This is a genomic window from Paenibacillus sp. BSR1-1 (genome assembly GCF_030403775.1).
GTDB lineage: Bacteria > Bacillota > Bacilli > Bacillales > Cytobacillaceae > Neobacillus.
Window position 1 is genome coordinate 230,686 of the sequence record NZ_JAQMWQ010000004.1, and the last position, 57,671, is coordinate 288,356.

At 38.5% G+C, this 57,671-nt stretch carries 57 protein-coding genes (2 of these 57 only partly in view); 13 read left to right on the forward strand and 44 right to left on the reverse strand.

Translation table 11 applies throughout. The features are described 5' to 3' along the window. Both PH210_RS09065 and PH210_RS09070 read right to left on the reverse strand, forming a co-directional pair. Positions 1-473: the 5' portion of an iron-containing alcohol dehydrogenase family protein gene (locus PH210_RS09065; RefSeq protein ID WP_289984761.1), read on the reverse strand. It extends 625 nt beyond the left edge of the window; 473 of the gene's 1,098 nt are visible here — the first part of the coding sequence; the start codon lies at positions 471-473; its stop codon lies beyond the left edge, outside the window. A 286-nt stretch (positions 474-759) separates the two neighbouring features. Beyond that, positions 760-2,139, reverse strand: coding sequence for a sigma-54 interaction domain-containing protein (locus tag PH210_RS09070; protein WP_289984762.1), 1,380 nt, complete (start codon positions 2,137-2,139; stop codon positions 760-762). A gap of 261 nt (positions 2,140-2,400) precedes the next feature. On the opposite strand from PH210_RS09070, the gene PH210_RS09075 reads away from it, so the two are divergent. Beyond that, positions 2,401-3,450 carry a sulfite oxidase gene (locus PH210_RS09075; RefSeq protein WP_289984763.1) on the forward strand — a complete coding sequence of 350 codons (1,050 nt, stop codon included), beginning with the start codon at positions 2,401-2,403 and terminating at the stop codon, positions 3,448-3,450. A gap of 42 nt (positions 3,451-3,492) precedes the next feature. Here the strand turns inward: PH210_RS09075 and PH210_RS09080 are convergent, their stop codons facing one another. The 13 genes from PH210_RS09080 to PH210_RS09140 form a co-directional block, all read right to left on the reverse strand. Further along, positions 3,493-5,229, reverse strand: a complete 1,737-nt coding sequence (locus PH210_RS09080; protein WP_289984764.1) for a bifunctional metallophosphatase/5'-nucleotidase — start codon at positions 5,227-5,229, stop codon at positions 3,493-3,495. Between the two features lie 127 nt (positions 5,230-5,356). Beyond that, positions 5,357-6,355: a VanW family protein gene (locus PH210_RS09085; protein WP_289984766.1), complete on the reverse strand. Its 999-nt coding sequence runs from the start codon at positions 6,353-6,355 to the stop codon at positions 5,357-5,359. 161 nt (positions 6,356-6,516) lie between these two features. Beyond that, on the reverse strand, positions 6,517-7,500 hold the full coding sequence (locus PH210_RS09090) for a proline dehydrogenase family protein (protein ID WP_289984768.1): 984 nt from the start codon (positions 7,498-7,500) through the stop codon (positions 6,517-6,519). Positions 7,501-7,822: 322 nt separating this feature from the next. Then, the gene (gene ftsZ, locus PH210_RS09095) at positions 7,823-8,986 is read right to left on the reverse strand and encodes a cell division protein FtsZ (protein ID WP_289984770.1); all 1,164 of its coding nucleotides are present in this window, start codon (positions 8,984-8,986) and stop codon (positions 7,823-7,825) included. Between the two features lie 417 nt (positions 8,987-9,403). Continuing rightward, positions 9,404-9,754, reverse strand: a complete 351-nt coding sequence (locus PH210_RS09100; protein ID WP_289984771.1) for a 2Fe-2S iron-sulfur cluster-binding protein — start codon at positions 9,752-9,754, stop codon at positions 9,404-9,406. A 145-nt stretch (positions 9,755-9,899) separates the two neighbouring features. Beyond that, positions 9,900-10,604: a GntR family transcriptional regulator gene (locus tag PH210_RS09105; protein ID WP_289984772.1), complete on the reverse strand. Its 705-nt coding sequence runs from the start codon at positions 10,602-10,604 to the stop codon at positions 9,900-9,902. Between the two features lie 47 nt (positions 10,605-10,651). After that, positions 10,652-11,182 carry a chromate transporter gene (locus PH210_RS09110; RefSeq protein WP_289984774.1) on the reverse strand — a complete coding sequence of 177 codons (531 nt, stop codon included), beginning with the start codon at positions 11,180-11,182 and terminating at the stop codon, positions 10,652-10,654. Continuing rightward, the gene (locus tag PH210_RS09115; RefSeq protein ID WP_289985006.1) at positions 11,179-11,775 is read right to left on the reverse strand and encodes a chromate transporter; all 597 of its coding nucleotides are present in this window, start codon (positions 11,773-11,775) and stop codon (positions 11,179-11,181) included. Before PH210_RS09115 ends, PH210_RS09110 begins: the two co-directional genes overlap by 4 nt. A gap of 89 nt (positions 11,776-11,864) precedes the next feature. Beyond that, entirely contained in the window at positions 11,865-12,344 is a 480-nt protein-coding gene (locus tag PH210_RS09120; protein ID WP_289984775.1) for a GlcG/HbpS family heme-binding protein, read from the reverse strand. Positions 12,345-12,358: 14 nt separating this feature from the next. Further along, positions 12,359-13,861, reverse strand: coding sequence for an aldehyde dehydrogenase family protein (locus PH210_RS09125; RefSeq protein ID WP_289984776.1), 1,503 nt, complete (start codon positions 13,859-13,861; stop codon positions 12,359-12,361). 98 nt (positions 13,862-13,959) lie between these two features. After that, positions 13,960-14,691, reverse strand: coding sequence for an iron-containing redox enzyme family protein (locus tag PH210_RS09130; protein WP_223590582.1), 732 nt, complete (start codon positions 14,689-14,691; stop codon positions 13,960-13,962). 235 nt (positions 14,692-14,926) lie between these two features. Next, complete coding sequence (locus tag PH210_RS09135; RefSeq protein ID WP_289984777.1) at positions 14,927-15,697, reverse strand: creatininase family protein; 771 nt, start codon at positions 15,695-15,697, stop codon at positions 14,927-14,929. A gap of 60 nt (positions 15,698-15,757) precedes the next feature. Beyond that, positions 15,758-16,090 (reverse strand): 2Fe-2S iron-sulfur cluster-binding protein, encoded by a 333-nt coding sequence (locus PH210_RS09140; protein ID WP_289984779.1) that lies wholly within the window; start codon positions 16,088-16,090, stop codon positions 15,758-15,760. Between the two features lie 185 nt (positions 16,091-16,275). Here PH210_RS09140 and PH210_RS09145 point away from each other — a divergent pair, with 185 nt between their 5' ends. After that, the gene (locus tag PH210_RS09145; RefSeq protein WP_289984781.1) at positions 16,276-16,620 is read left to right on the forward strand and encodes a hypothetical protein; all 345 of its coding nucleotides are present in this window, start codon (positions 16,276-16,278) and stop codon (positions 16,618-16,620) included. A 382-nt stretch (positions 16,621-17,002) separates the two neighbouring features. After that, positions 17,003-18,385, forward strand: coding sequence for a hypothetical protein (locus tag PH210_RS09150; RefSeq protein ID WP_289984783.1), 1,383 nt, complete (start codon positions 17,003-17,005; stop codon positions 18,383-18,385). A 194-nt stretch (positions 18,386-18,579) separates the two neighbouring features. On the opposite strand, the gene PH210_RS09155 is transcribed toward PH210_RS09150, so the two are convergent. Both PH210_RS09155 and PH210_RS09160 read right to left on the reverse strand, forming a co-directional pair. Next, positions 18,580-19,269, reverse strand: coding sequence for an NAD(P)-binding domain-containing protein (locus PH210_RS09155; RefSeq protein WP_289984784.1), 690 nt, complete (start codon positions 19,267-19,269; stop codon positions 18,580-18,582). Positions 19,270-19,388: 119 nt separating this feature from the next. Further along, entirely contained in the window at positions 19,389-20,837 is a 1,449-nt protein-coding gene (locus tag PH210_RS09160; protein ID WP_289984786.1) for a hypothetical protein, read from the reverse strand. Positions 20,838-21,409: 572 nt separating this feature from the next. On the opposite strand from PH210_RS09160, the gene nadX reads away from it, so the two are divergent. Continuing rightward, a complete protein-coding gene (nadX, locus tag PH210_RS09165) occupies positions 21,410-22,216 on the forward strand; it encodes an aspartate dehydrogenase (RefSeq protein ID WP_289984788.1) in 807 nt (268 codons plus the stop codon). Between the two features lie 54 nt (positions 22,217-22,270). Here the strand turns inward: nadX and PH210_RS09170 are convergent, their stop codons facing one another. From PH210_RS09170 to PH210_RS09185, 4 genes are all read right to left on the reverse strand, one after another. Further along, positions 22,271-22,954: a GntR family transcriptional regulator gene (locus tag PH210_RS09170; RefSeq protein WP_289984790.1), complete on the reverse strand. Its 684-nt coding sequence runs from the start codon at positions 22,952-22,954 to the stop codon at positions 22,271-22,273. 80 nt (positions 22,955-23,034) lie between these two features. Further along, positions 23,035-23,655: a spore protease YyaC gene (yyaC, locus tag PH210_RS09175; RefSeq protein ID WP_289984791.1), complete on the reverse strand. Its 621-nt coding sequence runs from the start codon at positions 23,653-23,655 to the stop codon at positions 23,035-23,037. A gap of 217 nt (positions 23,656-23,872) precedes the next feature. Next, the gene (locus PH210_RS09180) at positions 23,873-24,370 is read right to left on the reverse strand and encodes a hypothetical protein (protein ID WP_289984792.1); all 498 of its coding nucleotides are present in this window, start codon (positions 24,368-24,370) and stop codon (positions 23,873-23,875) included. 76 nt (positions 24,371-24,446) lie between these two features. Continuing rightward, positions 24,447-25,634 (reverse strand): aminotransferase-like domain-containing protein, encoded by a 1,188-nt coding sequence (locus tag PH210_RS09185; RefSeq protein WP_289984794.1) that lies wholly within the window; start codon positions 25,632-25,634, stop codon positions 24,447-24,449. 273 nt (positions 25,635-25,907) lie between these two features. Here PH210_RS09185 and PH210_RS09190 point away from each other — a divergent pair, with 273 nt between their 5' ends. Next, on the forward strand, positions 25,908-26,321 hold the full coding sequence (locus PH210_RS09190) for a hypothetical protein (RefSeq protein WP_289984795.1): 414 nt from the start codon (positions 25,908-25,910) through the stop codon (positions 26,319-26,321). A 47-nt stretch (positions 26,322-26,368) separates the two neighbouring features. Here the strand turns inward: PH210_RS09190 and cysI are convergent, their stop codons facing one another. Together cysI and PH210_RS09200 are read right to left on the reverse strand one after the other, a co-directional pair. Continuing rightward, positions 26,369-28,111 (reverse strand): assimilatory sulfite reductase (NADPH) hemoprotein subunit, encoded by a 1,743-nt coding sequence (cysI, locus tag PH210_RS09195; protein ID WP_289984796.1) that lies wholly within the window; start codon positions 28,109-28,111, stop codon positions 26,369-26,371. A 25-nt stretch (positions 28,112-28,136) separates the two neighbouring features. After that, on the reverse strand, positions 28,137-29,957 hold the full coding sequence (locus PH210_RS09200) for an assimilatory sulfite reductase (NADPH) flavoprotein subunit (protein WP_289984797.1): 1,821 nt from the start codon (positions 29,955-29,957) through the stop codon (positions 28,137-28,139). Positions 29,958-30,175: 218 nt separating this feature from the next. Here PH210_RS09200 and PH210_RS09205 point away from each other — a divergent pair, with 218 nt between their 5' ends. Both PH210_RS09205 and PH210_RS09210 read left to right on the forward strand, forming a co-directional pair. After that, complete coding sequence (locus tag PH210_RS09205; protein ID WP_289984799.1) at positions 30,176-31,087, forward strand: LysR family transcriptional regulator; 912 nt, start codon at positions 30,176-30,178, stop codon at positions 31,085-31,087. A gap of 113 nt (positions 31,088-31,200) precedes the next feature. Beyond that, complete coding sequence (locus PH210_RS09210; protein WP_289984800.1) at positions 31,201-32,034, forward strand: MBL fold metallo-hydrolase; 834 nt, start codon at positions 31,201-31,203, stop codon at positions 32,032-32,034. On the opposite strand, the gene PH210_RS09215 is transcribed toward PH210_RS09210, so the two are convergent. From PH210_RS09215 to PH210_RS09225, 3 genes are all read right to left on the reverse strand, one after another. Beyond that, positions 32,023-32,697 (reverse strand): NUDIX hydrolase, encoded by a 675-nt coding sequence (locus PH210_RS09215; protein ID WP_289984801.1) that lies wholly within the window; start codon positions 32,695-32,697, stop codon positions 32,023-32,025. The genes PH210_RS09210 and PH210_RS09215 overlap by 12 nt on opposite strands. 128 nt (positions 32,698-32,825) lie before the next feature. Next, the gene (locus tag PH210_RS09220; RefSeq protein WP_289984802.1) at positions 32,826-33,329 is read right to left on the reverse strand and encodes a DinB family protein; all 504 of its coding nucleotides are present in this window, start codon (positions 33,327-33,329) and stop codon (positions 32,826-32,828) included. A 151-nt stretch (positions 33,330-33,480) separates the two neighbouring features. Further along, positions 33,481-33,621 (reverse strand): hypothetical protein, encoded by a 141-nt coding sequence (locus PH210_RS09225; RefSeq protein ID WP_289984803.1) that lies wholly within the window; start codon positions 33,619-33,621, stop codon positions 33,481-33,483. Between the two features lie 166 nt (positions 33,622-33,787). Between PH210_RS09225 and PH210_RS09230 the strand changes: the two genes are divergently transcribed. Next, positions 33,788-35,365 carry a phytoene desaturase family protein gene (locus PH210_RS09230; protein WP_289984804.1) on the forward strand — a complete coding sequence of 526 codons (1,578 nt, stop codon included), beginning with the start codon at positions 33,788-33,790 and terminating at the stop codon, positions 35,363-35,365. Positions 35,366-35,595: 230 nt separating this feature from the next. On the opposite strand, the gene PH210_RS09235 is transcribed toward PH210_RS09230, so the two are convergent. The 9 genes from PH210_RS09235 to PH210_RS09275 all read right to left on the reverse strand — a co-directional run bounded on the left by PH210_RS09235 (position 35,596) and on the right by PH210_RS09275 (position 45,709). Next, complete coding sequence (locus tag PH210_RS09235; RefSeq protein WP_354669972.1) at positions 35,596-37,332, reverse strand: beta/alpha barrel domain-containing protein; 1,737 nt, start codon at positions 37,330-37,332, stop codon at positions 35,596-35,598. A gap of 109 nt (positions 37,333-37,441) precedes the next feature. Continuing rightward, the gene (locus tag PH210_RS09240; protein ID WP_289984806.1) at positions 37,442-38,434 is read right to left on the reverse strand and encodes an asparaginase; all 993 of its coding nucleotides are present in this window, start codon (positions 38,432-38,434) and stop codon (positions 37,442-37,444) included. A gap of 106 nt (positions 38,435-38,540) precedes the next feature. Then, entirely contained in the window at positions 38,541-40,076 is a 1,536-nt protein-coding gene (locus PH210_RS09245; protein WP_289984807.1) for an NCS1 family nucleobase:cation symporter-1, read from the reverse strand. Between the two features lie 329 nt (positions 40,077-40,405). Continuing rightward, positions 40,406-41,182, reverse strand: a complete 777-nt coding sequence (locus tag PH210_RS09250; RefSeq protein WP_289984808.1) for an NAD-dependent protein deacylase — start codon at positions 41,180-41,182, stop codon at positions 40,406-40,408. 19 nt (positions 41,183-41,201) lie between these two features. Further along, positions 41,202-41,939, reverse strand: a complete 738-nt coding sequence (locus tag PH210_RS09255) for a YwaF family protein (protein WP_289984809.1) — start codon at positions 41,937-41,939, stop codon at positions 41,202-41,204. Positions 41,940-42,157: 218 nt separating this feature from the next. Continuing rightward, positions 42,158-42,790 carry a DUF2238 domain-containing protein gene (locus PH210_RS09260; RefSeq protein WP_289984811.1) on the reverse strand — a complete coding sequence of 211 codons (633 nt, stop codon included), beginning with the start codon at positions 42,788-42,790 and terminating at the stop codon, positions 42,158-42,160. Positions 42,791-42,914: 124 nt separating this feature from the next. Further along, a complete protein-coding gene (locus tag PH210_RS09265; RefSeq protein WP_289984813.1) occupies positions 42,915-43,283 on the reverse strand; it encodes a hypothetical protein in 369 nt (122 codons plus the stop codon). Between the two features lie 94 nt (positions 43,284-43,377). Beyond that, positions 43,378-44,499 carry an NAD(P)/FAD-dependent oxidoreductase gene (locus tag PH210_RS09270; protein WP_289984815.1) on the reverse strand — a complete coding sequence of 374 codons (1,122 nt, stop codon included), beginning with the start codon at positions 44,497-44,499 and terminating at the stop codon, positions 43,378-43,380. Between the two features lie 295 nt (positions 44,500-44,794). Then, the gene (locus tag PH210_RS09275; protein ID WP_289984816.1) at positions 44,795-45,709 is read right to left on the reverse strand and encodes a carbohydrate kinase family protein; all 915 of its coding nucleotides are present in this window, start codon (positions 45,707-45,709) and stop codon (positions 44,795-44,797) included. A 117-nt stretch (positions 45,710-45,826) separates the two neighbouring features. Here PH210_RS09275 and PH210_RS09280 point away from each other — a divergent pair, with 117 nt between their 5' ends. Next, positions 45,827-46,243: a DUF2243 domain-containing protein gene (locus PH210_RS09280; protein ID WP_289984818.1), complete on the forward strand. Its 417-nt coding sequence runs from the start codon at positions 45,827-45,829 to the stop codon at positions 46,241-46,243. 263 nt (positions 46,244-46,506) lie between these two features. Continuing rightward, positions 46,507-47,544: a CAP domain-containing protein gene (locus PH210_RS09285; RefSeq protein WP_289984820.1), complete on the forward strand. Its 1,038-nt coding sequence runs from the start codon at positions 46,507-46,509 to the stop codon at positions 47,542-47,544. 33 nt (positions 47,545-47,577) lie between these two features. Here the strand turns inward: PH210_RS09285 and PH210_RS09290 are convergent, their stop codons facing one another. Further along, positions 47,578-48,201, reverse strand: a complete 624-nt coding sequence (locus PH210_RS09290) for a hypothetical protein (protein ID WP_483312093.1) — start codon at positions 48,199-48,201, stop codon at positions 47,578-47,580. Positions 48,202-48,292: 91 nt separating this feature from the next. Here PH210_RS09290 and PH210_RS09295 point away from each other — a divergent pair, with 91 nt between their 5' ends. Further along, positions 48,293-49,885, forward strand: a complete 1,593-nt coding sequence (locus PH210_RS09295; protein ID WP_289984823.1) for an acetolactate synthase large subunit — start codon at positions 48,293-48,295, stop codon at positions 49,883-49,885. A 21-nt stretch (positions 49,886-49,906) separates the two neighbouring features. On the opposite strand, the gene PH210_RS09300 is transcribed toward PH210_RS09295, so the two are convergent. Beyond that, the gene (locus tag PH210_RS09300; RefSeq protein ID WP_289984824.1) at positions 49,907-50,470 is read right to left on the reverse strand and encodes a hypothetical protein; all 564 of its coding nucleotides are present in this window, start codon (positions 50,468-50,470) and stop codon (positions 49,907-49,909) included. A gap of 396 nt (positions 50,471-50,866) precedes the next feature. On the opposite strand from PH210_RS09300, the gene PH210_RS09305 reads away from it, so the two are divergent. Continuing rightward, a complete protein-coding gene (locus tag PH210_RS09305) occupies positions 50,867-51,061 on the forward strand; it encodes an alpha/beta-type small acid-soluble spore protein (RefSeq protein WP_223590653.1) in 195 nt (64 codons plus the stop codon). A 124-nt stretch (positions 51,062-51,185) separates the two neighbouring features. Next, a complete protein-coding gene (locus PH210_RS09310) occupies positions 51,186-52,022 on the forward strand; it encodes an SDR family oxidoreductase (protein ID WP_289984826.1) in 837 nt (278 codons plus the stop codon). 33 nt (positions 52,023-52,055) lie between these two features. On the opposite strand, the gene pdxR is transcribed toward PH210_RS09310, so the two are convergent. From pdxR to PH210_RS09345, 7 genes are all read right to left on the reverse strand, one after another. After that, positions 52,056-53,459 carry a MocR-like pyridoxine biosynthesis transcription factor PdxR gene (gene pdxR, locus PH210_RS09315; protein ID WP_289984827.1) on the reverse strand — a complete coding sequence of 468 codons (1,404 nt, stop codon included), beginning with the start codon at positions 53,457-53,459 and terminating at the stop codon, positions 52,056-52,058. 82 nt (positions 53,460-53,541) lie between these two features. Beyond that, positions 53,542-54,081, reverse strand: a complete 540-nt coding sequence (locus PH210_RS09320; protein WP_289984828.1) for an NADPH-dependent FMN reductase — start codon at positions 54,079-54,081, stop codon at positions 53,542-53,544. A gap of 98 nt (positions 54,082-54,179) precedes the next feature. Then, positions 54,180-54,353, reverse strand: a complete 174-nt coding sequence (locus PH210_RS09325; RefSeq protein ID WP_289984829.1) for a hypothetical protein — start codon at positions 54,351-54,353, stop codon at positions 54,180-54,182. Positions 54,354-54,473: 120 nt separating this feature from the next. Then, positions 54,474-54,959 carry an MltG/YceG/YrrL family protein gene (locus tag PH210_RS09330; RefSeq protein WP_289984831.1) on the reverse strand — a complete coding sequence of 162 codons (486 nt, stop codon included), beginning with the start codon at positions 54,957-54,959 and terminating at the stop codon, positions 54,474-54,476. Next, the gene (locus tag PH210_RS09335; protein ID WP_289984833.1) at positions 54,949-55,329 is read right to left on the reverse strand and encodes a hypothetical protein; all 381 of its coding nucleotides are present in this window, start codon (positions 55,327-55,329) and stop codon (positions 54,949-54,951) included. The genes PH210_RS09330 and PH210_RS09335 overlap by 11 nt, the downstream gene beginning before the upstream one ends. A 167-nt stretch (positions 55,330-55,496) precedes the next feature. After that, positions 55,497-56,429 (reverse strand): aldo/keto reductase, encoded by a 933-nt coding sequence (locus PH210_RS09340; RefSeq protein ID WP_289984835.1) that lies wholly within the window; start codon positions 56,427-56,429, stop codon positions 55,497-55,499. A 71-nt stretch (positions 56,430-56,500) separates the two neighbouring features. After that, positions 56,501-57,671: the 3' portion of an MFS transporter gene (locus tag PH210_RS09345; RefSeq protein ID WP_289984837.1), read on the reverse strand. The gene runs 131 nt beyond the window's last position; the window shows 1,171 of its 1,302 coding nt (coding positions 132-1,302); its start codon lies beyond the right edge, outside the window; its stop codon occupies positions 56,501-56,503.

The following is a 57,671-nucleotide window of genomic DNA, read 5'->3' on the forward strand; positions in this document are numbered from 1 at the left end:
AACAGCATGGTCGAATCTACTATGACCAGTTCTGGAGCTTTCGACTCCCTCCCAATTCCAATAAATTCACCTTCATCGTTATAAAGAATAGAAATAGGTGTCGCCGCAGCACATGTGGCCGCAATAGTTGGGATGACAACCAATGGTTTATTTAGTTTGAATGCCACAGCTTTAACCGTATCAATGGCTTTGCCTCCACCTGTTCCAATCAAAACATCGAATTCTTGGCTCTGTAATTTGTCTACCAGTCTATTAATATTGGTTTCAGAAGATTCTCCACCATACCAAAGGGAGGGCAACAAAGACATACCTTCTGCGGACAAACTCTTTCTTAATGTGTCTTCTACAATATCTACACTAACCTGTCCTCCAATAAGAGCAGCAGTTTTTCCGAAATTTCTTATGTACGATCCAGCTGCTGTTAATATACCGGCCTCTCTTACATACTGTGCAGGTCCTACAGTAACTTCCATATTCCATCCCCCTTTATTATTGATAAACCATAAAATACATAACATTCTTTTAATATAAATTTTCAAAAATCTTATGTCAATATAGATTTTAAATATTCAGTAATTAAATGTTTATAAGCAATTGGAAATAAATATACATAAATCTAGTTATTTAAATATATTTTCCAGATATTATCTTTAAATAAATATTAATTTTATAATATTAATAACACTCCTTACCTCCCCCATCCTCTACCTAAATTTATCTTTTTATTAACAATTAAATATGCAATTTTTATGCCACCTTTTAATCTATTCCGTGTTTTCTGAGTTTTCTAAATACTGATGGTTGACTGATTCCTAATGCTTTGGCGATTTGAGTCGTAGTTTTATAACGTTTTCTAGCTTTTATCAAGACTTGCTTTTCAACGCTATCAAGTATTTCATCCAAAGATCGATTCCCATCTTCAATCGTTGCAACCTCCTGGTATGTCTTTCGATAGCGTTCAGGCAGGTTTTCTACTTCAATTAACTGCTTAGAGGACGTAACCACCAGCCTTTCAATTAAATTGATTAACTCCCTCACATTTCCTTTCCATTCATTTGTCAGCAATAAATAAATAATCCCTTCATCAAGGGCTCGTTCTCTGTTATATTTTTCAGAGAAATACTTTAAAAAGTAGTCAACTAAGGGAATAATGTCCGTTTGACGTTTTCGTAAAGGAGGGATGGTGATCGGTACAACATTTAGACGAAAAAAAAGATCCTGGCGAAACGTTTTTTCCTCAATCGCTTTCTCTAAATCTTTATTTGTAGCTGCTAAGATTCGGAAATCAACATTTCTGACCTTTGTTCCTCCGACCCGGTAAAACTGTTTTTCCTGGATAAACTTCAGTATTTTGACTTGATTAGCTAACGACAACTCCCCAATCTCATCTAGAAATAATGTCCCACCCTCTGCAAGCTCCGCTAACCCTACTTTTCCTTTATTGCTTGCGCCTGTAAAGGACCCGGATTCATAACCAAAAAACTCTGCCTCAAAAAGAGACTCAGGGATCGCTCCACAGTTCACTTCAATAAATGGACCATCTTTTCTAGGACTTTTATTGTGTATAAATTTGGCAATGTGCGATTTTCCTACTCCTGATTCACCAAGAAGTAACACATTTACATCGATTTCAGCTACCTGTAAAGAAAGTTGTAAAACCTTTCTCATTTCATCTCCGCTTGCAATCATGCCTTCAGTATAGAAATGAAGATTTCTAAGCATTTCAAGCTCACTTTTTACTCTTTCCATTTCATCTTCCATATCGGTTAAATATTTTTGCATATTTAGTAACTCAGTAATATCATGTGAATAACTAACGATTCGGACTAGTTGATTTTCTTGATTGAAAACTGGTATGCCAGTAACCAATAATTTTTTCCCATCATTTGTGGTCTGGACAATTGTAATTTTCTTCTTTTCTTTTAACACCATGGGGGTCAAGATTGGTGTAAAAATTCCTTCTTTTTCAAGTTCATAAACCGACCTGCCAACCATTTCATTCGATTTTAAGTTATAAATACCTTCGGTCGCTTCACTTACTTTCAAAATAATTCCATCCGTATTGGTCACTAAAATATCATCTTGCAAGGAGTGCAGAATGGCTTCACTTTCATTCCAACTATTTTTTTCATTGACCATATAAAACTCCACCTCTCACCCTCTTTAATACTACTTCATTTATTCAATTTTGAATAAATAAAGAGAAAAATCCATCAATAATTCATTTATATCAAATAATTAATTGATTTTATACAATTTTGAATATTTTATTTATATTTAAATTGAAATATAAGACCCTTTCCATCCCCAATATTATTTATAAAAAGAGAATTCCTTTCAAAAACATTAGTAAAGGAACATATTTATTAATATGACAGCTCCACTTACAAGGAGGTTTCCATGCAAAATATTTCACTTACCGTTCATAAGCTGCATCCTGAAAATAAAGAGACACCCATTCAGTTTATTGAGACAGACATTCTTCCACCTAAATTATTTTATCGAAGAAACCATTTTTCCTATCCACCACTAACCTATTCTTTCTATTGGTTACCTATCAACGGCCATGTTCAAACACCTAGAATCTTTTCCATGCAGGAGATTATGAAGTTCCCTTCAAAAACCATAAAGGTTGCCCTGGAATGTGCGGGAGATAAGCGAGGACTATTCGACCCAAAGGTATTTGGAGAACAGTGGGAAAAAGGTGGGATTAGTCAAGGCTATTGGAAAGGAGTATCTTTAAGGACCCTACTTGAAGCAGCAGGAATAAAAGATGGTGTAAAGGAAGTTGTCGTGGAGGGGTATGATTACGGAAAAAGAACCGACCTCGAGGGGGTTGTTCCCTTTAAAAGAAGCCTTCCCGTGAAAAAAGCCTTGCATCCAGACACGATTATAGCCTACGAATACAATAATCAACCAATTCCATTTAAGCATGGATATCCATTGAGATTGATTGTTCCACAGTGGTATGGCATGGCTTCTGTAAAATGGATTAAGCAAATAACCTTAATCGATTCTCATTTTACCGGACCATTTCAATCGATGGACTATGTTTATTTTCCAAATAAAAATAATGACGAAGGAGCTGTTCCCGTAACGGGCTTGAAGGTAAATTCAACTATTCAAAAGCCACTTGATAGAGAAATTCTAAATATAGGCAAACATGTCATTAAAGGAATTGCCTGGACAGGAAAGGGGGAAATTTCCAAGGTTGATATTAGTACGGATAACGGTCAAACATGGGCTCCTGCTAATTTATTAGATCCAAGTCCAGGAAGGTATGGCTGGGTCCCCTGGTCATATGAGTGGACCGTTGAAGCAAAAGGTGAATACACCATCATGTCCAAAGCTGCTGATTCCTCCAACCGCATCCAACCATCAAATCCTTTTTGGAATCGAAAAGGGTACGGCTACAATGCATGGGATCAAATCACGGTTAAGATAGAATAGGGTGTCAGGCACCGTCGATGGTGCCTGACACCCTATTCTTGATTATTGAACCTTTTGAATCCGGTTCTGAATATTATAGGTAAATGGCTTTGGCTGTGCTGAAATATAATTGACGAGTGCATCCAAATCCAATGGTCCCACTTCTTTGTTTTGTGCTTTCGTAAATACTGTGAACCCATCCCCCCCGCCAGAAAGGAAGATATTTGCTGTCACTGTGTAAGGGTTATTAGGATCAAGCACGGTTCCATCTGGGAGCTTGATGCTCACTACCCTTTGTCCAACTGGTTTATTGGGATCCCACGAATAGGTTAATCCGGAAATTTGCAGCATGGTTGTTTTCGCCCCCCACTGCTGCTCAAGCAAGTCTCGAATCTGCTGACCTGTCATTGTCATTTTGACAAGCTCATTATTAAATGGCTGAACAGTATAAACCTCACCCCATGTGATATCCCCTGCATCAATATCGGCACGAATACCACCTGGATTCATAAATGCAAATTGAGTGCCCATCGCGGACCTTTGAGCATCTGCGATAAAGTCTCCCAAGACAGACTCTCCATTTCCATTTTGCAGGGCCGTTAATGGAACCGAAGTGGATCCGACTACCCGGTTCACAATTGGAGCAATTTTTGCTTCGTAGCCTTCAATGATTTGTTTAATTTCAGGGTCTGGTTCGATGCCTTCTTGAAAGGTTGTGACGATTTCTGCTCGTTTTGAAACTATATCCTTTGTTTTTGGATCAATTTCGATATCCACGTCAGAAAATGCCGTTCCATAAGAGTAGGATTGAACTACTAATTTATTATCAATGGTGGCATTCATATACGCATGGTTATGCCCCCCAAATATAATATCCACTTCGTCGTCAACACGATTAGCAATATCAACCAGCTGCCCTGTTGGATTTTCCCCATTTGGTCCAGATGTACCAGGGTTATGCGCTAAAACAATAATCGATTTCACACCTTGCTTTTTTAATTCTGCCACGTTCCGATTGATGGCTTCAACTTCATCCGTGAATTTTATTCCCGCCACTCCGCTAGGCACCACAACAGTAGGAGTCTCGGTGGTAACCACTCCGATAAAACCAATGGACATTCCATCTACTTTTAAAACTTTATAAGGCGGTAAAATCGTTTTTCCAGTCTTCTCATCAATAATATTGGCAACGATCCAAGGAAAATTAGAACCCGCAAAATTCCCTGTTTTTGGATGGGTTCCCCCATTTATCAGGCGGAGAAGTTCTTTTACTCCCTCATCGAACTCATGGTTTCCAACCGTTCCAATATCAAAGCCAAGTTTATTTAAGATTTCAATTGTCGGTTCATCCTGTAAAAGAGCGGAAACTGGCGGACTGGCCCCAACCATATCACCGGCTTGTACAAGAAGTGTGTTCTTATTTTCGGCTGCTCTTTGCTTTAAATATGCTGCGAGATAATCCGCTCTTCCTACCGGTTTCCCTCCAACATTTCTCGTCACGTTTAATTGACCGTGCAGGTCATTAATACCCAAAAGCTGTATTTGTTTATACCTATTATTAGCGGCTGGCGGTTTTGGTTTCTTAAGTTTTGTTTCCGGCCGATTCGATTTATGACCATGGTATTCCTCAGACAATCCCTGGTCCCCTGTCACAGAAGGCTGCTGCCTGCTAACTTCTATATCATATGGCTTTCTTACATTTGCCTCATTCAAAACACGGGCAGATACATTTTGATTTCCAGTCCATCCAATAATAGTGAAAATAATCAAGGATAAAAACGACCTATTAACCCATCCCATAATATTCCTCCTTTGGTTATTCAAAAAAGCCTAAGGTATTTTTTGCATATTTACGAAGGAATATACACAGTTCATTTGGAAAATAAAAAGGCAGAATCTAGTGTTATTCACATAGACTCTGCCTATATTAATTTCCTTTAGCGATAAGGCTTTGATAAGCAATGGATGTTCTAACTTCAACCGTTAATGTCCCTTTTCCGTAAATAGCTTTAATTAATAACGGAATACCCTTCGTATTTTGAAATCTAAAGTCTGGACCGCCATACGAGACGGTAGCATCCCTCCCTGCAGGGACGTATCCGACAGACAATGAGTGGTGATGTTTTTCGACATAACTAACACCTATTTGATCAACTGCGTTAAATAAAGTGGAAGAGGTTTGGCAAATTCCTCCGCCAATGCCATCGACTAATTGCTTATTGACGATTTCCTTTGCCTTTTGATAACCATGTGCGGCATCACTAGGCCCAACCGTTGTATTAAAGGAGAAAAAGTCACCAGCTCCTACAATGACATTATTAATGGCTTGAGATGACAACTCAATATTTTTTGAGCGCCCGATTACCCGGCTGTCAAACCTGGTGGTATATCTCGCTACAACCGCTTCATTTAAATGGGCAGCATCCTCTGGTTTATAGCCGCTTTCGGTGACATAAAGCGGAAGCTCAACGTCACCGCCATTTACCGATGCCGTCATTACTTTTTTCACTAGCTCGGATTCTTCTAGGATAACTTGAGGCTTTCCTTTTATGATTTGTCCATTTGCATCAATCTTGTCAAGGATCATTCTTTGATCGTAGCCAGGCGTTGTTTGTGTTCCCCTAGCTATCTCCTTTGCCCAATTCTCAATTTCCTTTTGATAAGTTTCTTTATTGTCATCAAATCCCATTTCGAGAGGAATGAAGTTTTTTAATATCGCTTTTGTATTCGGATCAATGATATTAACTGTGACAGGCTTTTGTTCTTTTTCCTTTACCGGTTCTTCCGGAGGTTTTGTTTCAGGTTTCTTTTGCGGCTCTGTTACCTTATCCGCTGTTGGTTTTGTTGTTGTTTTTTCCGTACATCCTGTTACCCCTATTAAACTGCTAATTAGTAATATTGAGATTGTCCATGATTGCTTACCCATTATAGTAGACTCTCCTCTTATTCTCTTTAAATCTCACTCACCTATCCTATTCAGGGCAGCATGTCAAAATTACTAATAATAATTGAATTAGAGGATTTTAAAGGAAAGCAAAAAGCCCCTGCTTACACAGGAGCTTCTTAAAAAATCATAAAGCTTTTAAATTAACGGCGTTTTTTATTATTTGCCTTTGAAATTCTTCCTAATAAGAATGCACCTGCAGCTACACCGATAATGGTATTCGTTTTCTTATTAAACACTTGCTTAGCAACAAGATTTAAATTTTGCGGTCTTTCTGCAAGACGTCTCATGAAATAGCCATACCAGTCATTTCCAAAAGGTACATACGTACAGAAGTTGTAGCCTTCTTTTGCCAGGTCAAGCTGCATGTCTTTTCTGAAACCATAAAGCATTTGAAACTCGAATTTATCATTTGGAATATCGTTCTTTTTAACAAATTCCTTCACATGATTAATAATACGGTGATCATGGGTAGCAATCGAAGTAAATTTTCCATTGACTAAATGCCATTCGATTAGCTTAATAAAGTTTTTATCAATATCTTTCTTATCTTGATAAGCATACTCTTCAGGCTCTTTATAAGCACCTTTTACGAGACGTAAACGATAATTTTTGTATTTTTCAAGGTTTTCTTGCGCTTCGTAGAAGTAAGCTTGAATAACAGTACCTACATTCCCATATTCCATAGACAATTCATCTAATAAATCAAACGAAGGCTTAAGATGGCCGTAATCTTCCATGTCAAAATTAACAAAAATCCCGTAGTTGTTCGCAAGATGAACAATTTCTCGTAAATTACTTAAGCAAAAAGAATAATCAATATCCAATCCTAATTGGGTTGGTTTTAAGGAAATATGAGCATCGACCTTATTTTCATGAATGGCCTCAATAACCTTAAGAATTTGCTCTTTAGCTTTTGTTGCCTCTTCTTTTTCAAACACAAACTCGCCAAGATTATCGACTGTTGCTGAAATACCGTGCGCATTTAATTCTTTAATACTTTTAATCGTTTCTTCGATAGTGGTTCCGGCAACAACACTTTGCGCTCCTAATTTAAGCCCGTATTTCTTTGCAGCACTATTTAGAAATTGGTTTTGTGATAAACCCATAAAGAAATCTTTTAACATTACAAAAACTCCTTTGTTGTATGAATAGTATCATTATAGCATACGCTTTCATAAAAAATTATTTTGCGAATTTTCCTACAATAATTAATTCATAATCATTATTTTTGGTAACATCCTATTTTAAATCATATATAGCTTGGTAATATTGATTATTCCACCAATGAATAGTATATCTCTTTCTCGAAAAAAATTATTCAAAATGGCCGTGTTAAACTTGGCTGTTGATTTGTGCTTCAATCAACAGTGTTAAAAAATTAAAAATAACCTTTAACACAGCATTCAAATTAAAAGACTGCCGAGTGACACTCGGCAGCCAAAAGATTTATCTTCTATTACGATTTCGCAGGAATGTTGGAATATCAAGTGTTTCCTCGGGTTCCATCCATTGTCTGCCATTATCATGTCTTCCATTATCATGTCTTCCATTTTCAGGCTGAGATTCTTCATTTGCCTTCTGTTCTTTTATCGTTTCTCTTTGTGATGACGGCTTTGTCCCTAACAGGTTTGAAGCTGTGTTTAATCTAGTGCGTTCTTTATCATCAAAACCAGTAGCAATAACCGTAATCATGATTTCTTCCTTTAGACTATCGTTAATGATGGAACCAAAAATCATATTTAATTCGTGATCTGCGGAAGAAGCAACAATATCCGCTGCCTCCTGAACTTCATACAAGCTTAAATTGCTTCCGCCTGTAATATTCATGAGGACACCTTGTGCCCCGTCAATGGACGTTTCGAGTAACGGACTGGAAATCGCCTTTTTAGCAGCCTCCGCAGCGCGGTTAGGCCCTTTTGCAACCCCAATCCCCATTAATGCCGTTCCCTGGTTAGACATAATAGTTTTAACATCAGCAAAGTCAAGGTTTATTAATCCTGGGACGGCTATTAAATCCGAAATTCCTTGGACACCCTGACGCAGGACATTATCGGCTTCGCGGAAGGCTTCGATCATAGGCGTCTTTTTATCGACAATCTGCAATAAGCGGTCATTTGGCACAATAATTAAGGTATCAACCGCGTTCCTCATAAACTCGATTCCGCTTGCTGCGTTTTGTGCACGCTTTCGTCCTTCAAATCCAAATGGGCGTGTAACAACACCAATCGTTAATGCGCCGAGATCATGAGCGATTTCTGCAATGGCTGGGGCCGCTCCCGTTCCTGTTCCGCCGCCCATTCCGGCCGTGACAAAGACCATGTCAGCTCCCTTTAATACCTCTTCTAGCTGTTTTCGGCTCTCCTCTACTGCTCTTCTGCCGACTTCTGGATTAGCACCTGCTCCTAAGCCTCTTGTTAATTGTGCACCAATTTGCATTTTAATCTCTGCTTTTGATAGATTAAGAGCCTGGGCATCTGTGTTAACTGCGATAAATTCAACGCCTTGAACACCCGCTTCAATCATTCGGTTAACAGCATTATTTCCGCCGCCGCCAACGCCTATTACTTTAATTCTTGCGATTTGATCTATATCCATATCCATATCCCACATGTTCATTCCTCCAATTTATCAAAACCTATAATGTAACTAATCAGAAAATAATAGAATAATTCCCTATGATTAGAAAAGGTTATTGTTATGTATTTTTAGATACTTTTTAATATTTTAGCAAAATTATCGTGTTTTTTATATAGTCCAGTGGTCATTCTCCTCCAAAAAATGATAAAAAAAGCTGTCGAATGACAGCTTTTTTATGAGGTGCGTGAAATCATGGACGAATTTTGGAATTCTTTATAGTTTTTAAATTTTATTGGCTGATGGGCATAATAGATTTTTGCATGTGCAGGTTTTTCACAAAATGAACATTTGATATGGTAGGACGCCTTGCTAATATGGGGAATATCTAAGAATGATAACACTTCTTTCATATGACTGTTACAGGCCCACATGTTCTCACCCCTATAAAAATTATTTTACGGCTGATGCTTCCTTTTGCAGTTTATCCGGCTTTCTTTTTTTCACTTGTTCTGTGATATCATCATCCCATGAAATTGAAATATCACCATTAGTTACAAAGGTCTGGCATCCTAATCGATATCCTTCCCCTAACCATTCTTCACCCAATTTTCTTCTTTCTTGGACCTTAACATTATCAAGGAATTCTGCACCATTTTCCGCTTTAAAAACGCATGTGCCGCAAATACCCCCGCCACATCGATTTGGGAGTTCTCCATCGTAACGAAGAGACATTCTCAAAATATTTGAATTCTCTGGAACCTCTAATTGTTTATTACTGTTTATGAAATTTATTTTAGGCATGTCTTTTTCCTCCCTAAGATTTATCTTCTTGGTATACAATATACCATAATTTTAATTTTCAGACAATACAAAACTTTTAATTTATTATTCTGTATTTGTAAAAAATGAAGACCACAACCTTAGTGATGGCGTGGCCTTCGTAAGCTTAATTGGGGGATCTCAATTTATCCCTTTTATTAAGCTTTTCTTTTACATTTTCCATATAATTGATATATGCCTTTTTAGAGTTTTCAATATGAATTCTCATTAAATACTCAGCCATATCGGATTCCTTATCTCGTAAGGCTTTCATTATATCGATATGTTCCTTTAATGATTCTTTTCTTCGCCCTGGAGTCTCATACCCCATATTCGCCGCCATATGAATATAATCAATCAGACCGGAAAGAATTTCGAATAATTTAGGACTCTTCGAAGCTTTATTGATTAGTTGATTCATTTGAATATGTTCAAAATTAAAGTTCTCTTCCGCCAGTCTTTCCAATTCCATTAGCTCTTTGATTTTTTGATCTAATTCCAGCTGAGTGCTCTTATCCATCTTTTGTGCTGCCAATTTTACCGCTAAAACTTCCAATGAGGAAAGGATGGTAAATACCTCAATGACTTCTGTTTCAGAAATGTTCGTAACCACGACACCTTTCCTTGGAACGGTTTTAACAAAACCCTGCGATTCCAGTCGGAACAAAGCTTCGCGAATTGGAGTACGACTAATATTTAATCTCCCCGCAAGCTCTCTTTCGATCAGCCGATCACCAGCTTTAAATTCTCCTTCGAGAATCATTTCCTTCAAATAAAGATAGGCATGTTCTCGTATTGATAAAAGATTGTTTTCCTCCCATCTTGTTTCCATTACCCCACCCGCTTATTTATTAAAGTATTTTCCTTAAGTTTATCCGCTTATGATAAAAAAATCCCTCCATAAAACAATGCGCAAACAATCACCAGTGAAGGGTGAATCTTTAGCCTGATTAAAGCGAAATAGCTAATGCATGCTAAGAGTAAAAGATGAAAAACACCACTTTTTTCAAACGCGGTTAAAAAGAATTGATAGGCCATAACGGCGAGTAAAATGGCAATAATCGGCTGTACAGATTTTGTCATGAGTTTAATTTTGGAAGAATCCTTAAATAGATTGACAAACTTAAATAACAAAATAACAGCCAGAGCTGAAGGAAGAATAGTGGCCGCCAGCGCAATAATGGCACCAGGAATTCCTGCCAATTGATAACCGATAAATCCTCCCATTTTAGTGGCAATAGGTCCCGGTAAAGCATTGGCGATCGCTAATATATCACCGAATTTGGATACAGTCATCCAATGATAATGATTAACCACTTCATTCTGAATTAATGGAATCGTTGCAGGTCCTCCGCCGTATCCTAATAAATTTGCAATAAAAAATGACCAGAAAATATGCCAATAAATCATGAGCTTTTTTCCTTTCTCTGTAGAAGAACATTCGTCTCAGGTGAAGCCGCTTTTTCTTTACGGTCGGCAATCAAATAAGCAGCAATTAGAAAAACGGCGATTAAAATCCCTGGATGTACACCGAGAAATTGAATAAATACTAAAGAAACGGCTGAAAGTATCACCATTTTCGACAATCCTAAGCCTTTGCGTCCATTTTGGAAAAAACGGTAAGCCATCTCTAATAACATAAATCCAATGACGGGCGTTACCCCTTGCACCATTCCGCTTACAATTGGAGATTTTCTAAAGGAATAAAGCACCCCTAACAATCCAATCATGGCAACGATGGATGGGAGAATGTGAGCAAGGATGGCAACTGTTGCTCCTAAAGACCCTTTTACCTTGTATCCGATATAGGCTGCCATTTTGGTTGCAATCGGACCAGGTAAGGTATTGGCTAACGCTAAAATTTCCCCAAATTCCTCTTCAGTCATCCATTTATATTTTTGAACAGCTTCAAATTCAATCAACGGAATCGTAGAAGGACCACCTCCATATCCAGTAACGCCTGTGCGTGCAAACCCTATAGCCAACTCAACATATGGTTTCAGTTGATTCTCCCCCTTAATTAACAAAATTCCCCGTTGATTAACATGGACCCCATTCTGTCTATAAGACAATGAATGGGGTCCAGCTTCCATTATTTTTTTATATCAGCTTCAGTAACGACCTCAAGGCCCTCACCTTCCACAAACTTTTGCAGTGCTGTTAATGCAGCAGTCCCAACGGCTGTATCTTGTTCCCCGTTTCCGCCGCTGACACCAATTCCCCCGACCACTTCACCATTTACCACAATCGGGAAGCCGCCAACAAAGATAGCAAATTTGCCGGGAAGCATTTGATTAATACCAAATGCTTCGTTTCCAGGGAGTGCAGGTCCATTTGGTTCTTTGTTAAATAAATGGGTGGACCGCTTATGACCCGAAGCCGTATAAGCTTTCGCAATCGCGATTTCTGGACCAGTGATGCGTGCACCATTCATTCGTTCCAGCGCAATCAGGTTCCCTCCATCATCAACAATAGCAATGGTCTCAAGCACATTGATTTCCTCTGATTTTTTCTTAGCCGCCTCAATCATGATTTTTGCTTCTTCTAATTCTAATTTTAATGCTGTTTTCATGGATGAATCTCTCCTTAATAGCCAATATAGACTGTTTTTAATTGGGTAAAGAACTCTAAACCGACTCTTCCAGATTCACGGAAGGTGGAAGTGCTTGATTTTTTCAGACCGCCAAAAGGTGCGTTCATTAAGTTGCCCGTTGTCGTTCGGTTTACCTTAACCGTTCCTGCCTGAATATCCTTAGTAAATTGGTTAGCAACTTTTAAATTATTGGTGACGATGGAAGCAGATAAACCATACTCAACATCATTCGCAATGGCGATGGCTTCTTCATATGTATCTACTTCTATCACAGCAATAACAGGACCAAAAATTTCTTCTTTGGCAATCCGAGAATCCGGATTTACATTCGTGAAAATCGCTGGCTGAACAAAGTATCCTTTTTGGTACTCTGCATCTGTTAAGGCATTCCCGCCAAAGGCCAATGTGGCACCATCTTCTTTACCATATTGAATATACTTTAGGACATTATTGAACTGTTTTTCATTGGCAAGTGGACCAATTTTTACGCCTTTTTCAAATCCATTTCCAATTTTAAGAGCGCTGGTTTTTTCTATAAGCTTTTGAACAAATGCCTCTTTCACTTCTTTTAAAACGATCACACGGCTTGTTCCAGTACACGCTTGCCCGGTTATGGAAAAGCCTCCGTTTACAGCCAAGCTTGCGGCCAAATCAAGATCTGCATCCTGCATAACGATGAGCGGATTCTTCCCCCCGAGCTCCATTTGGGTGCGGGTTGTAAAAGATGCTTTTCGATGAATATCTTCCCCAGCACTAGTAGATCCGGTAAAAGTGACTGCCCTTACAGCCGAATGAGTTACCAATAAATCGCCCACATCGGAAGCTTTTCCTGTTACAAAGTTAATGACGCCTTTTGGAATCCCTGCTTGATATAGAGCTTCAACTAATCTGAATGCAATTAGTGGTGTATCTGACGAAGGTTTGAATACCACAGTATTTCCAGTAATTAAAGCAGGTGCTATTTTTCTGGCTGGAATCGAAAGGGGAAAATTCCAAGGAGTTATGACACTCACCACTCCAAGCGGCTCTCTTTCCGTCGATACCTTCATATTTGGATCATCATTTGGGAAAGTTTCGCCCGTAAAAGTCTGCCCTTCCACTGCATAAAACCGGAGCGTTTGCGCCGAGCGAAGGACCTCATTTTTAGCATCATCAATGTGTTTTCCTTCTTCGCGTGTCAACTCTTCGGCTACCTTAGCGGCATTTTGTTCCAGAATGCTGGCAGCCTGATTTAAAATCGCTGCACGTTTAGATGGTGCTGTTTGGGACCATGCCGGAAAGGCTTTTTGTGCTGCCTCAATCGCCAAACGGACGTCCTGTTCATTTGAAGCTTGGAAAACCCCCACAATTTCAGCTTTATTTGCGGGGTTTACACTATTAAACGTCTTATGGCTAACAGATTCCTGCCACTCGCCATCTATTAAATTATTGAATGTTTCTATTTTAGTAGTTAACACATTTATCACCATCATTTCTTTATAAAAAATAGCCGCCATTTAAACCTTAAACTGCAAGATTAAATAGGGCGGCTTGTAAAGGAAGCGGATTCAAAAATGGCCTTTTGAATCCATATTATTATTAACTAGCTTTAAGATTATTTTGCTTCTACTAAAGCTCCCAAATCCTGCTCTAAGTACTCTCTCCATAATCCATCCATATACATGCGGCGCATTTTTGCTCCTGTTCTAACTACTTCTAGACAGCGTTGCTGTAATTCTGGAGTATCGGCATGATCAAGAACGATTTTGTAACCACGCTCACCATGGATTTCATCAGAAACGATGTGTAAATCGAAGAATTCAATTTCTTCATCCGTAAATCCATATTGTTCACGTAATGCAGGAGTTTGCTTCCGATAAATGTCAGGTACTTGAGATTCTAATCCTACTACTAAAGCAGCTGTTGCAACTACGAAATTTTCACGAGCAGCAACCGCGAAACACCAGCTTTGAAGCCCAAGTGTGGTTGGAGCCATATTTTGTGGATTAATCACTCGTTCACGCGTTGTGCCACAAGCTTCGGCAAAACGAATCAGCAAATCAGTATGGCGGTCAGCTGCGATTTCTTCTTCATACATGTTTTGCAATGTGAAATCCTTTGCCGCTTCAAATTTTGGATCGGTTGGAGTATTGTGATAGATATACGCTAGGTAATCTGCGAAAGGTCCAACATAGTGGTAGTGGTTTTCAGCCCATCTAGCAAAGTGTTTTCTTTCTAATTTTCCTTCAGCCCATGCTAATGTAAAAGGAGCCTTTTGGCTATGATTTCCTTTAATAGCTTCTTCCAGTTGTTTGCGAAATTCGTCTTTTGAAAGTAATTCTGTCAATGTAATCTCCTCCTCAAAATTTATGTAGCTGACCAAGTTGATCTTGGTATTTGATATTTTGTATACCAAATGAGTTTAAAAATAAAAGATTGTCAGATATTATCTAGCATTCTGTCGGTTTTTTTCTTATTTGGTATACCTTAATTAAATAGTAACCTATTTATTTTCGTTTGTAAATATAATTTTTAGAATTTTTAAAAGATTATTATAATCTGATAATTAGTGGGTGCCTGATCTAATAAGGCGTTTCTACTTCTATCTTTAATAATTTGTATAGCTCTTTCGAAAGGTTCTCCAATGATTCTTCGACAATTTGCCGGCCAATTTCCCAGCTGGCTTTTGTCGCATCACCGATACAGCCATTTTGTGTCATTTCTTCATAATAATAAAATCCTTGGATGGCATTACCCGGTCTAAGCTGCTTCCATCTTCCCTGCTCCTGAATATCCCCTTTTTCTAGTAACTCAGGCCGGACAAGCTCTGGAGCCAGATATAAGGCTTCAGAAACCTCTCGCTCACAGCTGTGGCCAAACAAATTGGAAGTAACAAAATTCTTTATCGATTGTTTAGCAGATGCTGTTGTTTTTGCATAATAAATTTCAACATCTAGTTCTTTAGTTAAGGTCATCGATGCCACATTTAGTGTAGATTGGTTGCCGCCGTGTGAATTTAATAATAAAACCTTCTCAATTCCATGATGTTTTAATGATGAGATCATATCATTTAAAATTGCTATTAAGGTATTGGGCTGCAAAGATATGGTTCCCGGAAAATTTAAGTGATGCTGGGATACACCCATATTTATGGTTGGAGTGACGATGCAAAAAGGAAACATTTTCTCTCCAAGCTTTTTAGCCATCCTTTCTGCTAAAACGGCATCACAGCTTTCTGCCATATGAGGACCATGCTGTTCATGGGCGCCGATTGGAATAATGGCAAACTTCACGGTTTTTAATGCTTCTTTTACCTCGTTCCAGGTCATCCTGGTTAGGTCGTAACAATCCATAATAAATCACCTGCAATTAGTTTTTTTGTATATTGTATACCTAAAAAACGAAATAAAAAATTATTTTACTTGGATAGCCGATTGTTTCTTCGGAACCGAAACCTCAATATTTTCTTGAGAGATTTCAATATCATGCTGAATCGTTAGCTGACAAGTCAACCTGTATCCTTCATTTACCTTATCTCCAAGCATTTTTTCTTCCTTCCAGTTCGGTGGCGCTAAGTCTTCTGCACCCTCGATCACAACGCACGTACATTTTGTACAGCGCCCCATTCCACAGCCGTATTTTAACTTTGGTAATTGGCGTGTGGCTGCAAGCACTACTAAGTTGGCATTCTCTTTCACTTCTTGTTCAACGGTTGTTCCATCAACATGGAGGATCACTTTTGGCATAAAACTTCCCCTTCCCGTTTATTCTAAAAATTTTGACTCTTTTCTGAAGTATACAATCTTTTGATTTAAGAAGCAAACTAGTTTTTTAATTATTTTAATATTTAGAATATACTGTTGAATATTTTATTAACTTCAGATAAAATACAAATAAGTAGTTTGGTATACAATGTTCAATAAAAAAAGGAGTGTTCAAATTGGGAAAATTTATTGTGCTAACGAATAAAGAATCCTTTCAAACAATTTTAGAAAATGATGGTCTAGAGCCAGTTGAAACGTATCACTTCTATTTCTTTAATCAATTACGGGCTAAATATACGATTGCGAAGGTTCTTGATGAAAGCGCTAAAATCCAATTATTTGAAAATTTTGAAGGAAAAGAATATGTCAATCATATCGCAGTAAAGTTTTTTGAGAGGTTTGAAACAATCGAAGCGGCACGTGAGGAATTAAATGAGATCGTGAAAGCATCTGGAAACAGTGAGGATTCAGTTAATTCCAAGCTGATCAAATCCGATGAAGTAGCGGTATAAATTTCTGACATGACGCTTCATGTACAAGTCCGGAGAGAATATAACGTCTCTCCGGTTTTTATATTATTAAAAAGCAGAAAAAAACCGCCGCAATAGAGCGACGGCTTTTCCATAATGCGTTAAAACTTAAGTATTTTTCTTAGTGAAGCTAATTTTTTCTCAGCTTTTTCAGCAGATTTTTTTGAGTTAAATAGAATGTTTAACATGTTAATTCCCCCTAATTTATATGTTATTTATTAATTTAATTTTATAATGCAGTGAAAAAAATTACAACAATATTGTATACCAAATACCAAATTTTTATTAAAATACGGCTGAATTGTGTCTATTTTAAACCTGCTTTCAACATTTGGTATACCGTATTTTGAGTAAGGGTGTTGATATGCTAAGATTTATGTTTTTTTTAGTAATTTTATTATATTTACTCTCCGTGCTTTTCCCACAGCTGGATATTGGGGTTGTCTTATCCGTTTTAAGTCTTATCATCGTTCTTTGTACTCTATTCCAAGCAAAACGATTTGTTCAAATTTTAGGAAGTACCTTTTTAATCCTGGGATTGATCTTATTATGGACAAGCGGTGCCAGATGGCAGGAATATATCCTATCCTTTGGTCCCATGCTCGACTTGCTGACGATGTTTACCTTAGTTCCAATCTTAGGAATCCCCATTAAACTTGGCGGTTACAGCGGCGGCATTCAAACGATGATTCAAAAGAGGGTAAAAACATCCGGACAGCTTTATATGATTACTTCCGGTTTTTCTTACTTTTTTAGTATTTTTATGAATCTTGCAACATTGCCGATGACTTATTACTCGATCCGGCCATCTTTAGATGTCATACCAGTACAAAGTAAAGAACGGTTTATGAGCCGCGCGATTACCCGGGGGTTTGCCATGCCGTTACTTTGGGCCCCTGTAACCCCCATTGTCGGGATTGTTATTACAATGACGGGAGTCAGCTGGGTTTCGATTCTTCCTTATGTGATTCCTCTTAGTATTGTAGGGATGGGAATGGATTGGTACCTGGGGGCGCGCAAATCAAAAGTAATGATCAAAACCCAGAAAGACCTCTCTGTCCATGAAACGGCTGCCGCCTTAGTGCCAAGGCAAATCGACCGTTCACGAAGGGTCTTTCAAATATTACTAGCAATCGTACTATTTAATCTCGTTATTTCATTAGTAGAAAAAAAGTTTAATTATCCCTTCTTAACACTCGTTTCATTAATGGTTATCCCCTTTTCCTTTACATGGTCTTTATGCTTAAAGCAAGGAAAAGAGTTTGGTGCCCATTTATTAAAACATTTTCAATCGTTTTCAGTAGGTATGAAGGATCAATTCTTTATTTATTTATCAGCTGGCTTTTTTATCTCGACCATCAATGTTTCTCATACAAATGAATGGTTGGACCGCTTGGTAATACAGTTTATTCATGTGGCGGGTGTAGAAATCTTTTTGATTTTGCTGCCACTGATTCCTTTAGGTTTTGCTTTTCTCGGACTACATCCAGCTGTGTCCCTTGCATTAATGACCGAAGGACTCAATCCTGCGGTAATCGGTATCTCACCGCATATATTAACCGTTGCCATGTTAGCGGGGGCGGTTTCATCCTTTCTTGTGGGACCGTATAATGCCACACTAGGGCTCATGTCCAACATTGTGAAGGAAAGTTCCTATAAGGTATCAAATTGGAATTTATCCTTTGCCGGCCTTTATATCGGCTGTGTGATGGTGTACCTATTTGTCCTACAATTGTTCTTTTCTTAAGGCTATTTTCGCATAAATTGTTGTTTTTCGTATAAGTTTATCAACCGTATAACTAGAAGCGTCGTGGCATCTTTTCGTAAGAGCATTTGCGAAAATTGCCCAGAAACTTAGTAAATGAATGTTATTAAGTTCCATAAGCAATAAAGTTTACGAAAAGAGCCTTTCCTAAATAATCAATAATAAGAAAGGAGGAGTCAATCTAGATTGACTCCTCCTTTCTCTGCCTGCACCTCTTTTACAATATCCATTGCAAAATGGCCAAGATTTCCTTCACTATAACTACGCATAACTTCAGGGGCTAAGGAAGTTAAGGCCCGCTTAACATATTCAGGGGAAATGCCTCTATCTGAAAAATCCTTTTCAATTTCGATAGCAGCTTTAATAGCATAGTAGGTTGCAAGTTTATTGACCTCAGATAAACAATCCTCACGATCCAATTTTACCTTCCCTAACGAATGATAAAGGTCCTCTATTTCCGGTGGTAATGGGGATTCTGTAATAAACAAGCCATTGCCATGTTCTAATAAATCTTTCCAATGCCCCATAAATTTCACTCCTTGAATGTTTAAGCTTGGAAAGTTTGATTTAATTTCGTTAGTTTGAAGGGCAGTTGCCATATTAATTATTGTGGTTGACCCTTTAATCCTTATGCTTGAAATAAAAGGAATAACCCTCAATGCAGGTAACGCTAATACTAGCACATCTAAATTACTTAATTCTTCCTTTGATAAACAATATCCATTTTGAAACTGCTGAACAAAATCTTCAGCCTTCTTTTTCACAGGGTGATAAATACCTATAGGACTACTGCTTCGATGCCAGTGCGCCATCATTGCAGTCCCAAGTTTTCCAATCCCGACCAAACCTGCTTTCATGGGTTTCATCCTTTCTTCCTTCAATGCCTGCCATTCCATCCTCATTCTATTCACAAATATACCAAACATGCGAAAAAAAGGGCTGCCAAAAATCAGTGTTTAACTGACTCTTGGAAGGCCCTTAAAAACTACCAAATTATGACTGCTAAAATAGTGGCTAGGAGAAGTCCCGATATTACAGGTATGAAGTTTTTCCTCGCCAGTTCAAGCGGTGATACTTGTAAGAAGCCTGCTACGGCCACAAGGGATGACCAAGCAATCAATGTTCCCCCGCCGCTCCAAACTGCCCCCATTTGACCAATAGCGGCCATAACTGAAGGGTCGATGTGACTTCCTGGGGCAATTGCTCCAGACAATGCACCTGTTAAAGGAAGTCCAGCAAATCCAGAGCCATCTAACCCCGTAATGATACCAACTATTAAAATACTAATCGCTGCAAAAAATGGGCTATGCGGGATATAATTTTGTCCTGCTTGGATTAAATCAAATAGAAATGCCGGCTTTGCTGCCTTATCACCTAATGACAGGATAGCCCCTGAAAAATCTCCGCTTCCCATAAAGAAGTAACCAGCAATCGGAATGACAGGTGCCATGGCCTTAAAAGCGAACACAAAACCTTCAGTGATATGTTCACTTATTTTATCAAGTGCATGAATTCGGTTAAAGGCAATAGTAGCTAAGACTAATAGAATAGTAGCAACACCGCCAATGAAAGCGGCACCGTCCCCGCCTTCAAAGCCAGATCCACCGCCAATTTTTGTCTGGAACATAAAAATCATAACAGCTAACATGGCTAAAGGTACAATGACAGCGAAAACTTTTCCCCATGTTGCTTTTCTTTGAACGAGATCAGCAGTCTCTTCTGCAGTCGCAGCAAGTTCTTCGGCCACATTAAAAAATGCTTTTTCTTCAGTATTAACGTTACTGCCAGAACCAGATTTCTTAGTAATCGCCTTTCGATGTGTGACATACACAATCGCTAAAGCGCTAAATCCTGTAATTAAAGAAAGAATGAATGCCTTATCTGATACGGCAGCTTTATCAATACCCGCTGCTTTTGCACTTAGCATTGGCGCTACTTGCATGATATAGTCTGAGGAAAGAGCCATCCCTTGACCCGCGATAACGATTACCATTGCGGAAGTCATAACAGGCAAACCTGCACTTACTGCTGCAGGAACTAACAAAGCACAAATTAATGGAACTGCTGGGGTTGGCCAGAAAAAGAGCGAAATTACATAGGTTGTGACCATTAATACTAAATAGGAAACATGTCCGTTTACCATGATTTTCTGAATCGGTACGACCATCCTTCTATCCGCCCCTAGATCTTTCAGAGAATTTAAGAGCCCAATCATGATCGATATGATTAAGAAAATACTAAATAGTTCCTTAGCGGCAACAAGGTTAGCATTAAAGACAGCTTGAAAGCCTGCAATTAAACTACCCTTATATACGGCTGCCACAATAAAGGTCCCAATGATTAGAGGTAATACAACACCTTTTCGGAATAGCATAATAATAATGACTGCTGCAGTGACAATTAGGTAGACCCAATGAGCTAATGTTAATTCCATATATCCCCCTCCGACTTTTAAAAAAATTTTCAGCTAAATTTGTTCAAATGTTCTGCTTGAAATTTTCTGAAAGGTGGTATGGTGAGGAGAAAGAATTCGTAAGCGCTTCCACCAAAGATGTCGTCTCTCTTCTCAATTACCTTTTAATGTTAACTGCTAGAATACTAAAAATTGCTATTGCATCAAAAAGGAAAAAATTAACGAGTAAGGCGATTTTTGTATTTTGTGGATTGTATACCGAGATAATCCAAAAAAAATATTTTGAACCTGATTTAACATATTTACCTTCAACCATAGAAAAACCGTACGAGGACAAACAAATGAATACTACCAGTAATTAATATGTAAGAATGATGTCGATCCCCCCTCATTTTCACTATACAGCCAGTGTTAACTATATAGGTTGAAAATAATATATCATTAACCACCTGGTATGTGCAACAATATTTTGAAAATTTAGACGTTTGATTATATTCTAAATTTTCCTCTTGATTTTAATCTTTTAATCCGTTAAAATGTAGAAATTAATGGTACATAGTATACCAAATAATCATTATTGAGGAGAATCAAAAATGCTGAGAGCTGGGATCATTGGCTATGGAACACTTGGAAAAAGTATTGCTGAATTTATCCATTCAGGACAGGCCGGAGATGTCATCCTGAAGTCTATTCTAGTTAGGAAACAGCCTAGTCCTTTAGATTACTTGCCAGAACACTGTACCATGACAACGGATCAAGAAGCATTTTTTAATCAAAATTTAGATATTATTATCGAAGCAGCCGGCCATAATGCGGTGAAACAATACGGTGAAAAAACTCTTTCCTCAGGTAGTGATCTAGTTCTTCTATCAGTAGGGGTATTAGCAGATAATGAATTTTATGAATCATTACAGGAAACTGCGTTAAAAAGTAAAAAACAAATAATTATTCCATCTGCCGCTATCGCTGGTTTAGATCGGATTGCTGCCGGAATATTAGGCGAGATTGATGAAATCAAACTCATTACAAGGAAGCATCCAAGAAGTTGGTATGGAACGATTGCAGAGGAAAAGGTAGATCTTGCCACCATCACTGAGCCCTATTGTATCTTTGAAGGAAATGCCAGAAATGCAGCCAAATTATTCCCTGAAAATGTAAATGTTTCAGCGGCTTTAAGTATTGCTGGAATTGGTTTCGAAAAAACGAAGGTTCAAGTATACGTGGATCCAACTATTCAATTTAATACTCACACGATCCTTGCGAAAGGCGAATTTGGACAAGTGGAAATATCCGTCCAAAACAAACCATTTACTCAAAATCCAAAATCAAGTCCAATCGTAGCAATGAGTGTGGCTAAAGTGTTAAAAAACATGACAGCACCTGCAGTTATCGGATTATAAGGAATCTTCATAACTAAAATAAAAGGAAACTCCACCAGCAGATGGAGTTTCCTTTTACCCTTTTCGCTTTTCTTTTGCTTGCTGCACTGCCTCGATATAGGCCTTTTTAGAATTTTCTATATGGATCTTTGTCAAATATTCAGCCATTTCAATTTCTTGATTAACGATGGCCTCCATTATTTTCAAGTGCTCTTCCATTGACTGTACGGCGCGGCCAGGATTTTTAAATCCTGTTTTTGCAAAAGCACTAATATAATCAGACAATCCACTTAATATCTCATAAAGCTTTGTATTTTTAGCTGAACTGTATAAAAGATGGTTCAATTCCCCGTGTAAATGTGAAAAATCAGCATCATTTTCACTTGCTAAACCTTCTTCAATCTTTTTTATATAGGTATTAAATTTACTTTTTGTTTCATCATCTAATTTTTGTGCAGCTAATTTTGCAGCTAAGACTTCTAATGAAGAGAGAATCGTAAAAACTTCAATAATTTCTTTCTCAGAAATATCAGCAACAATAACCCCTTTTCTCGGCACTGTTTTCACAAATCCCTGTGATTCCAATCTAAATAAGGCTTCCCGAATTGGCGTGCGGCTAATATTAAGTCTTTCTGCCAATTCACGTTCCACAAGCCGGTCTCCTGTTTTAAATTCACCCTCTAGGATAAGGTCTTTGATGTGGATATAGACCCGTTCCCGCAAAGAGATTAAATTTTCCTCTGTCCAATTGTTCCCCAATGTTTATCACGCTTTCTCTCTATTATAAATAATAATAATAATTATAACCGACTAGCTTCAGTTATTTCAAATAATCTGGATTAATCTTCCACCATTAATAAATTCCTAATTGACACAGATTTATCTTCTAAAACAGCTCGTGAAATAATCTTGGTCATAATTTCAGCAAGCTTTATGACCGTAAAAAGTCTCGTGCTGTTTAAGGATTGGACAGGCGAATAGGAATCGAGACTATTTACAACTGCTTTTAGATGGTAATCCCCTACCCCTGGCAATACTTTATTTAATGCGGAACCTGGTATAAGCGGACCTTTTTTCAAAATAATAGAACCAATTTGGTTTTTATCACCTAAACAGGCATCAATCCCTAAGATAAAAGGGGCAGGATGGGTCTGATTGATTTTTTTTAGAATTTTATGAATATTTAACGCGTGTACTGGCTCTTCCAATGTACCATATACAATTATGGGGAGTTTGCTTTCTTTCAACATGGAGCCGACTATGGGGCCAAGCGAGTCTCCTGTTGAACGGTCTGAACCAACGCATAAAATAATAATATCATTAGACGTGTTGTTTAGAACTTCTTTCAATTTAATGGATATTTTTTCAATTTCCTTTTCCTCTGTTACTTCTTTTACTGCTAAATAACTAGGGTTATCTTCTTCGTCCATTATTTTTTTTTTATTTACAAAAGGCCACATCACCATCAACCTCTTTCTGGCTGTTATTTGGATTCTGTTCTAAGAATCATGATGACTAACCTTGCTTTAGTCGATATACCTTTATTTTATTATAGATAGTGTTTATCCTTCTATATCTCTAGAAAAAAAAACAGCTGCTAACTCTCTTGTTCACAACTCTGTAACAATTAAAAGAGCACCCTAAACATCCATTTAAGGATGTTGAAGGCACTCCATGTTAAACCCAATTATCATCACCGTTATCCCAATTTCCAAATTCATCTTGATCTTGAAAATCATCTTGATCATTGTTATCAATATCGTCATCGCTGCCGTCTCCATCCCAATCTGACGGCTCATCCCCTCTGCCCTGTCCAATCTCCTCCTGCAGCTGGTCAATTTCATGTTCTTGAATGATATTTTGATCCATAAGTTCTTGCATGATTTCATGATCTTGTAATTGCTGTAACGCATGATATTGATCAAATCCAATTCTGCCCTGATTAAACAAATAAGTCAATAACGCCCCTGCTGCCATTCCTCCGGCAAATGACCCTATTCCGCCAAATCCACTATGCCCTGGACCAAAATTTCCACGCGGTTCATAATAGTCCCTTCTAGGTTCATTATAATTCCTTCTTGGCTCATAAACCTGTGGACGATTTCGGTGGGTAAGCGGGCGAATAATTAGAAAATAGACCAAAAATATAATAATTACAATCCCGATAAAAGCCATTCTTATTCATCCCTTTTATAATTAATTACCTTAATAAACTTTACATAAAAGGAGAATTTCATTCAAGAACCACATCTTAAACGACTGCTGGCTTTAATAAAACCTCTACTAATCGATCCATGCCTAGCTTTATTTTTTCTGGAGTTGAGTGGCTGAAATTTAAGCGGAACGTGTTGTGTTTAGGCTGGTCGACATAGAACGGAGCACCAGGGACAAAGGCTACACCTTTTTCAACAGCTTGGGAAAGTAAACGGGTTGTATTTAATTCTTCATTCCCTTCCACCCACAAAAACATACCACCTTTTGGCTCTTTCCATGTAAACAAGCCGGGCTCAAGCATATTCAAATAATCTCTCATAATGGTCATTCGATAATAATACTCATTTCGAATATGCTTGATATGCCCATCAAGATTGAAATCGCGCAGTAAATAATATAATGCTTGTTGATCGAGGCTGCTGGAATGCAAATCATTCATTTGCTTCGCTTTTGTCATCATTTGCACTACTTCTGAAGGTCCAGTAACCCACCCTGTTCTAAGCGCTGGGACGACCGACTTTGAGAAAGTACTCGTATAAATGACGTGACTTTGCTGCTTATCAAAAGATGCTACGGATGGATAGTGCTCTTCTTCATGAAATTGGATATCTCCGTATGGATCGTCCTCAAGTACTAGTACATTATATTTATAGCAAAGATTTAAAAGTTTTTGCCTTCTTTCACTACTCCATACCTTTCCATCCGGATTAGAGAAAGTTGGTATAATATAAACAAATTTTGGGTGGTATTGGTTCATTTTTGTTTCTAAATCCTCGGGTACCATTCCATGCTCATCACTGCTGACGGCGATAACATTTGCCCCGTAAGACCTAAAAACCTGCAAGGCTGATAGATAAGTAGGATCCTCCGTTAAGACAATATCACCTGGGCTTAGCATAATCCTGGAAAACAGGTCGATAACCTGCTGGGAACCCGTAGTAACCAAAATGTTTTCAGGTGTAGATGCAATCCCCTTTTGGGCCATTTTGGCTTGAATGGCCTCGCGAAGTAGAGTGAAGCCCTCTGTTAAACCATATTGCAAAGAAGATTTTCCCGATGCGAACACCTTTTCATAGGCAATTTTTACTTCCTCAATCGGAAAAATGTCTTCAGCTGGCAACCCCCCTGCAAAAGAAATAACGTGCCCCTGCTGGGTCACCTTTAAAATGTCTCTTACCGCAGAAGATTCATAGGTTCTGGTTTGAGGTGCAAATGGATAATTCAAAGTAAGTCGCTTCCTTCTTATTAGTTTAGATTAGTAATATTTTTAATAGTATAATATAGCAATCAGATAAGCAAGCGTAATATTCTAAATATTTAGAAAAAAGCGCTTTCACGAAGAAAATTTTCGCTTCTAATTCGAAATGTGTTTTAAAAATATCAGACACTTTGTCTAAATCCTCCCTACAACTGTAAAACTCATTATTATGGTATCATTAATACAGTATCTAAATTAATTACCCAAATAGTTCAGAATACAAATGAGAGGATGCTATTGATGATAAATAAAATTCAATCTGTCTATATATTAGAAAATCCCGAGCAGAAAATGATTAAATTTGCTACTGACTATCAGCTTCGATACGGAAATATTATTAAAGAGGTATTCGGAGTAGCATGCATAGAGGATTTATCTTTGATGATTCAATTTAACAGGAGTTTTCAAGAAAGTATTTGTAAAAGAAATGGAATAAACGAAAAGAAAATTACTCTAGATAAAGTGATCCGAATTGCCTCTAAGGAAGAATTACTTCAATTAAAAACAAATATGCTGGAGGAATTGGGAGCTAATGCTCAAGAAAAAAAACTCTCTATCCCTCGGCCATTTGATATAGTAATTAGGCTCAAAGACGGCATTTTCCAATGGGATGACAAAGTTTCTTCCTATATTTTAGTAAATCAATGTGCTTAATATTTGGTAGTTTACTGGAACCTTCCATACAAAAAAAAACAGGGAGTTTATCCCTGTTTTAGAACTTCATTTAACTCATGAAAATTAGTACCGTCTGTAGTTGCTTTAATAATGCCCGCACGGATGACAAAGTCACCGAAGTGCTCGCCATCTTCACGTTCCTTCGCAAAACGTGAAAGAAGTACACGAAGTTCACTTAATATTTCTTCTTCACCAATGTTTTCGCGGTACATTTTGTTTAAACGACTGCCGTCAAAGGCAGCTCCGAGGTACATATTATACTTCCCAACGGCTTTACCAATAAAGGCAATTTCACCAAGAGCAGGACGTGCACATCCATTTGGACACCCCGTCATGCGAATCGTGATTTCTTGGTCACGCAGGCCGTTTTCATCGACTATCTCTTCGATTTTATCCATCAGTACAGGCAGGTAACGTTCTGCTTCCGCCATGGCTAGTCCGCAAGTTGGAAGAGCCACGCAAGCCATCGAGCTGCGGCGTAGTGCTGAATGATATTTCCCATCAGTCAAGCCATATTGCTCAATTAATTCTGTAATCTTTTTCTTTTTCTGGCTTGATACATTGGCAATAATCAAATTTTGATTTGTTGTTAAACGGAATTCACCATTATGAATTTTAGCAATTTCACGCAAGCCCGTCTTTAGTTTATAATCAGCGAAATCTTTAACGCGTCCACCCTCGATAAACAAGGTTAAATGCCACTTGCCACCCACACCTTTGACCCATCCGTAACGGTCGCCGTTACTGTCAAAATGGTATGGTTTTGCTTCATCCAGACTCCAGCCTAATCGGTGTTCCAGCTCTTCCTTGACTGTTTCCAGACCAAGACGATCAATGGTATATTTGAAGCGTGCATTTTTACGTTCAGAACGGTTTCCGTAGTCGCGCTGAATCGTAATCGTCTTTTCAGCCACATCATAAAGCTGTTCCGGCTTACAGAAGCCGATTACTTTTGCCAGCTGCGGATAGGTCGCTTTATCCCCATGAGAGCTGCCCATTCCGCCGCCAATTGCCACGTTAAAGCCGATAAGTTTCCCATCTTCCACTATCGCAATGAAACCAAGGTCATTTGAAAATACATCGATATCATTGGTTGGAGGAACTGCGATTGCAATCTTAAATTTACGCGGTAAATAAAGGGGACCGTACATCGGTTCAACTTCCTCTACCTCTGGCGTACCAGCCACTCTTTCCTCATCAAGCCACACTTCATGATAGGCTCTTGTCCTCGGCAGTAAATCATCACTCAGCTTTTTCGACCATTCGTAAACTTCTGTATGGATCTCAGATTGATATGGATTAGAACTGCACAATACGTTCCGGTTCACATCGCCGCATGCAGCAATGGTGTCCAATAATGTTGAATGAATCGTTTGGATCGTATTCTTCATATTCCATTTTAAAATACCATGCATTTGGAAAGTCTGACGTGTAGTAATCTTTAATGTGCCGTTTCCATTTTTATCTGCCAGCTCGTCCATTACTAGCCATTGGGCCGGTGTCGCAACACCGCCCGGCAGCCGGACACGCAGCATAAACTGATACGCTGGTTCAAGTTTCTGTTTTGCACGTTCATTACGCAGATCCCGGTCATCCTGCAAATAGCTTCCGTGATGTTTCATCAAACGATTATCATCATCAGGAATTCCAGCGCTTAAACGGTCAAGCATTACTTCTGTTAACGTTCCGCGCAAATAATTGCTTTCTTCTTTAATGCGCTCAACATCACTGGGCTTTCCTGCTGGCGCTGTTAAAGTTTTGTTCACCATGTTGAAAAACTCCCTTCAATCCAAATCAGTATACATCACGCTGATAACGTTTTTGCTGCTGGAGCTCGGCAAGATAAGCTTCAGCGTTTTCACGACTCATAGCGCCTTCTTTTTCAATAATGGCAAGAAGAGTGTTATGAACATCGTGCGCCATATGTTTCTCATCACCGCAAATATAAACAACTGCACCTTCTTCTAACCAAGCAAACAATTCTTTACTTTGTTCAAGCATGCGGTGTTGTACATACACTTTTTTATCTGTATCACGAGAAAAAGCAACATCCATTTTTGTCAGGACACCGTTTTTCAACCATTTTTGCCATTCAGTCTGATAAAGGAAATCAGTCACGAAATGCTGGTCTCCGAAGAACATCCAAGCTTTTCCTTCCGCTCCTGCTTCTTCACGCTCCTGCATAAAGGAACGGAATGGAGCTACACCTGTCCCTGGACCGACCATGATAATCGGAGTATCCGAGGCAGCAGGAAGCTTAAAGTTTTCATTTTGCTGAATAAACACAGGCAGTGTGTCACCAGGCTGAAGACGTTCTGCGGTTAAAATTGAGCAAACCCCTTTTCGTTCACGGCCGTGGGCATCATATCGAACTGCACCGATTGTTAAGTGTACTTCATCTGGGCTCGCAGATAAACTGCTTGCAATTGAATATAAACGAGCTGGTATTTTCCGAAGAATCGAAACAAATTCTTGGGCTGAGGTACCCCACGTACCAAAATCACGAACGAAATCCACTAAGTCACGTCCATGAATATAGGATTTTAATTTTTCCTCATTTCCCTGAGCTAAAAGCTCCTGTAGTGTCTCATTACCTGTTAACTCCAACACCTTTTGTAGAAGAGGTTTCGTTAGAGTCGTAATTTCATAATACGATTTTAAGGCTTCTTTTAGCGAGAGAATGTCCCCTTGTTTATTGAGTGTTATCCCTCCCTCAGAATCCCATTTCAATTCTGCCAATAGAAGCTCAACAAGTGCAGGGTCGTTTTCAGGGTAAATTCCGAGACTGTCCCCTGGTTCATACGAAAGTCCAGAACCTTCAAGAGAGATTTCAAGGTGGCGCGTTTCTTTATTGGAACCGCGTCCATTCAAATTAATATTTTCAAGAACTTCTGCTCTAAACGGATTTGATCTGGAGTATACAGATTCTACTACCTGTGTTGCCGCGGCCGCAACAGGTTCTGCATTACTGCCTTCAGCTTCATTTAAGCTGCTAAGTACTCCTTGAAGCCATTCGGATGCAGGTTCATCGAAATCAACATCGCAGTCAAAGCGCGGATATAACCGTGTACCGCCGAGCTCCTCCAACCGGGAATCAAATTCTTTACCTGTTTGACAGAAAAACTCATAAGAACTGTCTCCAAGTGCCAAAACTGAAAAATGGAGATCATCAAGCTTTGGTGCTCTTTTACTATGCAGAAACTCATGAAATGATAGAGCATTGTCAGGCGGATCACCTTCGCCATGTGTACTTACTATAATAAGAAGATTTTGAACCTTTTTAATATTATTGGCTTTAAAATCACTCATTGAAGAAATAGTTACTTTAAATCCGTTCCCTTCAAGCTGCTTGCCCGTCTTATTGGCAAGACCCTTGGCATTCCCAGTCTGTGAACCATAAAGGATGGTCACATCTTTTGAAATATTCTTTCCAGTACTTTGATTCGAAAGAACGGATGTTTGTGCATTTAATGCACCTAAAGCTAATGTCGTTGATGAAGCAGCAAGATACCCGCTTAGCCAAACTTTTTGAGATTCTGTTAATGTTGGCAATATACGGTTAAGGAGTTCTGCCTGCTCTTGATTAAACGGACTGTTCAATACTTGAAGTTGCAACAAAATCACCCCACAAAGGTAAATATCATTTTTTGAAATTTAAAATTCATCTGACAAAAAATTGATTACTATTATAATAGTTTTACTATTCCTATAAGTCAAGTCGGTTTTAATAAACTTTCTCTGTAATAAAAACTTTACCGAAAGACAAGGAATTAGTAAAATAAATATTAATAATCAGAACTATTAAGATTACTAATAATAAGGCGGGATCTTAATTGTATTATGAAGAGTTAAAAACATTTGTTACCCTTGCAGAAGTTAAAAATTTCACCAAAACTGCAGAATTACTTCTAATGTCCCAGCCAAGTGTCAGCCTGCATATAAAAAATCTGGAGAAAGAGTTCCAGACAAAATTATTTCTTCGATCTCCAAAATTCTTACAAATTACACCGACCGGGGAGATTTTATATGATCGTGCCAAGCAAATGATCACCATTTACGAACAGACGAAACAAGATATTTTAGAACATCACGAGTCCATTAAAGGCGAATTAAAAATTGGCGCTAGTTTTACCATCGGCGAATACATCCTGCCCTCGCTTCTGATTGATATTCAAAATGATTATCCTGAATTGGACCTCCATGTCGTTATCGGAAATACGGAGGAAATTGTTCAATCTGTTCGTTTATATCAGGTTGATATTGGCCTGATTGAAGGCCAAACCAATGAAAAAGAAGTTTCCGTTCATTCATTTATGCAGGACCAGTTATTTATTATTGCATCAAACAATCATGAACTTGTGAAATATGAGGAGGTGACGATGACCGACCTTCAAAATCAAGCATGGGTCTCCAGAGAATTAGGTTCAGGTACAAGGGAATATCTTAATCATGTAATCCGGTCGAATGGCTTAAAGGTGAAATCTCTTCTATCGATTAGCAGCAGTCAGGGTATAAAAGAAACACTAATAAATGGAACAGGGTTATCGCTTCTTTCCCAAAGTGTGATTGAAAGAGATGTTAAGCAGGGACTTCTTTCTATTATAAAGGTAAAAAATCATCAATTTACCCGCACGCTTTCCTATATTATTGCGCCTATTATGGAGGACAAAAGGAATGTAAAAACCTTTATTAGTGCACTGAATAAAAAATGGCCAAACAAGGAAAAGGATAGTTCGAGCCGTTAATGCTCAACTATCCTTTTTAATTATCAACTATATGGCAGGATTTCTTCGTTTACACGATGAATATGTTAAGAAAATAATTATTGAGTGCCTAAATGGATGAAAGGATGTTCGCATTGCAAAAAGGAAACGGCTTTCAAATTATTCGTGTACCAATCTCTACACCCACATTGCTTCCGCATACGACTACTAATTGCTATTTAATTGGAAACAGTCAGGAAAGTATTTTAATAGATGCGGGATTTGATCAACCTAATACAAAAATAGATTTAGAGACAGCGATAGAAGAAAATGGCCTGGCCATTCCTAAGACTATCATACTGACACACTGGCATCCGGACCATGCGCCTGGTGTTCGTCAATTAGTCGATTGGGACCCAATTGTTTATTGCCATCCACTAGAAAAACAAATGACACTTGAGGCCATTTCACCATGGAGTAAATTATCCTTTTTAAATGATGGAGATATTGTTTCTGTAGCTGGCCATGACCTAACCATTCTTCACGCTCCAGGTCATACAGCGGGGCAATTAAACCTCTATATCCCGTCTGAAAAGGTTCTCCTTGCTGGAGATAATATTGTTGCAGAAGGGACCTCATGGATTGGTCCTCCAGACGGTGATATGTCGGACTATATTCATACATTAAATCGGTTAAAGAAATTGGCCCTGACAAAAATCGGTCCCGGGCATGGTGATTGGGTAAACAAGCCTTATGAGCAAATTGATTTTGTGATAAATCGACGACTTTTTCGAGAAAACCAAATCAAGGAGCTACTGGACATTCATAAGAGACTTACTTCATCTGAATTAACTAACATTATTTACGAAAAGCTTCCTCACCCAAGTGTTTTAGAAGTGGCTAAAAGAACGACTGAGGCCCATTTGATTAAATTAATGAAAGAAGGTTTTGTATTATCAGACCTTTCCTATTACTCTCTAAAAGAATAGCTTATAATCGTTCCTATTAAATTTAGGCATGATAAGAGGTTCACTAGATTGATGGGTTGCAATGGTTTTTAATGTATGAATGGTGGGTGGAGGCATAGGAATCTTGCCATTATGATATTCTGATAAGGCATCGACTGGTGACATCCATTTGGCGTCGCTAATTTCATTTTGATCCGGTTTTGGCTTCTGCCCTTCTGGAAGACGAGCAATAAAAAAACGAGTATCAAAGCGAATCCGACTATCTTTTGGTGTAATGATATGGCCAAAATAGTGTAGACTTTCCAGATTAAATTGAAGTTTTTCGTTTTTTAACATTTGCAAGAATGTAATTTCCCCATTAATGAGCTGACGGCGGTATTCCCTTTCTTTTTCAATATTCATAAGAAATGCTGAACCGTCTTCAGCACTGCAAAGTAAAATTCCTACTTCTTCAAATAGTTCTCTTGCAGCGGCAATATAATAAGCCAGCTCAAAGGATTCATTTCGGTTACCCACTATTTTATTTTGAAAATCTTGGACTTCATCCCCCTTGTCTACTGCTCCTCCCGGGAAAACATAAACCCCAGCCATGAATTTCATTGTTTCTGGTCTTTTTGTCAGATAGACCATAGATTGTTGATTCATTAATACTACCGTTGATGCAGGTCTTGGAATCGCGCTCATTTTTGGACCACCTTTGTTTCTAAGTTTATTACTTGTTATATTCAACTAATTAAGGCAAATTCCCTTCCATTAAATAAAAAAGCACACTGCTTCTTAGTGTGCTTGATTTGGTTTACGGCTTATTTTTCTTAAATGACAGGTGCTTCCATATCCATATGAACCCATTCTTCTCTGGCCGGACCATAAACTCCAGGAACTTTGATACCAGCTTGACGCATGAGCACTGTCATTTGTCCGCGATGATGAATGAGATGTTTAAGGAAAAGTGAAAGAGTTACGGCCTTTGGCATTTCCATCCCAAACACATTTTTCATTTCCTTTAAGCTTTCATCTATCCATTGCTTCTGAACGGCATCAGTCGTGTCAGCGCTTACTTTTCGAAAAGCTTCAGCGATTTCTTTTGCTGATGTTGGAACTGTGTTTTCGTTTTCCACCATATCCACTTTTATTCCGAACTCATTGAGCATTCCGGGTGTACTTGTTACGACATGCCAAGCAATTCTCCCTAAACTGCGGTCATCCGGCGAAACCATTTGTTGAAGGGAACTATCTGTCAGTGCATCCATGAGCCTTTGTGTTGAAGAAGCTTCTTGATTCCATTCTTGAATAAATTCATTAATTGAAGTATACATAATCTTTTCCTCCGCTTTCATTTTTAACCAATTAATGGCGTTTAAAAGTATAGCATGATGGATTTAAAATACAAAATTTCTAGAAGGTTTCTATTAAAGATAAATCAGGCTGCTTTTCTTCAGTAACACTAAAAAAACGCCAACACTGGCGTTAGGATAATTTATTTTCATTAATCATATTTTTTACATCCTGGGCAATTTTATCAAATGTTTGGTTTACTCTATTCATAATCTCTTCCTGATCCGTTATTTCCTCTCGCTGTTCCTCATATTCATTATTGTATTTTTCCATTGTTTCACCTCCTATTTTATCCTTTGCTAAGATGGGAAAGTTTATAACTTTGAAATTTCATCTATTATTTTCTACCTGTTTATTTCTCCATTTAGTACTAAAGAAACATTTGCGAGCGTAATTTTATTTGGGTGAATACTAATCTATTTTTTAGGAGTGAATTCCATTGAGGACTGTTGACACGATTCTAATTGGGAGCGGACATAACTCTTTAATCACCGCAGCCTTTTTAGCAAGAGCAGGACGAAGTGTACTAGTGCTAGAAAAAAACGACCGACCCGGCGGATTTCTCCGGACCGAGGAATTAACGTTACCGGGATTCAAGCATGATGTATTTTCAGCTGCCCATCCCCTATTCTTAACCGGACCTGCTTATGCTGAATTGGGTCCCTTGCTGGAAGCACGGGGACTCCGATATATTAATACCGATTTACCGACAGGCGTATCGATGGAAGACGGCAGGACGGCTGTCCTCCCGCGTGCCTTTGAGAATTTCATTTCAGAAGCGGAGAAGCTGGCTCCAGGAGACGGTGGAGCGCTCGCCAAAATGTTTGAAGGATTTCAGCCTTACGTTAACGATGTTTTTTCATTATTTAACGTCGATCTTTCTCGCACAGACTCATTGGCGATAATAAAAAGACTAATGCATAACGAAACTGGTAGTGGCTATTCACCTTTTGCCGCGTCATTGTTCTCTACTGCACGAAATACGGTAGCTCCCTTTAAATCTCCGGTTTTAAAAGCAATGATTGCTTCTTGGGTAACCCATCTCGGACGAACGCCTGACGAAGTCGGCAGCGGAATCTGGGTACCGCTTACCGTGATGGCACTAATGGGCGGCGGCATGCCAATACCTGAAGGAGGAAGCGAAATGCTTGCCAAATCTCTTGCACAATTGGTGACGGATCAGGGGGGGGTTATCCGGACAAACACCATTGTTGAAGAGATACTGGTAAAAGACGGCCGTGCCGTAGGCATACGCACGAAGGATGGGGAGAAATACCATGCTGCTCACTCAGTAGTTGCATCCACTACTCCAGATCAACTCTATTTGTCACTACTTAAAAATACAGAAATACGACCACAAATTCGCGCCCAAGCTAAAAAATATCGTTACGGACGTGGCTGTGTGCAAATCAACCTTGCATTGAGCGAACCGCCAAAATGGCCTGATGAACGATTTAATAGAGTTGGACAGCCGCATTTAACAGATGGTTTGGATGGTTTTACGATGGCGATCGCACAGGGGATGGCTGACCTTTTGCCAGAGAAACCTACCTTTACTGTTGATTGTCCTACCAATCTCGATCCGACTCGCGCTCCCGCAGGAAAGGCAATTATGAGAATCCAGGTGCTTGAAGTGCCATGTTGCCCGCGTGGTGATGCCGCTGGAAAAATAAATGTTGGGGATGGGACATGGACAAAGGATGTAACGGAGAGGTTTACTGAAAGGGTCATTAATGTAGTCAGTAAACATATTCCTAATATTCCAAGTGCGATAATTGGTAAACATGTCGTGACTCCGAAATCGATAGCCCAGTTTAATCCGAATTCTGGTCCTGGTGATCCATACGGCGGAGCGCATGATCTCGCTCAAAGCTATCTGTTCCGTCCGCTTCCAGGACAGCCAAGCCACCAAACAGAAATTCCTAACTTATTTATGCTTGGCGCCGCAACCTGGCCGGGACATGGAATTAATGGTGGATCTGGGTATATTGTTGCTCAACAGCTGCTTAGTAAGTAGACTATTATATTATTTTATTTAAGAAAAAATTTATTACTCTTTTGAAATTGGAATAGCTCAGTTTATGAGGACAGATGTCGTTATTCTTTTGGGAACTTTGTCCTCATGAACACCCCATGAAGACATCTTTTGCTTTTCTATCACAATTTCTGTCCTCATGAACACCTCATGAGGACAACTTTTAGCTTACCTATCACGATTTCTGTCCTCATGAATGCTAACCCCTCTCCCTATTTTCGATCTGTCTGATAAAAGAACTGACGAGAGAGTGTTAATCCTATCACGAACAAAAATAAAGCAAAATACGCGGGAAGCAGATGGATAAATGTAGTATATCCAATTACAAAATGAGTGATAATGCCGGAACCAAAAGCTGGCACACCACCAATAAGCAACGAATTCCAAACCCATTTCTCGCCTTGATGAAATCCCCACAATGCAATCATGATTACTAGCAAGCCGACACTTAATAACGCGCTGCCAAACCCCGCACGGTCATGAGCTATCAGAGGAATCAGCCTGCTGTTTAAATCATTCATTTGACCAGGAGTCATACATATAAACCCCAAATCTGTCGGGACAAAAACATTTGTGGCTCCAATCATAGAAATAAGCACTCCCCCAATAATAAAGGCGAATCCTAGAACCACAAAGCAAAGTTGTCCCCAGAGGCTTTTTTTCCATGATGGATGATTCGTTCGATTTTTCGAAATCGGTGTCTGGATAGACTTTTTGGTTTTTCGTACCCCATTAATATAAAAAGGAAAAAGAATAACCCAAAATAGTCCATGAAGCCAATCAAAATAACCAAAGCCAAAAAACAATAATATCCCTAAAAAGCCGACAACCGCCCCAATGTTTATCGCTTTTCGTGCCCAATGAATTCCATACTTCACTCCATGACGTGCTAATTGCATATATAAGATTCCACCAGAGACCATCGTTCCTGCAAGCGTCATACGATCATGGGCCATAAAATAAATAAAATTAGGGTTTATTGTCATTAATTCCTCCCGTGAAAATCCTAAAAAGGCTTCATCATTTGGGAGAATCACCGTTGTCATACTAAAAAGTAAAGCAAGAATACCGCCAATTGTAATGAACAGACCAAATAACCAATACCAAATCCAGCCGGAAACCAATTCCCGCTCGGTATCCATTTGGTCCACAAAGGCTTCATTTATTCTTTTCGGGAGACCCGGGCCGGAGAGGACATAGCCCCCTGAAAGCATAATGAGATCGGCACCTTCTGCATATAATTCCAGGGCATCTTCTGGTTCCAAGACTCCACCTGATAATATGATTGGTATTTTATCAAAGCCGTTGGACTTAAGAAATCTTAATGATTGGATAAGTTCTTTTTGCTTATCTGAGAAAGTTAGTTCATTCCCAGCCCTTTCTTCTAAAATAATCCCATCAATCCTAGAAAGATGAAATATTTCTTCAAAAAGCTGGTTTGCTTGGACAGAAAGTAGAATTGGCTTATCGGCAATTAAATCCTTAAACACTATCAGTTCTTCACGGTCGAATATTTTTTCCAAGACAATGGCATCCCCATAAGGAGAAAGAGACGGTAACAAGCTATGTAATTCTTCAACAGAAAACTCGGAGCTTATTCGAATAAAAATTGGTTTATTTAAAGGCTTAAACTTTTCCAGTTTTCGAATAGTCTTCTCCATGCCGAGCGATTCGAGTGGATTTGGAAACATGATTTCATCTCTTTGTTTTGAAAAACGGGCATATTTTCCGGCCTCATTTGGCAAACGGGAAATAGGACCTTTCTCAATAAAACCAAATCCAAGATTAGAAAAAGCCGCCGATCCTGTTAATAAAGGATCTATCTTTCCGCTTAATCCTACTGGACTTGAAAAAGTAAGACCTAGAATTTTTTTTTGAAGCAATGGTGATGGAGCCATATGGCCTAAAATTTCGATAAATTTAGGTCCGCCTGGGAGAGATGCAATCATGTTCATCCCTCGGTGAATAAACTCTCTCCCCCTGGTTTTCGGGAGCCGGGATACTAACGGTTTAAAAAGTGTGTGATAGGACCAATCCGGCATTTTACCATCCCCGCTTTCATTTTTCTAAAATAAAATTAGGCTTAATGACTCCAATTCTATCATTTCTAGCATTAAAAACAGGAGCATGAGCGTAACCCTTTAAAGTTTGATTGATTTGTTCATTTACAAGGCCGAGTTGTTTTAATACTTCTATTGCTGCAACGCTGGCTGCCCTTTCTCCCCCATCTTCCACTTTTATCGCAATTCCAATCCCTTCTTCTACTAAACCAACGCATTGTACAGCTTCAGCACCCGCTTTTGATACAATCCGTCCATTGAAGATATTCATTAAATCAGTATCAAAGCGGTTCTTGCCTCCCACCATTTCAGGATGCTTTACCATCGCATTTCGAATGATATATAATGCTGATGTATGGCCGCCAACGGGTTTAGCGAGTCTAGCAAACCCTAAGGCTACATGATTGAGCGGCAATTGATGGACAGGAACCCCGCAGCCATCCACACTAAGCTTGATATCATTTTTCGGAACTTCACAAATATCTTCAATCACATCAAGTATTCGTTGCTGTACCGGGTGATGGATTTCACGATAACCTCCAATATCTTCCTTCATATGCACTGCTGTTGCAAGCATGCTCGAATGTTTTCCGGAGCAGTTGCTAAAAACAGGTGTCAATTCCTTCCCTTCACGAATGAGCTGTTTATAGCTTTCATGATCCCTGGGAATGTGTGTTCCGCATTGCAATGCTTCTTCTTCTAACCCAATTTTAGCCAAGATTTTCAGTACCGAATCCCGATGAATTTTTTCACCGCTATGGGATGCGCAGCTTAGCGAAAGCTCAGCATCCGTATAGTTGAATCTCTCCGCCGCACCTGTTTCTACTAATGGTACCGCCTGAAACGGCTTCATTGAAGAACGTGGAAATGTAAGTCTGCTAGGATTCCCGTATGAATAAAGAAGCTTTCCCTCATTATTTACAACAGCAACATGTAAATCATGTGTACTTTCTATATGTTCTCCTCTATAAACCAGAATTGGCTTCTCCATATCAAATCTCCTCAAATAGTTTAAAATTATTTTATCATATTTCCTTTGATCTAGAATTAAAAAAACCCCTTCAACACGCTATTGAAGGGGTAAAATCCTTACTTTTTTAATAATAAAATTCAGTTTCCGTACCTGCCGCCGAATCTGATTTATTGCCAGGAGTTTTGGATTTGAAGCTTGTGATATTTTCATATTCTCCTGGTTTCAATACGCTTTGGTCGCCTCTCATTAAATAGGTGTAGGCGAAAATCGAGATAAACAATCCAAATGTCCAGGCATTATCCCATAAAAAGCGAAGGCCCGGAATGAATAAACCAAGTACAGGAATAGCTACACCAATGATTAAGGCATAAACACCATTTTTATTAAAACCAGAAGTATAACTATATCGGCCATTTACATCATATAGCTCACTAAGTGCCATTTGCCTCTTACGGACAAGCCAGTAATCGGCAATGGCAATTCCATCGATTGGACCAAGTAATGCTCCATATGTTCCAAGCCAGCCAAAAATATAGTTACCGAAGTTCTCCATGATGTACCATGGCTGCATGAGGATTGCAAATATCCCAGTAATCAAAGCGCCAAGACCAAAGGTAATCTTTCTTGGATTTAGATTCTCAATCGCACGGGCAGGTGCAACAATGTTCGCACCCACATTAATCGTTAAGGAAGCAATAACGATGATTAGAGTGCCCAAAAAGATAACAAATGGCGGGAATTTAGCAAGCAGCTGGACCGGATCCCAAAGGGCAGTGCCGAATATAACCACAGTTGCAGATGTAACAGCAATTCCAATAAAAGAGAAAATACTCATGGTTAGCGGCAGCGATAGGCTTTGCGCAACCATTTGTGATTTTTGATTTTTAGCGTATCGGCAAAAGTCTGGAATATTCAGGGCAAGGGTTGCCCAGAAAGCAATGACACCCGTTAATGCTGGGAAAAATACTTTTAAAAAATCCCCCGTGCTTGCGAATTTAGAAGGCGTTGATAAAATTGGACCCCAGCCTCCGGCATGTGTAAATGCCCAAATAAGAAGAATAATGGAAGCGATTCCAACAACAGGAGAAGCAATTAAACCTAGTACTTTCATGGCTTGCGGCCCTTTATACGCTACGGCAACGTTTAAGGCCCAGAATAAAGCGAAAACGATCGCAGTGTGGCCAGGAAGGTTTTTCCAAGCTGAAAAGGAAGCAGATAAAAGCGTATCAATCGCACCCGTTCCAATCCATGTGTTAATCCCAAACCATCCCGCTGCTACAACCGCACGAGCTAAAGCAGGGATATGGGCGCCTTTTGAGCCGAACCATAAACGTGCAAATACAGGATAAGGAATTCCAAATTTGGTACCAGCGTGTGAATTTAATAGAATGGGGATAAGAACAATAACATTGCCAAGGAAAATGGTTAAGATGGCTTGCCACCAATTCATACCTAAAGAAATCAATCCGCTTGCCATCGTATAGGCTGGGATACACAAACACATACCAATCCATAGTGTAGCAAAATTAATACCTTTCCATGAATGTTCCTTCATGGTAGTTGGCCGCAGGTCATCATTCCACATCGTACTGCTGCTCAAACCATTTGCTGCTTCAGGTGTCAGGGTAACAATCCCATTTTGTTCAATTTGTGTTTTCAACAAAATTCCCCCTTGATTTGGTTTGTTGCAATCATGATTAAAAAAGTAATAAGCAGATAAAGACCAAAGTAGCAAATAAAAATGTGGGAATATTACAAAAATTTAAACCGTAAGTATTCACTCTTCGCAGGCATCACCACCAAAAAATATTGGGAAAACAAACCCCACCTTCCTATCTTATATTATAATTGACCAAATCCAACTGTCATTGGACAAAAGGTTAAATCATTCGCTGAAATATTTATATGTTTTGTATGATGGCAGAATCGTTGTTTTTTTTAAAAGTATAATACAAGTTTAAAATTGTGTCCTAAAGAGTGTTATGATTTCTAACACTCTTTTATAGCGGTATGGATTTGGGACAAGGATTTTCCTATTGAATCCTGAATGACATATGTATTTGCCTCGAAGTCATAAGGTGTGTCTCCTATATTAATAATAATCATTGGCACACCATGTCTTCTATATTGCGGAAAAGTGGAGAAAGGAGTTACTTTTAAACTCGTTCCCAATACTAATAGGCAATCCGCTCGATTGACCATGTTATGGATTGTATTAAATCCTTCAAATGTGAACCATTCACCGGTATCCCCAAATAACACTACATCAGGTTTTATGTAACGATTTCGCTTCTGTTTAGTTTCACAATTGTCACAAACATAGAATTCTTCTAAATTTTTAAGACGAATTATTATTTCTTCGGTTAGATAGATTTTTCCGCAATTCTGACAGGATGCTGTTTTCATGGTTCCATGGAACTCAATAACGTTTTTACTGCCTGCTTTCTGATGGAGACCATCAATATTTTGAGTAATGATTTGCTGAATTTTCCCTGCCTGTTCCCACTTAGACAAAATCATATGGCCTGAATTTGGGGCTGCTTCTGGATGATAAAGGTTTTCCAAAGCAAATTGATAAAACTCTTTTGGCTGCTGATAAAAATAATCAATAGACAGGATATATTCCGGTGCTAGTTGATAAATACCTTTTCTGGACCGAAAATCCTTAATTCCGGATTCAGTGCTAATGCCTGCACCTGTTAAAACAACGATTTTTTCTGCGTTTTTTATCGTATTAATACTGGCTTTTAGTATGTCAATACTCATCTTCTATCACCCAATAATTCTAATTTAAAGGACTTCCGTTTTTACCAAGATAATAACTAATCCCAAAAGGTAAATACAAAATAAAAAAAGTGATTAAAGCAATAATCTCTAATGGTATTAAATAGTATGGCCATCGTCCAAGATAATCTAATATTGAAGGATTCATTGGCTTTTCAGAAATATACATGTAATTACCATGAACAAAATAGTTTAGTAAAAAAACAAAGCATGTATACAGATTTAAATATAAAAATGCTTTCCAAATACTTTTAAATTTTGGTTTGTATTGCTCCACAAAAACAAAAAACATATTCGCAACTACAATCCCTCCATGAGAAATAAAAAAATGAACATAACGGAAATGCGGGAAAGTGTATAAACTTAAATCAGGTGTAATCATTGCCTGCAAAGCACTTCCTACTCCAGCAAAATAAGTAAATTCAAAGAGTTGGCTACTCTTTGTCAAGAGCAAGGCTGCTGACAAAATAATAGATATACTGCTTAAATGAAAAGGCAATGAATATTGGATTGTCCATTCACCAACTCGCCAAAGCCAAATATGAAGGCTAATTTCCGAGAGTATTAGCACCGTAGCAAGAAGTGTTCGCACCTTAAAGTTCAACTTTTCAGCTCTTAATGGTTTCCTAATTAAATAAATTAATATAACAATGAAAAATACTGATGATAATGTCAATAAATGAGTTAGTGAAAACAAAATAAATGGGGCTTCCCCGTCTGCCTTAAAATATTTATTCATTTTATCACCATTATTTCAATTAAACTTTAAGCAAAAGTTAACATAATAAAATTATAGTAAATTTTTTTATTGTTTGATTTAAGTTTTACTGACGTATGTCAGAATCGGACATGATCAACCTTTAGATCTTCAATGCTGTCCGAATGAGACCTTGATTCGGACTCGATTTACCCTTGAAATCAACAAAGCTCCCAAAACGACTAGGGTGGGATTCAGCATTAAATTTTACTAAAAGAGCCTTTTAATAAAAGCCTGCTATGCACTTTTGAGAGGAAAATCAGTGCGAGGATTGAACCAACGAATGTTAATGACATGTCCCACTGCGAATCCCATATATCCCCTTGCATTCCTAAAAACTCTTTGGCAGCTTTTCCACCCCTTCCTATTTTTGTAGATAACCATTCAATAATTTCATATAACGCACTAATGCACAATGAAGTACTTAAAATAACAAATTTTAACCAAAACCCTTTTTTAACCGGGCTTTTTCGAATATATATTTCCCTTATAACAATGGCAAACAACCCCTTTAAGAAGTGCCCAAAACGATCATAGTTGTTCCTTTTTAAATCAAAATAATCTTTAATCCAATTAAAAAGCGGCACCTCTGAATATGTAAAATGTCCGCCAATAAACGTCAAAATCGAAAGAATAGTAATGATGAGATAAGATAATGAAGTGAGACGAAATTTTTTATATGTTGCAATTACAATGATTATTACAACAAGGGAAGGAAGAACTTCCATTGTCCATATTTTATAACCAGCTGGTTTAATGGCTGACCAAATAAATACAGTAACGACAAAGAATAGCAGAAGTAAATGAAAGTTTGAGCTTTTTTCTCTTTCCAATTTTTCTTCCCCCAATAAGTATGAAATCCTTTACATTATTTCTTTGTCTAGGGAAAAAAATACAAATCAAACTAGTTCCCTCAATTAATAAAGACTTCCAATATACGGAAGTCTTCTTAAACTGTTATTCACTAGGAGTTACTGCCTTTTTAATTACTGCGGTGGATAAATTGCCGAATTCAAATCCTTGAGTGTCTGTTTCAATATAAACAGCACCCATTGCAGGTTCACATGAACCATTTCGTTTAAAATGAATTTTGCCGATACTCCCTGGATTAACACCTGATTCAAACGTAAATAATTGTTCATCCACCATAAAATAGGCGATGCTTGATGTTGAATCCAGGAAATTGGTAATTGTATAAGTGATTTTAGTAAATCCTTCCTCAATGATACAATCAGTGGTAAGCTGAAAGTGTATTCTACAATCAACTTGTCCATTTACTCTCGTGACAATATCTATAACATCAGTATCGGAAAAAGCTTTGGTCAAAAAATTACCACCTCCAAACCTATCTATCTCTAATAAATGAAAAAGTTAGGATTTTAGAAACGGCGTTTACCCTAGGACAAGAAAATTACCTTCGTTAGCTTTCTCCAATTGCTCCTTTAACATCATAAAGGCTGACATCAATTTCCGTTTGTTTGCCCAAAGCTAGTTTTGCCAGTTCAGCTCCAAGATAGGGTCCGCTAGTTAGTCCTGATGCTCCTAACCCATTGGCAACTAAAATACCATCATATTTCGGCAAATTCCCGATAACCGGTAAAAATCCTGGTGTAAAAGGTCTGAACCCGACTCTGGTTTCAAGGTAAGTGCAGCTAGATAAACCAGGAGCCACTTCTAGACCCTTGCTTAATATTTCGGCCATTCCCCCTGCTGTGACTCGTGTATCAAAACCCACTTCATCTTCATGAGTGGATCCCACAACAATCCTGCCATTATCAAAAGAAAGGATATACTGATTTTTAGGAGGCATAACAACAGGCCACGAACTCGTATCTGCTTCCAGCATTTCTAGATGGACTATTTGTGCCTTTTGCGGTTTAACTAGAAAATGAACCCCAAGTGGTGCCAATATGTCCTTTGCCCAGGCACCGGATGTAACTATAACCATGTCTGTAACCAATGTTTCTTTAGCAAGACGTATTCCTGAAATGCGTTTATTTGTTGAAATAATAGAAGCATTTCCTCTTAAGAATCTAGCACCATTCTTCAAGGATGCATTAATTAGAGCTTTTCGTAAATCTCTCCCATTTACACGTGCTCCCCCACTAACATATACAGAACCATATTCTTCTGAAATTGGTGGAAAAAGTTCCTTTGTTTCTGCAGGTGACAGTATCGTAATTTCACCCATCTCTGGTGCATCCTCACGGCGTTTTCTTGCTCGTTCCGCCATTTGTTCTAGCTTCTTAAAATCTGTATGAAGACTAATTGCCCCAACACGCTTATATCCAGTTTCCTTTTCGCCATCCGCTTCTAATTGAGCAATTAATTCAGGATAGTACCGGGCCCCACCTTTTGCTAACTGATACCATGCTTTGTTCCGCCTTTGGGAAAGCCAAGGACAAACAATCCCGGCAGCGGCATCTGTTGCTTGTCCGGTATCCTCGCGATCCACTAATGTAACATCTGCACCTGATTTAGCAAGATGATAGGCGGTAGATGCCCCCAAAATTCCTGCGCCAATGACTATGATTTTTTTCATATGACACCTTTTCTACTTTTTATATTTTCTATTACGTAACATCAATTTCCAAAAACGGGCAATATTATTACCTAACAAATATTTTCTTAATGAGGATGATAACATGATTGAAATACCGAGAAACCTATATTGTGAAAAATGTAATAAAGAAACTGAACACATGGTTAGGGAAGACGCTTTAGAGATCGAATATACGTGCACTAAGTGCAACCAGCAACATGAAATTGTGAAATCTTTTTTCTAAGACGAAAAAGCGAACATTTCCAACTTGCACAATTAATTTCAATCGAGACAATTAAATATTGAATGCAGATAGGGAACCTCTTTTGGTTGTCGCGATTGCACCGATTTGATTAGCATATTGAGTATATTCGGTTAATTGCGATAAATCTTGCGGGTTCCCTTTTTCATGAAAACTACACAATAATGCTGACATAAAGGCATCTCCTGCTCCGGTTGTGTCCACTGCCTTTACTTCGATGCCGGGGACAAAAATGTTCTTTTCATTATATAAGGCGGCGTATGCCCCTTTGCTTCCCATTGTTATAAATACAAAAGGTATTTTCCATTGAGATAATATTTTTATCCCATCATCCATTTTTTCCGTCTCCGTTAAAAAATAAAGTTCATCCTCAGCAAGTTTTATGATATCCGCAAATGGTAAAAAAGAGAGGACCGTTTTCCGGCATTGATCCTCACTTTCCCATCGTTTTAATCGAATATTGGCATCGAAAGCAATAAGAGTATTGGATACCTTGGCATAGTTGATTGCCTTCCGAGTTGTGAGTTTTGCTGATTCTTGAAAAAGAGTTCCCGAGCCAAAATAGAAGATTTTTGAACGCTCAAATAGTTCACGTCTCAGTTGGTTTTCTGTCAAGACCTCATTTGGTGTTGGATTGATATAAGAATGAAAGTATCGCTCACCATTTTCATTAAGATGAACATAAACTCCACAGATTTTTTTGTTAGGAGTTTGGATACAAAATTCAATATTGATATTCTCTTTTTTCAATTCTTGCTCGACAAATTGGCTGGTTTCATCAGTCCCTAATTTACATAAATAATAGGATGGAACCCCTAATCTGCTTGTACCCGCTGCAACATTAACAGTCGCACCCCCAAGCAGCTTCTCATATTTTGTATTCGATTTATCAATCGAAATGTAATCTACAAACGCTTCTCCTAGAGAAATGACTCCTTGTTTATTCAACGATGCTCCCCCTTTAAAAAGCATTTCAGTTTATCAAAAAATTTTTTTGTTAACAACATATTTATATTACAATATAATTTTGAGAGAAACTAAATTTTTAATAAGGGAGATTATTTCGTGAGAATACTTGGTGCGATTATAGCGTTTTTTCTAACAGACTTTCTTTTTCATTTAATAGACGCCCTTGCTTTTGGAATGAAAGCCGAAACTGCCGGTCAGCGTATCGGTGCAGTCTTTTTTGGAATTTGTGTCCTTTTAATTTTTATGGCCATTTTTCATCGTTTCTTTTCGAAGGCCTTTTTCAATGGATTCACGGTAGCAACAGGATTATTTTTAAGCTTCGATATTGTGGTCTTCCATTGGATATTCCAGCTTCACCGCATCACCAACGGGCCTGAAGCAAACTGGCTCGAGCCTATATTTGTATTAATTGGGATCATCTTAATTTGGTATGGGATTTCGAGAGAGCGAAAGGTAGATAACAGAGTTTTACTCGACCGAAATGAGGCTGGAACAGAAAACACAGGCATGTAAAAACGGTCAATGATCCCGAAATGGAGTTGGAACATTTAATATGGTCACGTAGACCGCTACTATGTGAATGATTTGATGCTTGAACTCTAATTACAGTCACGAAGAGTTGTTACTTTTACATTTTAACTAGATTGGTTACAATTCTAATAGATATGGAGGTGGTAACGCTGGTTCGTTTTTTTAAGCTCTGCTCATTTTTAGTTTTACTTTATTTATTATGGCCCTCACTTGAAAAACAGTTAGATAAAACTGATTTCGAAATAGTGAAGCAACATGCTCAATCAGAAATGACTAGCTTTAAGGATAACCCTGAAGTACTTTCAGTCATAAATTCATTAGGGGAAAATGTTCAACAAATATTGAACGAGATTGGCATACAGTTTGACAAACAGCCACAAATACAACCAGAAAACGAAACAAGAAAAGTTGAGTTAGCACCCCCTACTAATCAAATATTCTCTATTCATAATGTTGAAATTGGCGATAAAAAAGAAAATATTGAACGGAACTTAGGCGCACCAAAGCGTTCATCCTTAAATGAATATGGGGCAAATTGGAATACCTATCATGAAAATTACCATAATTTTTTTATGATAATGTATGATAAAAACAATAAAGCTGCAGGACTTTATACCAACCAAGATTTAATTGCCTCGACCAATGGAATTAAAATTGGGATATCGAAACAAATAGTCCGTGAAAAACTAGGTGATCCCCTTTCCAGAATTCAAAAAGGATTAATCATTTATGAATTGAAGCAGGACAGTGATTATGATGTGTACTTACTTAGTAACGAATTTGTGACCATTTTTTACGATAAACACGAGAATAACACTGTAACAGCGATGCAGCTTATCAGCAAAGACTTTGAACAAAATAAAATAGATTTTTACACCAAAGCGAGTACTGAGTTAGAGGAAGGTTTTGAATATCAGTTATTCGATTTGACGAATGCCGCACGTGTAGAACATCTGCAGTCGGTATTAACATGGGATCAGCATGTTAGAGAAACAGCCCGCAAGCATAGCACGGATATGGCTGTTAATAAATATTTTGATCATACAAATCTTAAGGGACAATCACCTTTTGATCGTATGAAGGAGGATCATATTATATTTCAGCTGGCAGGAGAAAATCTTGCATATGGACAGTTTAGCAGTATTTTCGCCCATGAAGGCTTAATGAACTCTCTTGGGCATCGGGAGAATATTTTACAAAAGGACTATGAGTATTTAGGTGTTGGTGTAGCCTTTAATAATCAAGCACAGCCCTACTATACAGAAAACTTTTATGCAAAATGAAGGTGTCCCAGAATCAGAACTGGGACGCCTCTTTTAATTAAAAATAACCCTAGCTAACTCACCATCCGCATAATTACCTTTTATGCCGGGTTTAGTTTTAAAATAATCATAGATTTCTTGAGCTGTATAATCTTGTTCTAATCCATTAACAATTGTTGTTAAGTATGCATGCGACGGCTTTTTCCATTCTACGTCTCCCATATCCCAAGGTGCGGTAAAAGTATAGATTGGAAAACCTTTATCTTCACCCAAGTATAAAACATTCCCATACCAAGTTTGCCGAAAAATTTTCGAACCCTTCCTTTTGACCTCGTTTAAATCAATCTCAAATTCCAATCCATTATTTTCCTGTTTAACAACATCCAAAAACTGTTCAGTCGTGATTAAATATTTTTTGCTATAAGTTTTAGCTCCTGTGTTTTGTTTTAAACCAATAAAGGCAACCCCTTTTGACTCCCATTTTGCTGCTTCCTTTGCAAAGTATATGGGTAAATTTATGGTGAAAATGGATTTATCAACTGGTAATGAAGGATCATTACATCCTGGTTCCACTTTAGATGAGCCTTCAGGCCTGCCGCCCTTGATATAGCATAAAAATCGATCGGTATTTATATTGGAACCATAACTTGCATACCAGACATATTGTTTTTCATTCACCATCTATCACCTTTTTTCTATTAAATTCCATTATGGTTTTAATTTTAGCATTTTGCTAAAACTACTAACAGCAAATATTTAGGAGGAAAAAATGAAGGTATCAGATGTACTAGTTCAGTGTTTAGAAAACGAAGGCGTAGAATTTGTGTTTGGAATCGTTGGCACGGAGACGTTAGACCTTGCTGATTCGTTATCAAAATCAAAGCAAATTCAGTTTATAAATGTTAGGCATGAGCAAGGTGCCGCTTTCATGGCAGATGTTTATGGTCGTTTATCAAAGAAAGCAGGCGTTTGTTTGGCAACGCTCGGACCAGGGGCTACCAATTTAATGACGGGTATCGCAAGCGCACAGCTCGACCATTCTCCTTTGGTAGCACTAATTGGCCAAGCGGGCATCGAGCGGCAGCATAAAGAATCCCATCAATATTTGGACTTGGTGAAATTATTTGAGCCTGCCACAAAGTGGAGTACCCAATTGCAAGAATCACCTTCCATCCCTTCCATCATGCGAAAAGCTTTTCAAACGGCCATGATGGAGAAACCTGGCGCTGTGGCAATTACATTGCCGGAGAATTTTTCAGCTCAAATGATTGCCAACAAACCATTGCCTGTCACTCCATTGCCTGTGTATGTACCTGTGTCGAATGCTTTAATGAAGGCAAAATTCCTAATACAAAATCACAATAAACCGTTTTTGATTATTGGAAACGGAGTCATTAGACAAGATGCAGTTCCTGAGTTGCAGATCTTGATTGAAACCCTTCAATCACCTGTAACTCACAGCTTTATGGCAAAAGGAGTGCTGCCTAAAGATCATACTCTTAATTTTTATACCTTTGGCTTTAAAGAGAACGATGAAGTTTTAACTGGACTAGATGAAGCAGATTTATTAATTGTCATTGGGTTTGATTTTGTTGAAAAATTACCAAAGGATTGGAATCAAAAAAAACGTCCAATTATACATATTGATAGTGTTCCAGCAGAAATAAATGAGTATTATCCTGTTGAAACAGAACTTATTGGAAACTTAAAGGAAACACTTCAATTACTTAATCAGGCTGGGGTTCCTGCTAAATCATGGATACCTGCTGGGAATCTCCATGAACATATTAAGACAGCATATCAAATAAAAAATACGTCCGATTCCAACTCCCTGCCTTTTACAATTGAAGATGTCCTTCAGAGTATTGAAGCAATAGCATCAGACGACACGATTGTGATTTCAGATGTCGGGGCCCATAAGGTTTCAATTGCACGCACTTATCAACCAAAACGACCGAACCGATTAATCATTTCAAACGGGCTTGCTTCGATGGGAATCGCCTTGCCTGGGGCAATCGGTGCCAAACTTGCTTGTCCTGATGATCCTGTTATTTGTATTACAGGGGATGGCGGCGCATTAATGAATTTTGCTGAAATTGAGACGGCCAAGCGTTTAGGGCTCTCCTTCATTATCATCGTTTTAAATGACTCGATGTTAAAGCTTGAAGTGCAGCAAATGAATAAAATGTTTGGACAAAATTATGGTGTAACCTTCGAAAATCCAGATTTTTTGCAATTATCAGGCAGTTATGGAGTCCAAGGAATTCGAGCTAATAACCCAGTTGAATTTGAAACGATTCTACATGAGAAGCTGCTTTCTTTAGATGGAATTATCTTAATCGATGCAGTAATCCAAAAGTGACGCTACTTCTGATTAGGAAAGTTATAATGCCATAATTGTATTTAATTTTTTAAATATTATTAAGCCGATATCTACCCAAATCCAATTATAAATGAGGGCGAACAAAAAAATACCGCCTGTTGTGGAGATTGAAAAGGTCTCCGAAATTGATGGTCCTAAGACAGGAAACTTAATAACATATAATAGAATCAAAATTCCTATGGTTAAAAATGATGCACCTGTTGTGATGATGATCCATCTTTTTTTAAAAAAGCAAAAGGCCGCACCGATGCCGAGTCCGATAAGTCCTGTCGTAAACGGGAAGACAAGTAGCTCACTAGGCTGAAGAATGAGTAACAATAAATTCGTAAGTACATACCCCATTGCTCCAAGCGGGAGTGAAAGCATGGAACAGAGTAGAATCGGTGCGGTTGCGAATGGACTGATAAAGTACCCTACTCCCGGCAAAAAGCCCCCTGCTACTTGCAGTACAGCTGCTATACTAGCAAAAAGAGCAGCTAAGATAAGACGACTAGTTTTAGACTTTTGATTAAATGTTAATTGCGCAGTCCTAATGTCAATGGAAATGTTTCTAATAAAATACATCGGTTTCACCTCGATTTATTATATTAACTGATGAAACCGATGATTCAATTTCCACAATAAGGATTTTTCGTATTAAATAAAAAACATCCAAGCTTTTTAGCCTTACATATATTTCCTTCAATCGTATCTGCTGCTGGATAGGCGTTGTTCCAAAAGTTTAACGGCTCTCTTGGCGGGTTTTGTTTTATCCCAGTAAGCTCAGAAACCACTAAAATACCATTTTCTTTTAAAAACCTCTTCCACCCTCTCAAGCCATTTTCAAATCCAATAATATAAATTGCACCCTCGGATTATTCTCATCTCCGATTTTATGACCGAATTATGTTTTTTATTTAGGTTAAATTATATACGAGCAATCTAAAATTGCTCAAAAAAATTCGTCGGGAGTGATGTATCATGGCTAGAAACAAACTATTGGTTCCTGGTGCAGATAATGTTCTGGATCAAATGAAAGAAGAAATCGCCAACGAGTTTGGAGTGCAGCTTGGTGCTGATACGACCGCACGAGCAAACGGTTCAGTCGGCGGCGAAATGACCAAACGTCTCGTTGCTTATGCTGAACAATCACTGCGAAATCAACAGAATTTTTAACCTGTGATTTCAAAATTAGGGTGCCCAAATCGGGCACCCTTTTTCTATGACTTCAAATTTTTCTATACACCATAAGCGTGATAAGTTTTAATAAAAGAAAAGATATTTATAAAAGGAGCAATACATGAGAAGAAAAATTGCTATCGTTACAGGGTCCTCTAGCGGCTTTGGTTTATTATGTGCAATTGAACTTGCACTTGAGGGATTTTCGGTACTTGCAACTATGAGAGATGTCAAAAAAGCAAAACCATTGTTAGACTTGGCAAAAGAAAAGAATGTATCAGAATACATTAATATTGAACCACTAGACGTTACTTCATCCGATTCAATTAACCAGTTTAAAGCCCTGCTATCAAGCTATCCTTCAGTAGATGTTCTTGTAAACAATGCGGGGTTCGCACTTGGAGGCTTTAGCGAAGAGCTATCGATTGAAGAATATCGGCAGCAATTTGAAACAAACTTTTTCGGTGTCATTGCGGTGACTAATGCAGTGCTTCCATTAATGCGAGCAAAAAGGACAGGTAGAATTATCAATATGAGCAGCATTAGCGGCCGAATGGGCTTTCCGGGACTGTCCGCCTATTCAGCGTCCAAGCACGCACTTGAAGGATATAGTGAAAGCTTAAGGCTTGAGCTGAAACCATTTGGTATCGATGTCTCCTTAATTGAGCCCGGTTCGTATAAAACGAATATATGGTCTAGCGTTGATCAGATGGAAATCAATGCGGATTCCCCCTACTTTTCCTATATGAAGAGTCTTCTAAATGAAATTGAAAGCGGCAAAACAGCTCATGGATATCCATTAGAGGTTGCGAGACTAGCTGCCCAAATTGCGTCACAGCCAAAATCACCAAAGCTCCGATATCCAATCGGGAAAGACGTTAAGAAAAATCTTTTTCTAAAAAATATCCTAGGGTGGGAACTCATTGAAGCGGCCATTTTAAAAACACTAAAACATTAATATTTCCCCCTGTTAACCAGGGGGCTTTGTCTGTCAAAGCTTCCATGCATTTTTTAACAACCGAACCCCTTTATCAATCTCATACTCTGATAAACCACCAAAACCCAAAATAACTTGGGACCCATCGACTGAACCTAACTCATAGTCATATGTTGACAAAGGGTATACTTTTACTCCTAGCTTCATAGCCGAAGAAATTAACTCTTTTTCAAGCATATTATTTTTTACATCCAAAACAATATGAAGTCCGGCATTTTCCCCAATTATTTGAGCCTTTTCCCCTAGATGCTTTTTTATAGCTGCCATTAATGCAGCCTGTTTTTTACGGTATAGCGTTCTCATTTTGTTTAAATGCCTTTGCCAATGTCCATCCTTCATAAAATGATAAAGGGTATTCTGATGAAGTCGCGAGACTGTCTGCTTATAAATGGTAAATCGTTCTTCATATTTCGAAAGAAGTGCCGCTGGCAAAACCATATAACTTATTCGAATGGATGGAATCAAGGACTTTGAAAATGTACCTAAATAAACGACTCTTCCATTTGGATCCAACCCCTGCAACGAGGGGATTGGCTTGCCTTTATATCGATATTCACCGTCATAATCATCTTCAATAATATAACCGCACTGCTCTTCTGCCCATTTTAACAATTCCATTCTCCGCTTTATCGGCATGACCATTCCAAATGGGAATTGATGTGATGGTGTCACATAGGCTATAGTGGCACTACTTTCTTTTAATTCTTTAAGATTGATCCCGCTTTCATCTAGCGAAATGGGAAGCGTATTGACGCCTAAATCCTGTAAGACCACTCTTATTCGATGGAAACCAGGATTCTCGAGTGCATAAGTGTTTTCTCTCCCAATTAACAAACATAATAACCCCATGAGAACCTGTGTACCTGCACCAATAATAATTTGATCAGGTGAGCACCTAACACCCCTGGATGCAAAAAGTTGTATGGCAATTTGTTCCCGTAAAAGCCTTTCCCCTTTAGGATCGCCGTTATTAAATATCTCTTTTTGATCTTCATACAAAGCTTTCATCGTTAATTTCCGCCATACAGAAAATGGAAAATGCTCCAAATCGACCCTTCCCGAATTGAAATCAATCTTAACCTTCGACTCTGAGGGCTCCTTTTTCACTTCTAAGTGAGTTGGATATTTTTGAATTGAAAAAATGTCTTCATCAAATGGTGTTACAAATATCCCTTTTCGTGGCTTACTTTCCACATACCCTTCCGCACATAACTGATCGTAGGCAGCCTGAATAGTATTCAGACTTAACCCCAGGTAATGGGATAAATTTCGTTTTGACGGCAATTTGGCCGTTGGTTTGATTCTGCCTGATAGAATTTCCTGTTTAACATAATTAGATAATTGAAGGTATAACGGATTATCGCTTTTATAATCTAAAACAGGTGTTAGTTCAAGCAAATTATTTCTCCTGCCTTTGAAAAAGGTGCCTGGCCTCCGTTGCATTAATTCAATAAAGCATTGGGGTCAGGCACCTTAATTTTTATTCTGTTATAAAATCAACAAACCGGTCAGTTACATCATTGATAAATTTAAGTGTGGCTTCATCCTCTAACCTTCCAGTTGCATCATTAAATTTAGCAGAAGCTTGATTAATAAGTATTTCGTTGCCCACAGGCGGCAAAAGCTTTACTTGCAAAGCCGTTAAGATTTGACGCAAATGAAGCTGAGCACGAAGTGTTCCCATTAAACCTGTCGCTGCACCAGCCGTCATAACAGGTTTTCCGACTAGTACTTTATCAACACGGGATAACCAGTCAAGTGCATTTTTCAATACACCAGGAATTGACCAGTTATATTCAGGGGTAATGATGATGACTCCGTCAGCCTCTTTTACCTTTCTCTTAAAAACAGTAACTGATTCAGATGGATTCAATTCTGTATCCTGATCATAATGCGGCAGCTGGCCAATATCTAGAATTTCCAAATCAAATTTTTGGGCATGTCTCTCTTGAATAGTGCTAGCTAGCTGCCTATTATAAGAACCTTTCCTCAAACTACCTACAATCGCTACAATTTTCATTTGCCTGTTCACACCTTTTTGTTATGTAATAATAATGATTATAGGGATTATATTTAGAAAGTTCAAAAATATTGCCTCAAAGTATTTGGATTAGAATATTACTGGGTATACAGAATTTTGATTTCATTTTCGGCCTCGACCATCCTGCCAAATCGATATCCCTCAATTAATACTTTTCGTTCATGATCACTTAACTGACGCCCCCATTTGGATTCTAAATAGAAAATAACCTCGTTATAAGAAATTTCCGAGTAATTAAAGAGTTCATTCATGTTATCGTCTCCTTCCTTATCCTAATTACAGTCTTGACAGATTTAGTTTTTTTATTTTATCTATAAGAAAAAAGTGCGAAGGACAACGCTATTTCCGTTGTCCTTCGCACTTTTTTATAATTATTTAAAAATAGTTCCGACGATTTGATCGTAAGTCATATTACTATCTACCACAAATGTACCAGGACGCAATTTGTTCATTAGCCCTCTTTTCTCAATATCTTTGGAGAAGTTGAAGGCATTTGGGACCAAGCCAGCTTTAACTAGCATGTTGCCAACGTCTATGCTGGTCATACCTTCTGATACACTCACTATTAATTTCGTGACCACTTTAGTTGACTTTGCGTCTTCAGCGGGAGTTTGTTTTTGTGCAGCAGTCTTTGCCTCTTTCACGCTTTTGTCATATTCAGCTTTCGTTTGAATAACATAGCCTGCAGCTGCAAGTTTTTCTTTCATTTCTTTTTCAGATAAAATGTGGGTTTGGATTTCAGCTGGTTTTGCAGATGCTTTCGCTACTTTACTGTTATCAGTAAAGTAAACAGTACCACATATAGCTGTTGTAATAAGAATTCCGGCTGCAAAGCTGCTTAATAAGTTAATTCTCATTGGCAACTTTTCTCCCTTCATCCTTTAATTCCTGATAAGGAGCAACGATCTTTTCGATGTCACTGACCGCCACTTGTTTCATTTCTGCAATGCTTTCCAATGAATAATTCCGACTAAATAAATCCAGTACTTCACGCTTAAGAACTATTTCCTCAGAAGTGAGTTGAACCCCTGCTTCTTTCATCAAGACTACATTGTCAAGCTCAAGATTCCGAATGGACTCCTGTAAAGAATTAATTTCTTTCATTGTAGATATATGAATCAAATCAATTTGATTATGTTCTACCTTTGCAGCACGTGTAGATTTTAAAATAGAAAAGATTAGTAAGAAAGCGGATATCACAAACAATCCGGCTAAAGTCCATTCCATTTAATTATTCCTCCTTGTATTAATAACAAGTTTTTATTATACAGCCAAAATATTAATTTATTGTTACAAAACGCAAAAATGCGTAAAAAGTCGGAGTAAATTGGCAAATTGAAGGGAAATAGAAAAAAGTGGGGATTGCCCCCACTTTTGAAATAGATATTTAATTATTAGGAAAAAATTCGATCAATAGCTTGAATTTCTTCAGCAGTCAGCTGGACTTCTAATGTTTTTAAATTATGAAGCACTTGTTCTGCCCGTTTGGCACCTGGAATTATGACATCAATGGCTTCCCTGGTTAAATACCAAGCTAGGATGACATGAGATACTTCCACTCCTTTTTCCAAGGCAATTTGACGAACCTGCTCTATTTTTTCCAGATTCTTTTGATACCTTTCACCCTGAAAATTCGGTCTCTTTTGATTCTTTTCACTTATTTCGGTTGTTTTGTCATATTTACCGGTCAATAATCCTGAAGCTAGCGGGTAGAACGGGACAAAGGAAATCTTGTGCTCTATCATGTAAGGAAATAAAGCTTCCTCCGCCTGGCGGCTCAAGAGGTTATACTCCCCTTGAAATACATCAACATAGCCATCTTTATTAGCTTCTTTTAACTGTTCCATCGAGAAATTCGATACACCAATCGCTCTGATTTTTCCTTCATCCTTCAATTGCTTCAATGCCCCGACCGCTTCATCCTTCGGCGTATCATTATCAGGAAAATGAATATAAAATAAATCGATGTAATCCGTTTGCAGTAGTTTTAAACTGTCTTCGACGGATTGCCTTAAAAAGGCAGGTGAGTTGTCCAGCACAATATCTTTCCCGACAAATTTATGAGCGGCTTTGGAGGAAATGACAATATCTGAACGATTTCCCCTTTCTTTTACCACTTCACCAATAATTTCTTCAGAGCGGCCGATACCATAGATGAATGCTGTATCTAAGAAGTTAATTCCATTTGCTAGACCTGCACGGACTAAATCTCTCCCAGCTTCCTCATCGAGGTTTGGAAATAAGTTATGTCCTCCTACAGCATTGGTTCCGAGTCCAATTGGATTAACATATAAATCTGTCTTACCGATCCGAGTTTGCTTCGCCATTTACCAATCATCTCCTTTTGTCTTCTTAATAACAAACACATACAAAAAAAATAAATGATTTAGCTTTGCCTTTAATTTTTAGAACGTTTAGACCAGATCACGACTGGTATAAGCAGCAGAGAAAGGAAGCCTCCAGCCAGAGAAAGTGTAGTATAACTGGATTGAGCTACAACAATTCCTGAAAGTGCTCCCCCTGATGCCCCAGATAAAGCAATGAAGACATCTATCGTCCCCTGGGTCTTTGCACGGGTAGATGGATGTGTGGCATCCACGATGAGTGCGGTCCCACTTATTAATCCAAAGTTCCAGCCAAGGCCAAGCAGAGCGAGGGCAATGACTAGGAGCATCATGGAATCGGAAGGTGCACTCGCAGCGAGGACGCCAGCCGAAAGGAGAGTGGCTCCGGAAGCGATAGCCATCGCTGTACGTCCCATCTTATCTACTAGAATACCAGTTACCAATGATGGCAGGTACATGGCTCCAATATGGATGCCAATAACCAGTCCTACCTCACTCAATCCATGTCCATGGTGTTTCATTTGAACAGGTGTCATTGTCATAATCGAAACCATTACCATTTGGGTTAAAATCATGATGGCAGCACCTACCACAATGCCCCGATTTTTTATTTTTCCATTATCGCTATTGTCAGCAGAAATATGCTCTTCATCTGTTCTATTCACAGCTCTTATGACCTTCGCGACTTCAAGGGGATCTGGGCGAAGAAAAGCTGCAAGCACTAAACCAGCGAGAAGAAAAGCAGCAGCGCCTAAAATAAAGGGACCTGCTAAAGCAGGAACACCGATTGATCCAGCAAATCGGCCCATGACACCTACTAAATTGGGACCTGCTACCGCACCAAACGTGGTCGATACCAATGCTATGCTGATGGCAGTTGCCCGCTGTGAACTGGTGGCCAAGTCGGAACCTGCATAGCGTGCTTGCAGGTTCGAAGCACTTCCAGCTCCATAGATTAGGAGAGAAAAAAATAGCAGAAAGACATTATGGGTTAAAGCTGCTAGGATTACGCCAATAGCACCCAACCCGCCAGCCATGAATCCCGCCGCAAGCCCCGTTCGGCGTCCAAAACGTTGGGAGAGCCCCCCTACAATGAGTGCTGCCCCAGCAGAACCTAAAGTTAATAAGAACGCCGGGACCCCTGCAAAACTATCCGAACCTAGCATGTCCTGTGCCAGGAGTGCACCCACAGTAATGCCTGCTGCGAGTCCGGCTCCACCAAAA

Coding starts and splice junctions, on each gene's coding strand:
- PH210_RS09070 (WP_289984762.1), bottom strand. CDS start 2,139: ATGGTCAATGAAAAAAATAGTTGGAATGAAAGTGAAGCCATTCTGCAC.
- PH210_RS09075 (WP_289984763.1), top strand. CDS start 2,401: ATGCAAAATATTTCACTTACCGTTCATAAGCTGCATCCTGAAAATAAA.
- PH210_RS09080 (WP_289984764.1), bottom strand. CDS start 5,229: ATGGGATGGGTTAATAGGTCGTTTTTATCCTTGATTATTTTCACTATT.
- PH210_RS09085 (WP_289984766.1), bottom strand. CDS start 6,355: ATGGGTAAGCAATCATGGACAATCTCAATATTACTAATTAGCAGTTTA.
- PH210_RS09090 (WP_289984768.1), bottom strand. CDS start 7,500: ATGTTAAAAGATTTCTTTATGGGTTTATCACAAAACCAATTTCTAAAT.
- ftsZ (WP_289984770.1), bottom strand. CDS start 8,986: ATGTGGGATATGGATATGGATATAGATCAAATCGCAAGAATTAAAGTA.
- PH210_RS09100 (WP_289984771.1), bottom strand. CDS start 9,754: ATGCCTAAAATAAATTTCATAAACAGTAATAAACAATTAGAGGTTCCA.
- PH210_RS09105 (WP_289984772.1), bottom strand. CDS start 10,604: ATGGAAACAAGATGGGAGGAAAACAATCTTTTATCAATACGAGAACAT.
- PH210_RS09110 (WP_289984774.1), bottom strand. CDS start 11,182: ATGATTTATTGGCATATTTTCTGGTCATTTTTTATTGCAAATTTATTA.
- PH210_RS09120 (WP_289984775.1), bottom strand. CDS start 12,344: ATGAAAACAGCATTAAAATTAGAATTAGAAGAAGCAAAAATCATGATT.
- PH210_RS09125 (WP_289984776.1), bottom strand. CDS start 13,861: ATGGCGGCTATTTTTTATAAAGAAATGATGGTGATAAATGTGTTAACT.
- PH210_RS09135 (WP_289984777.1), bottom strand. CDS start 15,697: ATGGATTGTTACGACCTAACCAGGATGACCTGGAACGAGGTAAAAGAA.
- PH210_RS09140 (WP_289984779.1), bottom strand. CDS start 16,090: ATGCCAAAAGTGATCCTCCATGTTGATGGAACAACCGTTGAACAAGAA.
- PH210_RS09150 (WP_289984783.1), top strand. CDS start 17,003: ATGCTAAGATTTATGTTTTTTTTAGTAATTTTATTATATTTACTCTCC.
- PH210_RS09155 (WP_289984784.1), bottom strand. CDS start 19,269: ATGAAACCCATGAAAGCAGGTTTGGTCGGGATTGGAAAACTTGGGACT.
- PH210_RS09160 (WP_289984786.1), bottom strand. CDS start 20,837: ATGGAATTAACATTAGCTCATTGGGTCTACCTAATTGTCACTGCAGCA.
- nadX (WP_289984788.1), top strand. CDS start 21,410: ATGCTGAGAGCTGGGATCATTGGCTATGGAACACTTGGAAAAAGTATT.
- yyaC (WP_289984791.1), bottom strand. CDS start 23,655: ATGTGGCCTTTTGTAAATAAAAAAAAAATAATGGACGAAGAAGATAAC.
- PH210_RS09180 (WP_289984792.1), bottom strand. CDS start 24,370: ATGGCTTTTATCGGGATTGTAATTATTATATTTTTGGTCTATTTTCTA.
- PH210_RS09190 (WP_289984795.1), top strand. CDS start 25,908: ATGATAAATAAAATTCAATCTGTCTATATATTAGAAAATCCCGAGCAG.
- cysI (WP_289984796.1), bottom strand. CDS start 28,111: ATGGTGAACAAAACTTTAACAGCGCCAGCAGGAAAGCCCAGTGATGTT.
- PH210_RS09215 (WP_289984801.1), bottom strand. CDS start 32,697: ATGAGCGCGATTCCAAGACCTGCATCAACGGTAGTATTAATGAATCAA.
- PH210_RS09220 (WP_289984802.1), bottom strand. CDS start 33,329: ATGTATACTTCAATTAATGAATTTATTCAAGAATGGAATCAAGAAGCT.
- PH210_RS09225 (WP_289984803.1), bottom strand. CDS start 33,621: ATGGAAAAATACAATAATGAATATGAGGAACAGCGAGAGGAAATAACG.
- PH210_RS09235 (WP_354669972.1), bottom strand. CDS start 37,332: ATGATTGCATCTCTCCCAGGCGGACCTAAATTTATCGAAATTTTAGGC.
- PH210_RS09240 (WP_289984806.1), bottom strand. CDS start 38,434: ATGGAGAAGCCAATTCTGGTTTATAGAGGAGAACATATAGAAAGTACA.
- PH210_RS09250 (WP_289984808.1), bottom strand. CDS start 41,182: ATGAGTATTGACATACTAAAAGCCAGTATTAATACGATAAAAAACGCA.
- PH210_RS09255 (WP_289984809.1), bottom strand. CDS start 41,939: ATGAATAAATATTTTAAGGCAGACGGGGAAGCCCCATTTATTTTGTTT.
- PH210_RS09270 (WP_289984815.1), bottom strand. CDS start 44,499: ATGAAAAAAATCATAGTCATTGGCGCAGGAATTTTGGGGGCATCTACC.
- PH210_RS09295 (WP_289984823.1), top strand. CDS start 48,293: ATGAAGGTATCAGATGTACTAGTTCAGTGTTTAGAAAACGAAGGCGTA.
- PH210_RS09300 (WP_289984824.1), bottom strand. CDS start 50,470: ATGTATTTTATTAGAAACATTTCCATTGACATTAGGACTGCGCAATTA.
- PH210_RS09305 (WP_223590653.1), top strand. CDS start 50,867: ATGGCTAGAAACAAACTATTGGTTCCTGGTGCAGATAATGTTCTGGAT.
- PH210_RS09310 (WP_289984826.1), top strand. CDS start 51,186: ATGAGAAGAAAAATTGCTATCGTTACAGGGTCCTCTAGCGGCTTTGGT.
- PH210_RS09320 (WP_289984828.1), bottom strand. CDS start 54,081: ATGAAAATTGTAGCGATTGTAGGTAGTTTGAGGAAAGGTTCTTATAAT.
- PH210_RS09325 (WP_289984829.1), bottom strand. CDS start 54,353: ATGAATGAACTCTTTAATTACTCGGAAATTTCTTATAACGAGGTTATT.
- PH210_RS09330 (WP_289984831.1), bottom strand. CDS start 54,959: ATGAGAATTAACTTATTAAGCAGCTTTGCAGCCGGAATTCTTATTACA.
- PH210_RS09335 (WP_289984833.1), bottom strand. CDS start 55,329: ATGGAATGGACTTTAGCCGGATTGTTTGTGATATCCGCTTTCTTACTA.
- PH210_RS09340 (WP_289984835.1), bottom strand. CDS start 56,429: ATGGCGAAGCAAACTCGGATCGGTAAGACAGATTTATATGTTAATCCA.